This window comes from Formivibrio sp. oc-25, from assembly GCF_055810895.1.
This window is the reverse complement of sequence record NZ_JBVVOL010000016.1, coordinates 1-57,671: the sequence shown is the minus strand read 5'-3', so window position 1 is coordinate 57,671 and position 57,671 is coordinate 1. Positions and strand designations below refer to the sequence as shown.

The following is a 57,671-nucleotide window of genomic DNA, read 5'->3' as shown; positions in this document are numbered from 1 at the left end:
GCCCGCCACCACCGTGATGGCCGGCTTGATCCCTTGGCCTGGCAGGATTGGGATGATGAAGCGATCATCGCCGAGCTATGCACGATTCGCGGTATCGGGCGCTGGACTGCCGAGATGTTCCTGATCTTCCATCTGCTGCGACCTGATGTGTTGCCGCTCGACGATATCGGCCTGATCAAGGCGATTGCCGCGCATTACCATGCCGGCGAGCGCCCGGCGCGCAAGGCCATGCTGCAACTGGCAGAACCCTGGCGGCCATGGCGTAGTGTGGCGACCTGGTATCTGTGGCGCAGTCTGGATCCTGTCCCGGTCGAGTATTGATGGGTGCGATGCAATAACCTAGGGCGTTGTTCTACCCTCTCCCCCAGCCCCTCTCCCGCACGCGGGAGAGGGGAGTGTTTGGATAGACTACTGATTTTGCCCCCTCTCCCGCGAGCGGGTAAATCACCGCCTTGGCAACTCCAGCAGCGATTTTTCCAGCAATTCATCCAGCAAGTAAGTGAAGTCCGCACTGGCATCCGAATCCGGTGCATAGGAAAAAATATCGGTTCCCCAGCCGATGGCTTCAACCAGCGATTCGTGTTCGTGGATACGAGTAGCGAGCACCTCGCCCGGATAGTGTTCAGCCAGGCTCGCGGCTACTTCCTCAACCGTACCGCGACCGGGTACATAGCGGTTGACCAGATAGCGCCTTTCCTTGCGTCCAGCCAGTTTCTCCACGCCCTTGAGCGTTTGCGACAGCATCTTTGCGCCATTGAGCGCCAGATATTCGGCCGTGACCGGAATCAGGATCAGGTCGGCGGCAAACAGTGCGGAAAAAGCCAGGATACCCAGTGCCGGATTGCAATCAATCAGCACGGGAATGCCGCTTTGCCTGAGCATTTCCGCATCGATGGCCCGCGCAAGCTTGCGGATGTGATTTTGCTGCGGCGATGGTACGACATCGATGCGCGATAGGCCGATGTGCGACGGGATGAAATGAATGCCGCCGCGAAGCCGAACAGCCAGATCAATCAGCCCGGATTGATCCTGATAAAACCCGGCAATGCTCTTTTGCAGCGAGGGTTTTTGCTGCCATAACGCGGTTAGATGCGCTTGCGGATCAAGGTCGATCACCACCGGCTCGATGCCATTTTGTGCGATGGCGCTGGCCAGATTGGCGGTGACCGTGGTTTTGCCGACACCACCTTTCTGATTGAAGACCGCGATGACTGTCATGAGCCAGATTTCCGGTTGAAGATAGAGCAGGAAACTGGATGCTACCACTCATGCGCATCGAAGGCCCTCTCCCCCAGGCGGGCGAGAGGAGCATGATCAAGACGCTGGTTCTACTCATTTTTCGCGAAAACGGGGGGGTGTGCCAAAACCACAGGGTTTGCCCCCTCTCCCGCGTGCAGGAGAGGGCTGGGGAGAGGGCCCGGCACCCGATCAGAGAATTTCCGCCGCGTAATCCGCCAGGCGAGAACGCTCGCCGCGCGTCAGCGTGATATGGCCCGAGTGTGCCCAACCCTTGAAGCGATCCACCACATAAGTCAGTCCGGAAGAACCTTCGGTCAGGTAGGGGGTGTCGATCTGCGCGATATTGCCCAGGCACACCACCTTGGTGCCGGGACCGGCGCGGGTGATCAGGGTTTTCATCTGCTTGGGTGTCAGGTTCTGCGCCTCGTCGATGATCAGCAGCTTGTTGAGGAAAGTGCGCCCGCGCATGAAGTTGAGCGATTTCACCTTGATACGGCTGCGGATCAGATCGCGTGTGGCAGCGCGGCCCCAGTCGCCGCCTTCATTGTCGGATTGGTTGAGCACATCGAGGTTATCCTCCAGTGCCCCCATCCACGGCTGCATTTTTTCCTCTTCCGTGCCGGGTAGAAAACCGATGTCTTCACCTACCGGAACGGTAACGCGCGTCATGATGATTTCACTGTAGGTCTTGGATTCCAGCGTCTGCATCAGCCCGGATGCCAGTGTAAGCAGCGTCTTGCCCGTACCGGCCTGGCCCAGCAGTGAAACGAAGTCTATTTCCGGGTTCATCAGCAGGTTGAGGGCAAAATTCTGTTCACGATTGCGCGCCATGATCCCCCACACGGCGTTTTTATGATGGGTGTAATCTTTCAGGCTTTCCAGTTGCGCGGTTTTCCCCTGAACCGAAACAACGCGAGCCATGAACGGTGGCTCGCCATTCTGGAACAGCAACTGGTTGATATAGAGCTCACCGCAATCTGGACCAGTCAGGCGCCAGTAGCTGCGGCCACCTTCCTGCCAGGATTTCATATCCTGGCCGTTGCGCTCCCAAAAATCCTGGTCGATCTCGCGCATGCCCGTATAGAGCAGATCGGTATCTTCCAGTACCTTGTCGTTGAAATAATCTTCGGCTGCCATGCCCAAGGCACGCGCCTTGATGCGCATGTTGATGTCTTTGGAAACCAGAATCACCTGCCGGCGCGGCTGCAACTGGTGCAGGTGATGCAACACCCCCAGAATCTGGTTGTCTGCCTTGCCCATCGGTAGCTGCGAAGGCAGCGTGCTGGTTGTGGCTTCTGTCTGCAGGAAGAGGCGCCCGCTGGCCTGGCCCTGGCTGGCATCGATCAGGGGCACGCCTTCATGCAGCGTATGCTCCTTGTCGCAGATCAGCTCTTCGATAAAACGGCTGGCCTGGCGCGCATTGCGGGCAACTTCAGACATGCCCTTCTTGTTGCTGTCCAGCTCTTCCAGCGTCACCATCGGCAGGAAGATATCGTGTTCCTCGAAGCGATAGAGCGAAGTGGGATCGTGCATCAATACGTTGGTATCGAGCACAAACAGCTTGGTGATGCCAGAACCTTTGTGTTTGCGGGCTGCCATGGTGCGTTCTCCCTTGTCTGGCGGCGTTGCCGCCGTTTATTCAAGTGCCTGCACGAAAGCAAGCACTTCCGCGACATGGCCCGGCACCTTCACACCGCGCCATTCCCGCACGATAGTGCCGGTCCGGTCGATCACGAAAGTGCTGCGCTCCACGCCGAGTACTTCTTTGCCGTAAAGTTTTTTCGTTTTGATGACATCGAATGCCTTGCAGGCGATTTCTTCCGGATCGGATACCAGCTCGAACGGATAAGACTGCTTGGCCTTGAAGTTTTCATGCGATTTGATGCTATCGCGCGAAATGCCGAACACCTGGCAACCGGCCGCCAGAAACTGCGCATGGGCATCGCGGAAATCGCCGCCTTCGGTGGTACAACCGGGGGTGCTGTCCTTGGGGTAGAAGTAAAGTACGAAAGCTTGGCCCTTGAGTGCCTCGGTATCGAAGGTGCAGCCGCTGGTGGCGGGAAGTTTCAGCGTAGGGCAGGGTGGATTGAACATAAGTACCTCCTGATTTGATAATGGTTGATGATTGCGTTCCGGGCAAGATTGGCGCACGGATTCTCAGCGGGCGAAATCACCATCTACCCAGCCCATGCCGCTGCGGATAGAATGCGCTGATTTGATTCAGATGGTGTCAACGAGATGAGCATCAAGAGCGACAAGTGGATTCGCCGCATGGCACAACAGCACAGCATGATCGATCCGTTCGTGCCCGGCCAGGTCAAGATGGTGGATGGCCAGCGCATCGTATCCTATGGCACCTCCAGTTATGGTTATGACATCCGCTGCGCGGATGAATTCAAGGTATTCACCAACCTGAACAGCACCATTGTCGATCCGAAAAACTTCGATGAAAACAGCTTCGTAAATGTTTCCGGCAAGGGCTACTGCATCATCCCGCCGAACTCCTTCGCGCTGGCCCGCACGGTTGAATACTTCCGCATCCCGCGCAACGTGCTGACCGTGTGCCTGGGCAAATCCACCTACGCCCGCTGCGGCATTATCGTGAATGTCACGCCGTTCGAGCCGGAATGGGAAGGCTATGTAACGCTGGAATTCTCGAACACCACGCCGCTGCCGGCCAAGATCTATGCCAACGAAGGCGTGGCACAGGTGCTGTTCTTTGAAGCAGACCCGGACGATGTTTGCGAAACATCCTATCGCGATCGTGGTGGCAAATATCAAGGGCAGATAGGCGTAACGTTGCCCAAGACCTGACCAAGCCTCGCCTTACCTTATGGCAAGATCAGCATGCGGTTCGCTTCCTGTGAGTGAACGGCATTTTGTTTTTTTGCAACATCCTCTTCCCAGCCCTCTTCTCCTACGGGTGGGAGAGGGAGCAAGGTTGGTGGATTGTCCAGTGGCACCCCTCTCCCACAAGTGGGAGAGGGGCTGGGGGAGAGGGCCTTGCCCTGCGCTACACTACGTCTCAATTTCGGCAGCATTGGCTTGAATATTGCTAGTCAATAATGTGCACGGTAACAGTAACGATTACCGGCTTGTAAGCACTTGCGTAATCAGTAAGAAAAAATTTCTATGATATGATTCCGCCGATTTATCAGTACTTGATGATGCTGGCGCAGCCAGATTTCGAACTGCAAGAGAGACATACAATGATCCGGAACGGTGATCGCATGAGTTGGGCAGCATGGCTTGCTGCCTTGATTTTTTCCCAGGGCGTTTTTGCAGCAGCCAATCCTTACATGTCCGGTGCTACGCCGATGGCAAGTGGCGAAACGGTTGATTCCACTGCAATACCCCAGTTGCGCGCCCCGTTGATTGCCGATCCGGCCAGCACCAATTTCCAGCAGTACTCACAGTTTCCACAAACCTTGCCGCTGCAGGGTATGCCAGCCAAATTCAGCAAGCCGCTTTCCTGTAATGATCCAGTCGGATTGAACGATTTCCAGAAGTACCTGTGCCGCACCGCAGGTGTGCCGTTGCCAGTGTATGGGCGGCATATGTTTGCAGAAGCCAACAATGCGTTTTCTCCCATGCAGGCCATGCCGGTCGGGCCGGAATATGTATTGAATGTGGGCGATGAGTTTGTATTGCGTACCTGGGGCCAGCTGGATGCCGAACTTACCCTCAAGGTGGATCGAGCCGGCCAGATTTTCATCCCGCGTGTGGGCAATATCAGCGTGGTGGGGGTGCCGTTTGGCAGCCTGAAGCAACACCTAACCCGAGAGATTGGCCGCGTATTCCGCAATTTTGATCTGGCCGTAACCATGGGCCAGCTGCGCTCTGTGCAGATTTTTGTGATGGGTTATGCGCAAAACCCGGGCAGCTACACCCTGGGCGCACTTTCCACCCTGGTAAATGCCGTGATGGCCGCAGGCGGCCCGAGCGATGCTGGCAGCATGCGCCGCATTCAGCTCAAACGTGGCAACAAAGTAGTGAGCGAATTCGACCTTTACGATTTGCTGCTGAAGGGTGATAAATCAGCCGATCTGTTACTGCAATCCGGCGATGTGATTTATATCCCCACGGTTGGCCCGTTGGCGGCCATTCATGGCGGTGTACGCGTACCGGCCATTTATGAACTGAAAGGCAAGGAATCGCTCAAGGAGTTGATCGATCTGGCCGGTGGCGCACGCCAGCTTGCGCTGGATGGCAATGTATCGGTTGAGCGCATCGTTGATCAGAAGGGCCGCGTGGTGGAATCTATCCCGCTGGCCAAGTCCGCCAGCTTTGGCTTGCGTGGTGGCGATGTTGCCCAGTTGTATGAGCTGAGTTCCCGTGTTGATCAGGTGGTTTCGCTGCGCGGCAATGTGGCGCAACCGCTGCGCCAGGCTTGGCACAAGGGCATGAAGATCAGTGATTTCATCACCGACAAGAGCCTGCTGCAAACCCCGGATTATTGGGAAAACAAATCGCGCGGCAAAGCTGGCGATGTACTGGAACAAGATTCTGCCGTAGCCAAGGCCGCCCGCAATATCAGATCAGACAGCAACGAAATCAACTGGGATTACGCCATGATCGAACGGGTGAACCCGTCGGACATGAGCACCCGTCTGGTTTCCTTTAACCTGGCTGAGGCGCTTAAGAAGAATCCGGAACACGATCTGGAGCTGAAATCCGGCGATATCATCAACATCTTCAGCAAGGCTGATATCCAGATCAACAGCGGCAAGAAAACCCGCTTTGTGCGCCTGGAAGGCGAAGTGGCCGTGCCCGGTTTCTATGAAGTGCAACCGGGTGAAACCTTGCGCGATCTGGTTGCCAGAATCGGTGGCTTGACGCCGCGCGCCTACCTGTTTGGCTCTTCATTCAGCCGCGAATCGGTTCGCCAGAAGCAACAGGTAGAGCTTGAAAGATATGCAGATGAGTTGGAACAAACCGCAAATCGTCAGTCGGTTGATTTGGCAACCAACGCTGTCCGTTCTGTAACAGCCGACAGTGCTGCAGTCGTTGCAGATCAGTCGAAGCAAATCGCTAAAAAACTCAAAGCCATGCGCGCCACTGGCCGCATCGTGCTGGGGCTAAGGCCAGAAGATAGTGCCGCCAAGAGCCTGCCCGCCATCGAACTGGAAGATGGCGATCGCCTCTACGTGCCGCACACGCCGGGTACGGTGGATGTGCTGGGTTCCATCTTCAGCCGCAATAACGCTTATATCTTCCAACGTGGCAAAGAGATTGAAGATTATCTGGAATTGGCTGGCGGACCGACTGATCAGGCTGAAGAAGGCAGCATCCACGTAATCCGTGCTGACGGTTCCGTGATCAGCGCCAAGCAGGATTCGGCCTATTCTTTCTGGCGTTCGTTTGAAAGCACTGCCGCTCTGCCGGGCGACACTATCGTGGTTCCGGAAAAGATCGACCGCACCAGCTTCACCAAAAACCTGATGGATTGGACGCAAATCCTCTCCAACTTCGGTTTGGGTGCCGCAGCGCTTAAATCGATTACCGACTGATAGCCTGACAAGCGAAAGGCAACCTACATAAGGTTGCCTTTCCTACCTGATCCTTGCCCAGCTTTCACATCAAGAAACTGACCATGCAAAACAACACTCAAGATCTGCAAAACAATAATCAGGAAGCCGATGACGAAATCAGCCTGCTTGATCTGCTGATTGTGCTGGCCAAGCACAAGCGCCTGCTGATTGGCCTGCCGCTGCTGTTCGGCGCCCTGGCCTTGGCTTATGGCCTCATTACCAAGCCCATCTTTGAAGCCAAAACCACCATCCTGCCGCCGCAACAGCAGCAATCCAGCGCAGCGGCCATGCTATCCCAACTGGGTGGGCTGGCGGGTGCGGCAGGCGCATCGCTGGGTATCAAAAATCCCAATGATCTGTATGTGGCCATGCTGCAAAGCCGCAGCATTGCAGACCCACTGATCAGCAAGTTCAAACTGCAGGAAGTGTATGAGGCTGAAACGCTGACCGATACACGCCGAAAACTGGCAGACAACAGCAATATTTCCAGCGGCAAAGATGGCCTGATTTCCATAGCTGTGGAAGATTTTTCGCCCGAGCTGGCTGCAAAACTGGCCAATGCCTATGTGGAAGAGCTGCGCAACCTGACCAAAACTCTGGCCGTTACCGAAGCCGGGCAACGCCGCCAGTACTTTGAAACCCAGCTCAACAAGGCTAAAAAAGAGCTGGCCGATGCCGAAATCGCCTTGAAGCAAACCCAGGAAAAAACCGGCGTATTGCAACTGGAAGCACAAGGCAAAGCCACTATGGAAGCTTTGGCCAACCTGCGCGCACAAATTGCATCGCGCCAGGTGCAACTTAGTGCCATGCGCAATTTCGCCACCGAGCAAAACCCGGATTATCAAAGGGTGAGGGCAGAGCTGGGCGGGTTGCAGCAGCAACTGAATGCACTCACCAAAGGTAGCAATGAAGATGATGTACTGGTTTCCCGTGCCAAAGCACCCGAAATCGCCGTGGAATACCTGCGCAAAGTACGCGATCTGAAATACCAGGAAACCCTGTTCGAACTGCTGAGTAAACAATACGAACTGGCCAAGCTGGACGAAGCCCGCGATGGTGCCAATATCCAGATTCTGGATGTTGCCACCCCGCCGGAAAAGAAATCCAAGCCCAAGCGCGCCTTGCTGATTCTGATTGCCGGCATGGGCGGATTTTTCCTGGCATGTATCAGCGCCTTTGTGCTGGAAGCCATCAATAAAAGCAAAGCTGATCCGGAAAGTAGCCAGCGCTGGGCTGCATTGGTTGGAGCATGGAAAGGGCGATAAACCGACCCCTCCCCCGAATGCGGGAGAGGGAGAGCAGCATTTTTTGCTACACGTAGGACGGGTTTCAACCGATCTGATGCGATGATTGCAATATTGCTGTCGACGGACTGAAGTCCGTCCTGCGGCGCTATTGATCAGGCACGTTGAAGTTTTAATACATCGTCATTCCGGCGAAGGCCGGAATCCAGTGACAGCGCTGGTTGTCTGCCTAGTCCTCGACTTTGAAGTCGCAGACCGCATGCGGAAGAAGGAAATGGCGATATTGTTCTGGATTTTACAGCGCAGAGAATTGAGTGGTTTTTGAATAGTAGTGATGGAGTAATAAATGAAGATTGCCATTGCCGGCACAGGTTACGTAGGCTTATCCAACGCCATTTTGCTGGCCCAGTATCATGAAGTAGTTGCATTGGATATTGTGCCGGAAAAAGTATCGATGCTGAATAACCGGCAATCTCCTATCGAGGATGCAGATATCCAGCATTACCTCCAACACAAATCCATCAATCTGCGCGCTACGCTATGCAAGCAGGAAGCATTTGCAGATGCTGAATTCGTGATTATTGCTACACCTACCGATTACGATCCGCAAACCAATTATTTCAATACTGGTTCGGTAGAAGCTGTTATCAAGGATGTGATGGCGGTCAACCCGAATGCGGTGATGGTTATCAAATCCACCGTGCCGGTTGGTTACACAGCCAAGATCAGCGAAGAGTTGGAGTGTGACAACATCGTATTTTCACCCGAATTTTTGCGGGAAGGCAAAGCGCTTTACGATAATTTACACCCCAGCCGTATTGTTGTAGGGGAGCGGTCTGATCGCGCGCAAGTATTTGCCGGCCTTCTGCAACAAGGGGCCATCAAACAGGATATTCCGGTTCTGTATACCGATAGCACTGAGGCCGAAGCGATCAAGTTATTCGCCAACACCTATCTTGCCATGCGTGTGGCTTACTTTAACGAGCTGGATAGCTACGCAGCGGCGCACGACCTCGATAGCCGCCAGATCATTGATGGCGTGTGCCTGGACCCCCGTATTGGCAACCATTACAACAATCCATCGTTTGGTTATGGCGGCTACTGTCTGCCCAAGGATACCAAACAATTGCTTGCTAATTATCGGGATGTGCCGCAGAACCTGATTCGTGCGATTGTGGAATCCAATACAACGCGCAAAGATTTCATCGCTGAAGAAATCATTCGTCGCAATCCTTGTGTGGTAGGTATTTATCGCCTGATCATGAAGGCAGGCAGCGATAATTTCCGTGCCAGCAGCATTCAGGGCATCATGAAGCGCATAAAAGCCAAGGGTATTGAGGTGATAGTGTATGAGCCCGAACTCAAAGAGGCAGAATTTTTCAGATCTCCCGTTGTGAATGATCTGGCTGATTTTAAGCGGCGAGCGGATGTGATAATTGCTAATCGCATGACATCAGCATTGATTGATGTGGCAGAGAAACTATTTACACGTGATTTGTATGGTAGCGATTGATTTTTAAGCTGGGGATGAAAGACACCACATATTGATCAGTCAGTCTTTCTGTTAAGTTTTCCTTGTGCATGCCCTTAAACCAATCGGGAAATCCTCCGGCCTTACCGGGGAGGCAGTAAAAGTTTGACTTTTACGGACGTCCATCCAGGGAACTCCGGTAGTGAGTCGCCAAACACACTCGGAAGGAGTAACCCGATGGACGAATTTGAGAGCCTAAGTCACAGCATTTCGGGATGAATACCATGTGGTATTCATCCCGAAATGCCGGAGGAAATCGCTGTACGAGATGCTACGCCCGCATCTTGGCGAAATGTTTCGCCGATTGGCACATCAGAAAGAGAGCCGAATACTGGAAGGGCGTTTGATGTCTGACCATGTGCACATACTGATTGCGATACCGCCGAAATATGCGGTGTCGCAGGTGGTTGGATATATCAAGGGCAAGAGTGCGATCCATCTTGCGCGGGTATATGGAGAGCGCCGACGAAATTTTGTGGGGCAACATTTTTGGGTACGCGGCTATTTTGTCTCTACAGTTGGCCGTGATGAAGAGGTGATCCGTTGTTATATCCGTGATCAGGAAAAGGAAGATGAGCGGTTGGATCAACTCAATCTGTATTGAGGAATGGCCGCCTGTGGCGGCGGAAGAGTCGGGGCCGCGTTAGCGACCTCGCCAGCCGCTTTGAGCGGCTCACATTATGAAGGCCCCCCGGCTTTGCCGGGGGATTGTTACTAATGCCCGAAAATATAATGGTCGATGCAATGGATAAATTAAAGATTGCAGGTTTCTGATCTGGGTATTTGTGGTATTGGGTTTCTTTAGGCAACAGTTAAGATTTGGTTGTCTGGTCCGAGATGATTCTGGGTGAGAAATCTATTTAAGAAGGGCGGATTCAGGGAGGAGGTGCGACTGTGAGCTGGTCGAAGAAATGGGGTGAGATGAGGTAAATTCCCCGGCCTTTTGACCGGCAAGTCAGGAGCATGGGAATGGGATACCGTCATCTCACCAAAGCGAAAGATACCAGATAGAAGCGTTGTTGCGGGCGATGAAATCGCCGGCAGAAATCGCCCGACAATTGGGTCGTAGCAAAAGCACGATCAGTCGTGAACTGGCTCGCAATAATAGTCAGCGAGTTTATCGGGCGGCGCAGGCACATCGGAGCTACCGACAACGACTGGTCGAGAAAGGGCGCGAGCGTCAGTGCTGGCATTTGGTCTTTGACGAAGTTGCAGTACCGTTGCTGGCAGAGGGCTGGAGTCCTGAGCAGATCAGTGGCTTCTATGGGAATAGCGATTATGCGGTCAGCCACGAATGGCTGTACCAACGCATTCTGCGCGACAAACAGGAAGGCGGTAGGGTTTACCGGCACCTGCGTTGCCAGAGGCAGCACAAGAAGCGTTACGGCAAACCGGAACGGCGCGGACAGATCGTGAACCGGCGCTCAATCAGCGAGCGTCCGAAGGAAGTCGAAGCACGCTGTCGGGTGGGTGATTGGGGGGCTGACACGATTATCGGTACAAATCATCAGGGAGCCGTAGTCAGTCTGGTAGAACGCAAGACCGGTTATGCCAAGCTGATTCGGGTGCCCAGCAAAGAGGCGGCGGGCGTCACGCAGGCGATCAAGAAGGCACTGCGCCCGTTCAAGGAAATGGTGTTGACGATTACCTTCGACAACGGCAAGGAATTCGCCGGACACGAAAAGATTGCTAAAGCGCTGAAAGCGGATTGCTACTTTGCTGATCCGTACAGTTCCTGGCAGCGCGGCAGCAACGAAAACCTGAATGGATTGGTGCGGCAATACTTCCCGAAAAAGAGTACGGCTTTCACCCAGGTCACAGATGCAGAGATTGCCTAGGTCGAAAGAAAGCTCAATAATCGACCGAGAAAGCAGTTGGGCTGGGAAACGCCAGCCCAAGTATTTATCGGTAAGTCACTGAATTGACTTACCTATTGTCAGTTGCACTTGCTTTTTGAATTCGCGAAGTAATAGACGATACACTGTGCAAAATAAATATGAATATGAGCAGATAATAGTGTGGGGAGTCTGTAAGACTTTGGTTGGCTTAAGAGTCGCAAGGCGATTAATGACTTGCGCGAATTAAAAATATTGGAATTGGTGTATTTGTAGTTTTTGTTTTTTAAAATATCGAGTAAATTAGTGGTATTGCTTCATTAAAATATTCTTCCGTAGGGGTGGGTTGGATATTTTTAAATATAAATTTTTTATTTCTATAGGCTAAATAATAATGGATGTCAATCTGATTAATTTACAGCGCCATGGTGATGGTCGTGGTTCTCTCGTAGTAATGGAAGAAAGTAAAAATATTCCATTCTCGATTAAGCGTGTCTACTATATGTTTGATACATGCAATGGAGTGAGGCGCGGCTGCCACACTCATAAAAAGTTGCAACAACTTGCGGTTGTGATAAAAGGTTCATGCTGGTTTCATTTGGATGATGGGAAAGAGCAACGGCAAATTTTCATGAATAATCCGTTAGAAGCCATATTGTTGCCACCTCTGCTTTGGCATGAGATGTATGAATTTTCAGAAGACTGCATTTTAATGGTTTTGGCAGATGATTTTTATGATGAGAGTGACTATATCCGAAACTATCAAGAGTTCATTTCCCACGTGAATGGGGCTTGATGACATATGTTTATCCATCCACTAAGTGATGTTCAATCATCACAGATTGGTCAAGGTTCTAAGGTCTGGCAGTTTTCAGTGATTCTGGCTGGTGCTAGAATTGGCGAGAATGTTAATGTATGCGCTCATTCGTTGATTGAAAATGAGGTTGTTATTGGTAATAATGTAACAATCAAGTCTGGTGTGTATATTTGGGATGGTATAACAATTGAGGATAATGTATTCATCGGTCCTTCTGTTGTATTTTCAAATGATAAAACTCCTAGATCTAAAGTTTATCCAGATAAGTATCTTAAAACAATAATTAAATACGGTGCATCGATCGGTGCAAATGCAACTATTCTTCCTGGCGTGACTTTGGGGGAGAATTGCATGATTGGTGCGGGAAGTGTGGTAACTAAAGATGTGCCGCCCTATGCTGTGGTTGTCGGCAACCCCGCACAAATTATTAAATATATGGAGAAGTAATATGATTCCATTTTTAAATTTGAAATCAATAAATGAACGGCACGCTAATGAATTAAAAGAAGCCTTTTCTCGAGTGTTGCATTCTGGCTGGTATATCATGGGAAGAGAACTGGATGCTTTTGAGGCGGAGTTCGCATCTTATTGCGGAACTAAACATGCCATTGGCGTAGCAAATGGCATGGATGCTTTGACTCTAGTTCTGAAAGCATGGATGGAGCTTGGTAAATTACAGGCTGGTGATGAAGTAATAGTTCAGGCTAATACCTATATTGCCTCAATTCTGGCAATCACGGCGAACGATTTAATTCCGGTGCTGGTTGAGCCGGATGCATCAACTTACAATCTCGACCCTGTAATTGTCAAATCATCTATTACTCCAAGAACTAGGGCCATTTTGCCTGTGCATCTGTATGGGCAAATTTCACCTATGCCGGAGTTAATGGCTATTGCACGCAACCATGATTTGTTAGTTCTTGAGGATTGCGCCCAATCACATGGTGCGAAACTTGAGGGTCGTCGAGCCGGAAGTTGGGGGGATGCTGCAGGATTTAGTTTCTATCCGGGAAAAAACTTAGGTGCATTGGGTGATGCAGGAGCTATTACCACTAACAATGATGAATTAGCTCAAACATTAAAGGCGCTGCGTAACTATGGCTCGCATAAAAAATATGAAAATATATACCAAGGTGTCAATAGTCGTTTAGATGAGCTTCAGGCTGCAATACTACGGGTTAAATTACCTTATCTTGATAGCGATAATTCTAGACGGCGTGATATTGCGATAAGTTATATTTCAGGAATTTCTAATCCTCTAATTCAGACACCTATTTTTAAAGAATCGGAATCCCATGTTTGGCACTTATTTGTGGTTCAAGCATTGCATCGCGAACAGTTGCAATCATATTTAAGTGAAAATGGAATCCAGACCCTCATTCATTATCCGATCCCACCTCATAAGCAGAAGGCATTTTCTCGGTGGCATAAGAAATCACTCCCGGTGTGCGAGTCTATTCATAATAAAGTTTTATCGTTGCCATTGGATCCGACAATGTCCGATGCGGATGTAATGCGCATTGTATGTAAAGTAAACGGATTTAAGCCATGAGGCGATTGGCAAAGGTTGCGACTTTTACTGCTTTTCTGGCTTTATTAAGAATGGCTGCGGGATTTTTAGTATCTAAGGTTGTTGCAGTGTATACGGGGCCGAGTGGAATAGCAATGTTAGGACAAGTTCAAAATATCGTTGGTACTTTGAATGGTCTGGTTAATGCTCCTGTCGGCTCAGGTATCGTACGATATACAGCACAAAATATTCATAATGGATATGATGCATGTTCGCCTTGGTGGAAAGCGAGCTTGCATTGTTTTTTAGTGGTTTCTCTGGTTTTAATACCTTTGGGGGTTTTATTTTCAAGTGTCATATCTCAATGGTTGTTTGGAACGGGTGCGTATTATTGGTTAATTGAATTAACGGTTTTTATGTTGCCGTTAACCGCCGTTGGGACGCTGATAAACTCAGTTGTTAACGGGCAGCAGCAATATCGTAGATATATAGTTTTGGGGATGATTGCAGTGGTAATTTCCAGCTCCTTAATGATAGCTTTAATTGTCAATATGCACGTTGATGGAGCTCTTATTGCTGCCTCAATCCAATATGGATTAATTGGTTTGGTGCTGATTGCGTTGTCGACTACTCAGCCGTGGGTGAAAATAAGTTATTGGTTTGGAGCTGTTGAGAAAAAATACTATCGCGATGTTGGGTGCTATGCATTGATGGCCTTGACTAGTGCGTTCACGGTGCCAGTTGCAATGTTGGTGATTAGAGGTATTTTGGTGGAGAATTTTAATTGGAATGTTGCAGGTTACTGGCAAGCCGTTTTTAAATTATCTGATGCATATTTGTCCATTATAACATTGGCGTTGAGTACTTACTATCTCCCTAGGTTGTCATCATGTATAACTTTACTTGAAATTAAAAGTGAAATAATAAATACCGCTAAGTTTATTTTACCTTTTGTTGCCTCAATGGGAGTTGGTATTTATATTTTAAGGGAGTTCTTGCTGAGGTTGTTGTTTTCAGATGCATTTATTGCTGCTCAAGATCTGTTTTTATATCAGTTGATTGGTGATTTTTTTAAAGTTGCAGGGTGGCTGGTTGCGTACCCAATGATTGCTCGTGGTGCAACTGTCTGGTTTGTGGGTACTCAGATTTTCTTTGCGATTTTGTATGTGCTACTGGTGTCTATTTTTGTCAAAGTGGTAAATGTAACCGGCGTGACAATGGGGTATATGGTTAATCAAATTATATACCTTGGATTTGTTGTTGTTTTTTTTAAAAAATTCGCAATACTACGAAATAAAATGGAGTCATAAATGTTTTCTGTTGTGATTCCTACATACAATGGGCGACGCTATATCTGTGAGACCATTGATTCAGTTCTCAATCAGTCACTGCATGATTTTGAGGTGATTGTGATAGATGATGCCTCTACAGATGATACGTACGAAATTTTGAAATTATATGAAAATAATGATCGCGTTAGAGTGTATAGAAATAATATTAATATTGGACTTTCGAGAACTGTAAATTATGGTGTTTCGCTAGCGATTGGTGAGCTTATTTTGTGCTTAGGGCATGATGATTTGCTATCGCCTAATCATCTGCAAGTGATGAAAAAAGTTTTTAATGATGAGAATGTTGTCTTGGCACATTGTGCAGCAAGATTGATAGATGGTAGTGGAAAAATTGGTGATGTGTTTGTGTCTGGTCATTTACTAAAAAGCAATACGGAGAAAATTCATTTCGAAATGTTGAAACGTAATGTGTTTCAAAGTTGTGGCTTGTGCTTTAGAAAATATGCTTTCAATGCTGTTGGTGGCTGGGATGAGCAATTTAGGATATTTGGTGAGTGGCTCATTTACTCTAAGATTTCTAGGCTTGGTAGAGTGAGTTTTGTTCAAGAGGTTGAGTCGTATTATCGTAGACATTCTTCAAATATTACTAATACATTTATGACGCTTCAGAGTTTTTTTGAACGCAGAGTATATAATGAAAAATGTCGAAATTATTTAATTTGCTCGGCTGATAATTTGTCCTTATTGGATAAAATTATTCTTCGATCCTATCACATTCTTTATGATTTAAGAGGTCTAATTCGTGTTGTTATCAAGTAGACGAATTATATACATATGGGGCATTATTTTTTCTGAGTCATATCAGGCTTTGAGGCGATTTTTATTTTTTATTATTTCTTTGCAAAAAAAGGGGTTTCGATCAAAACAACCTGTCATCGTTGGCGGGAAAGGTCTTGTAAAAATTGATCGTTCTGTTGTCATAGGCGTAAGGCAGTCACCTGCATACTTGTCATCTTATGGGTATATTGAGGCGAGATGCGATATGGCGGAGATTGTCATTTTGAAAGACACGGTTATCAACAACTCTATTTCTATTATTTCCAACAAAGAAAAGATTTTTATTGGAGAGGGCTGCCTTATAGGTTCGAATGTTAGAATATTTAGTAGTGACTTTCATACAACACAAAAAAAAGATCGTTCATCCAAAAATGCCAAAGGCTCTGATGTATTTATCGGAAATAATGTTTTTATTGGCGATGGAGTGACTATATTAAAAGGTGTTGTTATTGGGGACAACTCAATAATTGGGGCTGGGAGCGTCGTAACTGATAGTGTAGAAATGGATTGTGTTGTTGCAGGCAATCCTTCCAGGGTAATAAGATCATTGGGGTGATTGCTTTGAAGGTATTGTTTACTGGCTATTACGGATTCAAGAATTTTGGTGATGATTTATTTCCAATCGCTGCAATTCATGGGCTTGAAGGGCGAGATGTTACTATTGGAATTCTTTCGGCAAGAATTGATGGCGTTGAGGCGAATTTCTTGGTTCCGAATTTTTTGTCTTCTTTGTATTCTGGGGATGGTTTTTTCTCTAAGCTGGTTAGAGCCTTTTTTTTGATAAAGGGTGCAATACTCTATGATTATATAATACTGGCCGGAGGTTCGGTTCTTTCTTCGAATACGTCTGTATTGATGAGAAGGTTGCAGTATATTTTGGCCAGAATTAATCTGGTAAAGATTTGTGCTATAGGTGTATCTGTTGGCCCTTTTAAAAGAAAGTGCGATTTAATATTTTATAAAAAATTTATTGATCAGTTGGAATATTTATCTGTGCGCGATGAGGAGTCGATTTCAGAGTGTAAGAAAATAGGATGTAAAAATATTCCAGTTAACAATTTTGATTTGGTGGGTGTTCTGTACCCACTTATTGCGGAAAATAATAAAAAAAAGCATGGAGGCACGCCGAAAGTAATTGGTTTGTCTCTTTGTTTTTATGAGAGATACCATCAAATGGGTGAGGTGTGCGATTCAAAACGCTGTGATTGTCTGATCGAAGGTGTTTTGAAATATTGCTCCGCGCATAAGGATGTTAAGGTTAAAATAATCTGCTTGAATTCCAATGAATTGATTGGGGATGAATTTATAAGTAATTTTGCATACGAAAGGTTGCTTTCTCTTGATGTTGATTGTGAATTGATAACTCATGTCAATCCGTATGCGACGATGGATGCCATTTCATCGGTCGATTATTACTTGACGACGAGATTGCATGGTGGGATTGTGGCGTATTTGGCAGGGGTGAGGTTTGATTTGGTTGAATATCACCGTAAGTGTAAGGATTTCAATGATTTGATTTTAAACTCAGATGCTTGTCGTCTCAGTGATGATAAAATTTCTGTGGACTTGGTGGTTGATTGTATTTCAATTGGCATGTCGGGATTGTCATATTTTGTTTTGCCAAGTGATCAATATCATATTCGATCCATGAACTGTTTTCGCAATTTGAATTTTAATCGTGATTGCGAGTATTTGGTGAGTTAATGAATATTAGTTTTATTGTTATTGGTCTTAATGAAGAGAGATTTCTGCGGAAATGTTTTTCATCGATAGAATCTGCAGCAAATAATTTTAATTACGTAAAAAATAATTTTGAGTATGAAGTTATATATGTAGATAGTGGTTCGACTGATGACAGTATAAATATAGCTGAAAATTTTAGTGGTTTCGATATATCTGTTTATGTGTTAACGGGTGACCGTAGTGCTGCAGCGGCTAGAAAAGTTGGGGAAATAAATTCAAAATTTGATTACTTATTTTTTCTTGATGGAGACATGGAGCTGGATGAGAAATTTTTGTGTTCTTTTGATGAGAAAAATTTGTTTGTCGATGATATTGTGGGTGTGGTAGGTAAAAGAAAAGAGATTATTTATCCTCATAATGGTACACCATATGTTTTATCTGAAAATTTCTATTCATTCCATGGGGTGAGAAAAATAAATCATATGGGGGGGGCTGTGTTGGTGCGACGAGATGCTCTGATTCAATCGGGTGGTTTCTGTCCCAAACAAATAATGTGGGAAGAGCAGCGTCTTCTTGCTATGCTGATGAAGAATAAATATTATATCGTTTCGGTGGATATTCCATTTATTATTCACAATAATATAAAATCGAAGAAAATAGGTACTGTTTTGAGTTCGTATTTAAAGTATCGCGGAACCGGTTACTTCTATGCGATGTATCTGTTTGGTGCGATGCTTGATGGTGCATGGAAGGCGGCTGTACGGAATCAGATTCATTTTTTTATTACTTTTATCGCACATCTTCTGTTTGGGATTTCTGTTTTTCTGGGTTTTTTTGCTTTTGGTTTGTTAATTGAATTTTTTTACGTTGTTTTTTATTTTATAATTGGTAAAAAATTAATGGCTCATGCCAATCTTAGATTGTTGTCGAGTATTGTTTATTTTTTTACTCGTGAACGTAAATTTGTTTTTTCTTGGGTGAAGAAAAGTGGTTAAGGAAAATATTTTTCAGAAAAGGTGTTTATTTTATTACTATGTGCTGAAAATTATTTTCTCGTTGTTTGCTTTTTTTGTTTTTTCATCTTTTACTAAGATTGGTGATGCTGATCGATATGTTAATGCTGGGTTGTTTTTTTCTATTGATGTTTTTTTTGACTCTACTTCATTTATGGATTTTGTCGGTGGCTTGCTCGGGCTGTTTGGCGGGTTGCCTGCGTACATTTGTTTTTCTACGATAAACTTTATATTTTTTTTTAGGGCTATGTATGGCCTTCCATTGTCAAATAAGAGATTTTTGGCTTTTCTTTCTTTTTTTTCAATGCCGAGTTATTTGATATGGACAAGCGTTCCATCGAAAGAGGTATTTGTTTCTGGTGCAATGGCTGTTATTGCTTCTCAAGTGGTTAGACTGTATTTTTCATCTGTCTTGCTGTCTAATTTTCTTGTGGTTGTTTCTTTATATATTATTCTTGTTTTTAAGTCATATTATCTTCCTGCCGTGTTTGTTGCTTTTTTCTCAGCATGGTTTTTTGGCTGCAGGAGAGGGGGGAGGGGTAGTTTCTGGTTAATAACTGCTACTGGTTTTATGTTTGCATTTGCAGCTTTGTATTTGCTAAATGATTTAATCGGGGAAACTGTTTTTCGTGTAATAAGAGGCTTTGATTTAGATGCAGGTGCTGCTCGCGAAGAGTTTTGGGTTCATCCTGCTGATTGGTATCTGAAAGCACCTTTAGGTATGTTCCTGTCTTTTTGGGGGCCTACATTTTCAGAGGCATCTCGATCTACAGTTGTTTTTGTGGTTTTTGTCGAGTCTTTGATAATTTTTATTGGCTTGTTTTCTCTTATGTTTAGGTTTTTAGTATCAGTGATTAGATCTGGTCGTATGCGTCTTTCCTATATATCTATTGTTTTTTTCTCTAATTTTATTTTATTGTTTTCAACATACCCGTTTGGTGTTATGAATTATGGTAGTGCTATAAGATATAGAGAAGGTTATTATCCTTTTGTTGTTGTTATATTTTTTATATTTTCAATGCTTGGCTTTCAGAAAAAGCATAATAGTGTGGTGTCAAGATGAGTTGCATTGTATTTTCATCAAATACTTGTTGGAGTATTTATAATTTTCGTCTACCGTTGATTAAATTGTTAATGGTTGATCATTCGGTTGTTATAGTTGCTCCCCGTGATGCTTATGCGGAAAGGTTGCGAGATTTAGGTTTTGATGTTCGTTGCATTCCAATGGCGTCCAGTTCAATTAATTTGGTCGAAGATGTAAGGGCATTGGCTGCTTACTATTCCCTGATGCGAAGTTTGAGGCCTGATTATTATCTAGGTTATACCGCCAAGCCTAACATTTATGGAGGTTTTATTGCTTCATTGTTTGGTGCCAAGGTTATTAATAATATTGCTGGATTGGGAAGGGCATTCACGAGTGGATTTGTGCTGAAGTATCTGATTGTGTTGATGTATAGGGCTGCCTTGTGCAAAAGCTATCATGTTTTCTTTCAAAATAGAGATGATCGCGATTTATTTATCAATTCAAGAATTGTCAATCCAAGTTTGACATCTATTTTGCCTGGTTCTGGTGTTGATTTAAGCCGTTTTTTGCCTCTTAATGCAAGTGCTAGCAGTGAGCCTATGTTTGAAAAATTTACTTTTCTTTTTTCTTCTAGATTGTTACTGGAAAAAGGAATTGCTGAGTTTGTGGCGGCTGCTAAGATTGTTGGCGCTCAGTTCTCTAATGTCAGCTTTAAGGTTTTAGGTAAGTATGAAGCTACTTCAGCTGAAATATCTGAAGTGAACTTTCAATCTGCTATAAATGATGGCGTTATAGAGTATTTGGGCGTGACAGATAATGTGATTGAGGTATTGAATTCGGTACAGTGTTTTGTTTTGCCTAGTTATTATCGTGAAGGAGTTCCACGATCTTTACTTGAGGCGGGTAGCTGTGGTTTGCCTCTTATTACAACGAATTCGGTTGGCTGTAAGGAGGTGGTGCTTGATGGCGTTAATGGTTTTTTGGTAGAGCCGCGTAGTGTTAGTGCCTTAGTCATGGCTATGATTAAAATGATTAATCTATCACGGGAAGAACGCATTGCTATGGGTATTTCCAGTAGGAAATATGTTGAAAAATACTTTGATGAACGAATTGTTCTTGAGCAATATTCAAAATTGATTAGGTGATTTGATGCGATATTTTGTCACTGGCGCTGCAGGTTTCATTGGTTTTCACCTATGTAACCGACTTTTGGCGCTTGGCCATGATGTTGTTGGTATCGATAATCTTAATGACTACTATGCGACGTCCTTGAAGCTTGATCGACTATCGCAACTGCTTGCTCATAACAGATTTCGCTTTGAAAAAATTGATTTAACTGATCGTGCTGGGATAGCGGATCTGTTCTCCAGTATGGAATTTAAACGTGTTGTTCATTTGGCTGCTCAAGCAGGAGTGCGTTATTCGCTCGATAATCCAATGGCCTATGCTGATAGTAATCTGATTGGTCACCTTAATATATTAGAGGTGTGTCGTAATCATAGTATCGAACATATTGTCTATGCCTCATCAAGTTCAGTTTATGGATTAAATGCTAGCCTGCCATTTTCTACTTCAGATAGTGTAGATCACCCAGTTTCACTTTACGCATCCACAAAAAAAGCCAATGAGTTGATGAGTCATACCTATTCTCATCTATATGGTATACCATCGACTGGATTGCGTTTTTTTACTGTATACGGACCTTGGGGGCGCCCAGATATGGCGCTCTTCAAATTTACTAAGGCTATTCTCGATGGTAAACCGATCGATGTGTATAACAATGGACAATTAAGTCGAGACTTTACTTACATTGATGATGTCGTTGAAGGTATTCTGCGGATCAGTGATGTCATTCCGAAGGTTAACCCTAACTGGCGTGTCGAGCAGGGAACACCGGCTACCAGTTCTGCGCCGTATCGCGTTTACAATATCGGTAATGGCCAACCGGTTATGTTGCTTGATTTTATTGATGCACTGGAAAATGCGCTTGGTCGTCCGGCGATCAAGAATATGCTGCCGATGCAGCCTGGGGATGTTCATGCCACTTGGGCGGAAACGGAAGATTTTTTTGCGGCTACCGGTTATCGTCCTCAGGTTGCAGTACAAGAGGGCGTAAACCGCTTTGTGGATTGGTATAGAAATTACTACGGCTAGAAATTTATTTCTGGTATCGACAGAGTGTGTGACAAGGTTGGTTTAAGCCTTATCACACCATTTTTTTTATTAACATACTGGCGAAAAGGTATGGAGATAGTCAACATGAGATGGGTGATGCGTGGTTTTTCACTGGTCTGCTAAAGCGAGTCAAAGAGACTTGCTAACTAATAATTGGATCACTCCATGAGCTACCTATTTGTAGGATTCCTTGTTTCTTGGTTGGTTACACTGCTTGTTGTTCGTTTTAATCATATACATGCGCGCTTTACCGCCGATCATGATATGAGTGGTGTGCAAAAATTCCACAGCCGTCCTACTCCACGTGTGGGTGGCGTTTCATTAATGCTGGGGCTTTTCATAACAGTAGTTTTTACATCATTTTACTTACCAAAGCATATTTACACTGCTGCCAGTATTATTATTTTGTGCGCGATACCAGCTTTCGCTGGTGGTCTGGTTGAGGATTTGACAAAGAGAGTCGGTGTTATGCATCGATTGGCATTCACCGCGCTCTCTGCTGCTTTGGGGTTCTGGTTTTTGAAGGCAGGTTTGCGAGATGTTGATACGCCTCTGCTTGATATAGTCATGGCTTTTGCTCCAATCAGCTTTGTTTTTACATGTTTTGCTGTGGCAGGTGTTGCGAACTCTATCAATTTGATTGATGGTTACAATGGCTTGGCAAGCATGGTCTCTGCAATGATATTTGCCGCCTTGGCTTATGTTGGATATCAGGTGGGTGATGACCTGATCTGGTCGGTATCGCTTGCCATGCTTGGCAGTATTCTTGGTTTCTTTGTCTGGAACTATCCGCGTGGATCTATATTTTTGGGTGATGGTGGTGCCTATCTGATTGGATTTATGATTGGGGAGCTTTCAGTCCTGTTGCTTGTGCGTAATCCACAGGTTAGTACCTGGCTCCCGTTGCTGTTGGTTTTTTATCCTGTATTTGAAACTCTTTTTACTATTTATCGGCGTATGGTTGTTCGCAAATCATCGCCAGGCTTGCCGGATGCTGTTCACATGCACCAGATGGTATATATGCGCTTGGTGCGGTGGGCTGTGGGCAGTAGATGTGCCGATGAAAAAACAATGCGCAATTCCATGACTGCACCCTATATGTGGTTGCTGTGCTCGCTGTCTATAATTCCTGCTCTGCTGTTTTGGGAAAACCAGATTCTTTTGCAAGTATGCACTGTGGGTTTTGCAGTGATTTATATATTGCTTTACAGGGCTCTTGTTCGATTTCATGCGCCGCGTCTTTTGGTGCGTAAGCGCCCCCCTGTTTTTGCATGGTGGATATCTTCCAAAAGAAAGTAAATTTGTTAGATGGTGATCGATAGGGTGGCACAGGCCACCTTTCTGATTTTCAGAAATCAAGGATTTTCATGCGCTCAGTTCTCGTGTTGGGTTTTTTGACTGTTTCAGGGGTAATCCATGCATCGGATGATCCATTGATGCTAAACACCCGCCCAGCCTCTTTCCGCCTGGGTTTCGAAGAGATCAAGCTCCCCGGCAATGAGAAGATGGGTATGGTTGGGGGCACGTACCTGCTGGAAGCTTTGCCCAATTTCTATGTAGGCCCTGCCGCCTACGGGGCGATGACCGGACAGCGCGGCGGTTTTTTTACCGGTGGATTTGAAGCGGCTTACCGGATTCCGCTGACTGATCAGCTGGGTGTCGAAACAGGTTTTTATGTTGGAGGTGGGGGCGGTGGCGCGGCTGCTTCCGTGGGCGGTGGTTTGATGCTGCGTCCGCATATCGATTTGCTGTGGGATTTTGGTTCGGTGAGGGCCGGTATTTCCGCCTCGTCAGTGCGCTTTCCCAATGGCTCGATCAAAAGCAACCAGATCGGGGCGGTGATTTCGATGGATACCGATTTCATCCATGCCTCGGCTGATCAAAACGGCCAGACCATTCCTTTCCGCCAGCGTGGCGGCATGGGCTTCGACAAGATCGGGGTGCAGGTGGGTGCGTATAAGCCATCAACCGGCACGCTGGATAATACCGGTACGCCTACCACTGCAACCGTCGGTTTTGCCGGTTTCCATGCCGAACAGTTCCTGAAAGATGGCTGGGTCTGGGGGGTGCAGGCGGCCGGGGCTGGCAAGGGCGGTGCAGATGGTTATGCCGAAGTGCTGGGCACTTTGGGCAAGGAGGTTCCGCTGTTCGGCGGCCGTGTGCATGCCGGGATGCGCGGCAGTTTTGGTATGGGCGGTGGCGGCAATATCAATGCTGGCGGGGGCGCTCTGGCCAAGGCGGCGCTGTATGGCACTTTATCGCTTACCCGCAATGTGTATCTGATGGCCGAAGCCGGCCATGCCCGCATGCTGGATGGCGAATTCAAGGCCAATTATGGTTTGGTAGGCGTGGGCCTGGTTCTAGATAGGCCGGCTTTCCAGAATAATCTGGATGCCACCAGCACCATTCAGGGCTGGGAGTGGTCCGGCGCTGTGCAGCGTTATGCTGCGGCGATTCGGCGCGATGGTTCCAAGCGGGATCTGGATACCATCGGCTTCAAGATGGATCGGGATCTGGGTTACGGTATTTACCTTTCCGGCCAGGCACATAGCGCCATGGCAGGCAAAGCGGGCGGTTATTCGGTGGGCTTGTTCGGCGCTGGCTGGAAAACGCCGAAAACGTCGTTCGGGCTTTCTGGCGGTGCGGAAATGATGATCGGCGCATCGGGCGGCGGCGGGGTGTATACCAACGGCGGCGCCATCGTGCAGCCCATGGTTTACCTCAAGCAGGAAATTGGCAAGGGCTGGAATCTGCGTGCAGGCGTAGGCAAGGTCAAGGCCTTGAAGAGCGGCCTGAACAGTACGGTTTATGATATTTCGCTGGGGTATGCGTTTGGCTTGCCGGTGAGGTGATTTGCCGTATTGATCATGGATTCGCATGGGGCGGTTGGTTTGGGGAATGCCCGCTTGTTCGCTAACAAGATTGATCAATGCTGGCTGAGCAATCTGCAAGATGATGCGGCTTCTGAAACACTTGAGGCATTTGTATCCCGCTTTGTACGCCTGCAAGACAATATTGGCGATAAATTGATCCCGGCCATGCTTCGCGCCTTGGCGGAAAAAACGGGTAGCGCACTTGATAACCTTAACCGAGCAGAAAAGTTGGGGGTGCTTTGGTCTGCCCGTGAGTGCTTGGCCGCCCGCAATTTACGTAATAGCATGGTGTATGAATGCCAGACCTCTGCTTCAGATTTTCTGCAGGCGCTGCATATGGCACATGAAGTGGTACCGATGCTGGGGCGAACAGCAGCTGCAATCAAAGAATATCTGACGGCGCAAATCAATGATTGATCCGGCCTTGTAGTGTTTGAATTCCCTGAGGTTCGACGTAGCTTTGTTGCTGAATACCGGCCTTCGCCGGTATGACGACAGAGGGGGCCATTTCTGGATAGAAAGATTTGAATTTCCGTGGCCGGATTTGCCTTCGCGCCGTAGGACAGGTTTTAACCCGTCATCACTGGAAATCGCAAAATGCTGGTGCTGACGGACTGAAGTCCGTCCTACGGCGGAGATATTGATCTATTCGCGTTGTTCGTTGCGCTCTGCGACACGCACCTTGAATTTCAAATTTTGGCTGCTTACTATCAGACCAAGTCTGGTTTCAAAGGGGGCACTTCATGCGACCATCTGTTGCGCTCGAAATGAACCGAAAGGTAGTGCTTGAGGCTACCAGTCGTTTTCATGCCGCAAATCCACGCATTTTTGGATCAACACTGTATGGCACCGATCAGGATGGCAGTGATCTGGATTTGCTTGTCGATGCTTTGCCAGGCGCTACATTGTTCGATCTGGGGGGGCTGCAAGATGAACTGGAGTCCTTACTTGGGGTTCACGTCGATTTATTGACTCCAGCTGATTTGCCAGCAAAGTTTCGTGCCAAGGTTCTGGCGGAGGCCAAGCCTGTATGAGTGAGAATCGGCTACCCGATTACCTGGATCATATGTATCAGGCTGCGGTCAATGCATGCGATTTTGTTGACGGGTTGAGCAAAGACGACTTCCTCGCAGATAAGCGCACGCAGCAAGCCGTTATCATGAGCCTCATCATAATCGGAGAGGCTGCAACGAAAGTGATGGATGGGTATGCTGATTTTGCACAGGATCATGCAGAGATCCCTTGGCGCAGCATGCGCGGTATGCGTAATCGCATTGCTCACGGCTACTTCGATATCAACCTGGATGTGGTCTGGGATACCGTGCAAATCGCGCTGCCAGAGCTGTGCCGTTGTTTGGATGGCATGCGAAGTTGATCTACTGATCCAGCCTTGAAATGTTTGAGCTTGTCACCACGTCGCCACTGCGCTGTTGGGCGGGTTTTAACCCGTCATCACTGGAAATTGCAAAATGCTGGTGTTCACGGACTGAAGTCCGTCCTGCGGAGATTGTGTGGGGTAGGGTAGGCGATTGCCTTGGCAGCATTTTTGCGTGTGTGCCCTGCTTGGTGCCTTTGGTACAATCTCTCTCTTTACCTTTTGCCTACCAGACCATGCTTACCGTCTACAACACGCTCGCCCGTGAAAAACAGGAATTCCGTCCCATCGAAGCCGGCAAGGTGCGCATGTATGTGTGCGGCATGACAGTCTACGACCTGTGCCACGTTGGCCATGCCCGCATGCTGAGCTCGTTCGATGTGGTTTACCGCTGGTTCAAGGCGTCCGGTTACGATGTGACCTTCGTGCGCAATATCACTGACATCGATGACAAGATCATCAAGCGCGCTGCTGAAAATGGCGAGCCGATCGATGCGCTTACTGTGCGCACCATCCGCTTCATGCATGAAGATTGTGCAGCGCTGAATCTGTTGCCGCCCACTTTCGAGCCGCGCGCGACTGAGCATATCCACGGCATGCACGAACTGATCGGCAAGCTGATCGCCAATGGCCGCGCTTATCCTGCCGCCAATGGCGATGTCTATTACGCCGTGCGCGAATTCCCAGGCTACGGCAAACTCTCCGGTAAATCGCTGGAAGACCTGCGTGCCGGCGAGCGGGTGGCGGTGGATGAATTCAAGCGTGATCCGCTCGATTTCGTGTTGTGGAAGGCTGCCAAGCCGGGTGAGCCATACTGGGATTCGCCGTGGGGCCGTGGTCGTCCGGGTTGGCATATCGAATGTTCCGCGATGAGTTGCCACCACCTTGGCGAGCATTTTGATATTCACGGCGGCGGAGCTGATCTGCAATTTCCTCACCACGAAAACGAAATCGCCCAATCCGAAGGCGCGCATAACCATGCCTATGTGAACTACTGGATGCATAACGGTTTCGTGCAGGTGGATGGCGAGAAAATGTCCAAGTCACTGGGCAATTTTTTCACGATCCGCGATGTGTTCAAGCACTTCGATGGCGAAGTGGTACGTTTCTTTATCGTGCGCGCGCATTACCGCAGCCCGATCAATTTCGCCGATACACTGGTGGAAGAGGCTCGCCAGGGGCTGACTCGTCTCTATACCGCACTCAAGGGTATCGAACTGCCCGGGGCTGGTACGATCGACTGGTCCAATCCGTTTGCTGCACGTTTCAAAGCCGCGATGGATGATGATTTCAATACTCCGGAAGCTGTGGCCGTGCTGTTCGATCTGGTTGGCGAAGTGAACAAGAGCCGTGATCCGCAGGCTGCATTGCTTTTGAAGCAACTCGGCAATGTGCTGGGTTTGCTGGAGCGCGATCCTGTCGACTTCCTGCAATCGGGTACGCCGGTTGCGGATGGAGATCTTTCTGCCGAACAGATCGAGGCGATGATCGTCGCCCGTCGCGAAGCGCGCACCGCAAAGAATTTTGCCGAATCAGACCGCATCCGCAAGGAACTGGATGAAGCCGGAATCGTGCTGGAAGATGGCCCGCAAGGTACTACCTGGCGCAGGAAATAGGCGGTTTTTCAGGTAATTCTGTTCCTCTTCAGTATCAACTCACCCTCTCCCCCAGCCCCTCTCCCGCAAGCGGGAGAGGGGAGTACTTGGATCCTCTCCCGCATTTGCTCCCTCTCCCATATGCGTGAGAGGAGAATCCTTAATAGACGCAGACTCTTCCCTGCTGTGTAAAAGTGGGCGAACGGCTGGCATCCAAGAAGCAACCCATACCACTGTTCATTGCTGCGTGAATGGGAATAATTTTCGTTGCTTTTGGATGCGTAAAACACTAGTATTTGTGCATTCATAAACTCAAAGGCACAACATATAGTGCCTAGAGCATCCAGCAAACCACAAGAGGATCACACGCAATGTATATCGCGCCGGAGAACGCAAGCATCGCTGATGTCGCATCACACCCCAATCTTGAAGCCCTGGCGCAAGCCTTGTCCCAGTACAAGGTGATCCGGCGTGATGGTCAGGTCGTAGAATTCATTCCTGCCAAAATCAGTGTTGCCTTGTCCAAGGCCTTTATCGCCGTGCAGGGTGCCCGCATGGGGGCATCGGCCAGTGTGCGCGCCCAGATCGCTAGCCTGACTGAAGCGGTGATCACCGCCCTGATGCGCAGAAAGCCTGAAGGCGGTGCGATTCATATCGAGGATATCCAGGATCAGGTGGAACTCGCCCTGATGCGCTCGGGCGAGCATGATGTGGCGCGTGCTTATGTGCTGTACCGCGAGGAACATAAGCGCCAGCGCGCTGCCCGGCATGAACCGGAAATCCATCACGATATCAATGTGGTCTACGACGATGGCTCGCGTCGCCCGCTCGACCTCTCCCGCCTGAAAGCGCTGATTGCTTCGTGCTGCCAAGGGTTCGATGGCATCACGGATCAGGAAGCTCTGCTCAATGAAACGCTGAAAAACCTGTACGACGGCGTGCCGGCCGAAGAGGTGCGCAAGTCGGTGATCTTGTCCGCACGGGTGCTGATCGAAAAAGACCCGGCCTATAGCCAGGTCACGGCACGTCTGCTGCTGGATAGCTTGCGCAACGAAGTGCTGGGCGTTGAAACCAGCCACGAAGAAATGGCCGAGCGCTATGCCGAGGCTTTCCCGCGCCTGATCCGCGAGGGCATCGAAGCTGAATTGCTCGATGAAGAACTTGGCCAGTTCGATCTGGCCAAGCTGGGTGCCGCGCTGAAGTTCGAACGCGATTACCAGTTTGGTTATCTGGGTCTGCAAACCCTGTACGACCGCTATTTCCTGCATATCGATGGAACCCGCATCGAGCTGCCGCAAACCTTCTTCATGCGCGTGGCCATGGGCCTTGCCCTGAACGAGACCGACCGTGAAGAGCGTGCGATCGAGTTCTACAACGTGCTCTCGACTTTCGATTTCATGTCGTCCACGCCCACGCTGTTCAATTCCGGTACACGTCACAGCCAGATGTCGAGCTGCTATCTGACCACGGTTGCTGACGATCTGGATGGTATTTTCGAGGCGATCAAGGAAAACGCGCTGCTCTCCAAATATGCCGGTGGTTTGGGCAATGACTGGACGCCGGTACGTGCGCTGGGCAGCCATATCAAGGGGACCAACGGCAAATCGCAAGGCGTGGTGCCGTTCCTCAAGGTGGTGAACGATACCGCCGTGGCAGTGAACCAGGGTGGCAAGCGCAAGGGTGCGGTATGCGCTTATCTGGAAACCTGGCATGCCGACATCGAGGAATTCCTCGAACTGCGCAAGAACACAGGCGATGATCGCCGCCGTACGCATGACATGAATACCGCCAACTGGATTCCGGATCTGTTCATGCGCCGCGTGATGGAAGGTGGTGACTGGACCCTGTTCAGCCCGTCCGAAGTGCCGGACCTGCACGACCTCACCGGCAAGAAATTCGAAGCCGCCTACACACGTTACGAACAGAAAGCCGCGCGCGGCGAGATGCGCATAGCCAAGAAAGTGCCGGCATTGAGCTTGTGGCGCAAGATCCTGACCATGCTGTTCGAAACCGGTCACCCGTGGATCACGTTCAAGGATCCATGCAATATCCGCAGCCCGCAGCAGCATGTTGGCGTGGTGCATAGCTCCAACCTGTGTACCGAGATCACGCTCAACACCAACGATAACGAAATCGCCGTGTGCAATTTGGGCTCGGTGAACTTGGTCAACCACATCAAGAACGGCCAGATCGACAGCGAAAAACTGGCGCGCACGGTTAAAACCGCGATGCGCATGCTGGATAACGTCATCGACATCAACTTCTATCCGGTTCGCAAGGCGCGCAATGCCAACCTCAAGCACCGCCCGGTTGGCATGGGCATCATGGGCTTCCAGGAAGCGCTGTACAAATTGCGCGTGCCGTATGCCTCGCAAGCTGCTGTCGAGTTTGCCGATATCTCGATGGAGCAGGTTTGCTACCACGCCTACTGGGCCTCGACCGAACTGGCGCAGGAGCGTGGCACATACTCCTCATTCCGTGGCAGCCTGTGGGACAAGGGTATTTTGCCGAAGGATTCGCTCAAGGTTCTGGCCGATGAGCGTGGCGGTTATCTGGAATACGATGACAGCGCCCGTCTGGATTGGGATGCCCTGCGCGATCGCATCAAGCTGTACGGCATGCGCAATTCCAACTGCGTGGCCATTGCCCCGACCGCAACGATCTCGAATATCGTCGGCGTTGCAGCATCGATCGAGCCGACTTACCAGAACCTGTTCGTGAAATCGAACCTCTCAGGCGAATTCACGGTAATCAACGAATACCTGGTCAATGACCTGAAAGACCGTGGTTTGTGGGATGAAGTGATGATCTCGGATCTGAAGTATTTCGATGGTTCGGTATCGAAGATCGACCGTATCCCGCAGGATTTGCGTGAAATTTATGCCACCGCGTTTGAAATGGACCCGAGCTGGCTGGTAGAGGCTGCTTCGCGCCGACAGAAATGGATCGACCAGGCACAAAGCCTGAACATCTATATGGCCGGTGCATCGGGCAAGAAACTGGATGAGCTCTATAAACTTGCCTGGATTCGCGGCCTGAAAACCACGTATTACCTGCGCACGCTGGCGGCGACCTCTGCCGAAAAATCGACCGGCAGGGGCGGGGAGCTGAATGCAGTGCCGGTAAGCGGCGGTGTGACTGCTGCAAGTGCCCAGTCGGTTGAGCCGGCCACCGATGCCAAGTTCTGCTCGATTGATAACCCGGATTGCGAGGCCTGCCAGTAATCCTTGCAAGATATCCGGGCTGCCCCCTACCGCACACGGAAGAGGGGGCAAGTATGGCCTTCGAGCGCTTGTGAGAAAGGTTATTTCTGGAAATTCCACTGCTCCACCCCTCGCCCGTTTCGGGAGAGGGGCAGGGGAGAGGGAAAGCGGTATGTTGATGGGTTGATTCTGAGGTCAGACTTGCCGCTAGTCTGGTTTTCGCCAGTACCCACGTCGAGGGCCAGGGTCTACACTGGTTTTATCAATACAAAAGGAAGCCAGCCATGAACTCGTCCGCCGTCGATGAACTGATACGCCTGTTGCCCAAGGCTGAACTGCATCTTCATATAGAAGGCACGCTTGAGCCCGAATTGATGTTCAAGCTGGCCGAGCGTAATGGCGTGGCGTTGCCCTATGTCTCGGTCGATGCCCTGAAAAATGCCTACCAATTCGAGGATCTGCAGTCTTTTCTCGACTTGTATTACGCCGGTGCCGGTGTACTGGTAACCCAGCAGGATTTTTATGACCTGACCTTGGCGTATTGCGAACGTGCGCATGCCGACAATATCGTGCATACCGAGATCTTTTTTGATCCGCAAACGCACACTGCCCGCGGTATTGCCTTCGGAACGGTGCTCAACGGTATTTGCCAGGCGCTGAGTGATGCCTACAAGCAGTTTGGCATGACATCACGCGTGATCATGTGTTTCCTGCGTCATCTGTCGGAAGACGATGGTTTTGCCACGCTGGATCAGGCCATGCCTTATCTGGAGCGCATTCACGGCGTGGGGCTGGATTCTGGCGAGAAAGGCAATCCGCCATCGAAATTCGCACGCCTGTTTGCCCGTTGCCAATCGCTCGGCCTGCCTGCAGTGGCACATGCGGGCGAGGAAGGCCCAGCCAGTTATATCGAGGACGCGCTGGATATCCTGCATGTGAAACGTATTGATCATGGCGTGCGTTGCAGTGAAGAGCCGGCATTGGTGCAACGGTTGGCGCACGACAAAGTGCCGCTGACAGTATGTCCGCTCTCCAACCTGAAACTGAAGGTGGTTACCCGTCTGGACGCGCATAACCTGCAGGATCTGTTGCGCGAAGGTCTGTGCATTACGCTTAATTCAGATGATCCGGCTTATTTTGGCGGTTACCTGAATGATAATTTCCTGGCTTGCCGCAGTGCACTGAACCTGAACGATGATGACGTAGTGAAGCTGGTTCTGAACAGCTTCGAAGCCAGCTGGTTACGCGATGAGGATAAAACGCGCTGGCAGAATGAAGTCGGACGGGTTGCCCTGGCCTGGGGCAAGAGCATGGGGGTGGCATGATGCGTAAATGGCTAGTCTGTTTGTCAGCGCTGCTGCTGACAGCCTGTGCCGCGCCGCTGCAAATCGAAAGCGGCAAACTCGTGCCGCCGGCAGGGCAGGGGTATGTGATCGCAGCCGTAACCCTGGATTCGCTCGATCACGATCATGCCGACGCCGGCATCCAGATCGATGGCCCGGCTGGCCGCTTACTACTGGAATCCGAGAGCCTGATGCACCGGGTGTGGGCACCGGGCAACGAGCCAGATGGTATCGGCAAACTGCACGTGGTGGCATTGCCTGCTGGGCATTATCGGGTCAGCGAGATTTATGGCAGTTGGGTCGATGATGGTTTCTCCTGGATGAGTTTCCGCCGCCATCACCGTTTCGCGCTGAAAGAGGAGTTCGATCTGGCGGCAGGGCAGGTGATTTATCTGGGCGATTACCACATCTCGCTCAATTTCCAGCCAAGTTACCAACGCTCGGATACCCGCCGGCGTGATTTCAACGAATTATCCGTGCGCCGAGGCGTAAAGGATTTTTCCAATATTTCTGTGCTGTATCCGCAGCTCAATACCAACAAGCAATAATCAAGGAGAATCATGACCATGCTCAGCTTTGACGACGACACCATCGCAGCGCCGACCACCGAGCACGCTGATGGATCCATGGTCGCCGCCTCAACCGGTCGCGTTAATGTTGTGGACAAGCGCATCATCAATGGCGCTACCGATGTCAACCAGCTGGTTCCTTTCAAGTACAAATGGGCTTGGGAGAAATACCTAGCTACCTGCGCCAACCACTGGATGCCGCAGGAAGTGAACATGCAGCGCGATATCGAGCTCTGGAAAAATCCGAACGGTCTGACCGAGGACGAGCGTCGGCTGGTGAAACGCAACCTCGGCTTCTTTGTGACTGCGGATAGTCTGGCTGCCAACAACATCGTATTGGGCACCTACCGCCAGATCACCGCGCCGGAATGCCGTCAGTTCCTGTTGCGTCAGGCGTTTGAAGAAGCGATCCATACCCATGCCTACCAATACATTGTCGAATCCTTGGGGCTGGATGAGGGCGAGATTTTCAACGCCTATCACGAAATCAAGTCGATCCGCGACAAGGATGAATTCCTGATTCCGTTTATCGATGTGCTCACTAATCCGGAATTCAAGACGGGCACCCTGCAAACCGATCAGCAACTGCTGCGCTCGATCATCGTGTTCGCCTGCATTATGGAAGGCCTGTTCTTCTATGTCGGTTTCGTCCAGATCCTGGCTCTGGGACGGCAGAACAAGATGACGGGGGCGGCCGAGCAATACCAGTACATCCTGCGCGATGAGTCGATGCATTGCAATTTCGGTATCGACCTGATCAATACCATCAAGCTGGAAAACCCGCAGTTGTGGACCGAGGAATTCAAGGCTGAACTTTATGGCCTGTTCCAGCAGGCCGTCGAGCTGGAATACGCCTACGCCGAGGACACCATGCCGCGCGGCGTGCTGGGCCTGAACGCGGCACAGTTCAAGGAATACCTGCGCTTCATTGCTAACCGTCGCTTGCAACAGATCGGCCTGGAACCCCTATTCCCCGGCGTGACCAATCCATTCCCGTGGATGAGTGAAATGATCGATTTGAAGAAGGAAAAGAACTTCTTCGAGACGCGCGTTACCGAATATCAATCCGGTGGTGCATTGAACTGGGATTGATGCTGGCGTATTGGGGAAAACAAAGCCGCGCATTCGCGCGGCTTTGTTTTATTCGGCGCTTGATGCCGAAACCGGTCCGGGTGATTCACTGATCCCTGCATCTGGTGCAGAAGCGGTTTGCTCGACAGCATTTTGCATCTCGACCGATGAGGCATCCTCCTGCACCGGAGCTTTATCCAGCGCAGGCAGTGGCTTGCTTGTTCCGTCCGGAGCCAGGAAGCGAGCCTGAGCATCGATAAGCTGGCGGTTCAGCGCCTGCCGGAAAAAATCGCCCACAATTGGCAAAGCACTGCGTGCGCCCAGGCCCCAGTAATCACTGCGCAGGGTGATGCGGCTATCATTGAAGCCAACCCATGCGCCGGCAACCAGTTGTGGATGCATCAGGATAAACCAGCCGTCCGCATTATCCTGGGTGGTGCCGGTCTTGCCTGCCACATCGGCGCGAATACCATAGCGTGTCCGGATATCAACGCCCGTTCCGGTATCAACCACGCCACGCATCACATCGAGCAATGTGTAATTGATGTCGGTGGGGAGGGCGCGTTCCGGTTTTGCGGTAGAAAACTCCTGTAATACCTTGCCGGTTTTATCCTCAATACGCAAAACTGCGATAGGCTCCAGATAGTTGCCGCTGTTGGCGATGGTGCCGTAAGCCGCCACCATTTCTTTCAGGGTGACCGGGCTGGTACCCAGTGCCAGCGAAGGTACTGCTTCCAGTGCGCTTTGGCGTATACCCATGGCCTTGGCCAGCTCCGCCACCTTTTCCGGGCCGACCTGCTGCATCAGCTGCGCCGTGATGGTGTTCCTTGAATGGATCAGGCCGCTGCGCAAACGCCAAGGTCGACCTGTGGCGGGCTTGTCGTCAGTCGGCCGCCATACTTCGGTCTTGCCGACTGGAATATCGACTACCTGGTCTATCAATGTGTCTTCCGGGCTCATCCCCTGACGGAAGGCCTCGGCATAGACAAATGGCTTGAAGGTGGAGCCGGGTTGGCGGCGGGCTTGTTCTACGTGATCAAAGCCATCCTTTTTGAAATCTCGACTGCCGATCCAGGCCTTGATCTGCCCACTGGCCGGATCAAGCGCCAGGAAACCGGCCTGGATCTGCACTTTCTGCTCCCTTAAACGCAGCAGGAAATCTTTATCCTGCTGCAGCTGCTGCATGGCCTGTTCGGCTGACAGCCCCGCAGCCATGGCAGTGCGATATTCTGCAGATTCGCGGATAAATGCCTGGATCAGGCTGTTGTCCGGCTGCCAGACAGTACGAGTGCTCCAAAGATCTTCAGCCACGCCCTGCAGCAAACTGCCCTGGCGCATCACGGCCTGTTCCGCTTGGGATTGCAGGCGGGAATCGAGCGTGGTGTAAACCACAAGACCATCGCTATAAACGCTGTAGTCGTTGCGATCCGCCCATTCGATCAGCCACTGGCGCAGTTGGCGCGCAAAGTGCGGAGCCGGGCCGGGTGGTTCGGTTTGTCGCTCAAAATCGATACCCAGCGGTTTCTTTTTGAGTTGTTCAAATTTTGCAGTGTCGAGCTTCTGGTGTTTTACCATCTGCGCCAGAACGGTATTGCGCCGCGCAATCGAACGCTCGGGGTTCAGTACCGGATTGTAAGAACTGTTGCCCTTGAGCATGCCGACCAATGTCGCGCTTTGCAGTTCGTCCAGATCCTTGGCGGTAGTACCAAAATACGTGCGCGCGGCCATTTCGATGCCGAAGGCGTTGTAGAGAAAGGGTACCGTGTTGAGGTAGGTTTCGAGGATTTCCGGTTTGGTGTGCACAAACTCGATTTTTAATGCCGTAATCGCTTCCTTGAGTTTGCGGGTTATCGTGGCCGAACGGCCAATCTCATCCGGGTAGAGATTGCGTGCCAGTTGCTGGGTAATCGTGGAGCCACCCTGGCGATCACCGCTGAGCGTAAAGAAAATCGAGGATGCGAGACGGCGCCAATCCAGGCCATGGTGATCGTAGAAGCGATGATCCTCAGTGGAAATCAGCGCATCGACCACTACTGGAGAAATTTCTGACAGGGCTACCCATTCGCGATTGGCAGGCTTGAACTCGGCCAGCTTGGTGCCGTCAGCAAACAGGATTTGCGCAGGCTGATCCAGAGTTGCCTTGCGTATGTCGTCAATGCCGGGGGTAAACGGGATCAGGATCAGAATATAGAGCAGGCCAGCAGCCGGTATTGCCAGGCACAGCAAAAGCACGTCACGCCACGTTGGATGGCGGAGCCGCTTCCACGCAACGCCCCATGCCGCCAGTATCACCGGGTAATAACGGGTTTTGGCAAAGCTGATGAATCGAATCATACGTTGCTTGAAAACGGTAAGGCGCATGCGCATTATCCTTTGGGATAGTACTTTGGGCGCCAGCATAACACTTCACCCTCTGTACAGGGGAGGGCGGTGCCAGGCATGAAAAAGGCTGCGATCAACGCAGCCTTATCCGGGCAGCCGCCCATGGTTTGCTACTTCCCGGCGGGTTCAGTGATTGCAAATCTTGTCCGGTTCGGTGTTAAAACCATTGCCGCGTGCTACGAACTTGCCTTTTGCCGCCAGGAAATCGACCAGTGTCGCGGCATCCATGTCGGCCGCGCTGCAGGTATGAAAACGGGACTGCACACCAAATTTATTCTGGATGGCAGCAATCAAGCCATCGCGGGTAAAGCCATCCTGATTTTCCAGCATGAAGTGCAGTACTTCATGCCCATGAATTGATGCTTGTTCATCCATTATTGTTTCTCCTTTGTAATGTAAATTGGTTTCAATTACAGCATGCAGCCGGATAAATCATTTTGCCTTCAATCAAGTGGCCACCAACTTGATTGAAGGCCATGCCGCGTGTGCTTACGTTCGCACCAGACAGCAGGTATCATCTTCGAGTTTCCAACCATGCATGGGGTTTGTGATGATTCTCGGATTGCTTTCGGAAGTTGCCCAACAAAAAACGATGCTGCCGCAGGCAGTGGTACGCGCCCTTGAGGAACTGCAAAAGCAGGATCTGGCAAACATGGAGCCAGGCCGCTATGAAATCGATGGCGACAAGCTTTTCTATCTGGTTCAGGATGCGATGCCGCGCCTGCTGGATGGCTGCAAAAGCGAAGCGCATGCCACCTATGCCGATATCCAGTTGCCGATTGGCGCATGCGAACGGTTCGGCATGGCACTGCCGCAGGCTGATCTGGCTCCGGTAGATGATCGCTTTGAATCCAACGATATCGCTTTCTATCCGACACCTGCCAACGAATTCTTCATGGATGTCAAACCCGGTGGCTATGCAGTTTTCCTGCCAGGCGAGCTGCATCGCCCCTGCGTTGCCATCGATAACCAGACGCCGTTCCGCAAGGTGGTCGTCAAGGTGCACCGCAGTTTGCTTGGCCTGTAATTGGCTGAAACATATATGAAAAAAGCTCCGGTTTCGGAGCTTTTTTCATTCAACAGCCTCTCAGTCCTGGTTACGTATTTTCAGGCTCAAACCCTTCAGGAAATTACGCAAGAATTGATCGCCGCAAGCTCGGAAATTCTTGTGATCCGGTTTACGGAATAGCGCATTGATTTCTGGTTTTGATGCACAGAAACCCGCCAGCTCCATAATCGCCATGATGTCGTCATCCTTCAGCTCTAAAGCAATGCGCAATTTTCTGAGTACAACATTGTTATCCAGGAATTGACGCATAGTCGCATCACCCGCACTGGCCGGCGCTGGCCCACGCCGATCGATGATCAAACCATCAAGATAAGCCAACAATGTTTCATCGCTGCATTCAACAAAGCCTGGCTCATCATCCTTTTTCATCATGGCAATGATGTTCTGCTTGTCCTGCTGCAGGCCTGTCAAAGCCATCATTTTGCATACCGAGGTATCGCTCATGTTGAGCGCATAGCGCAAACCGCGCAGGATATCGTTGTTTTTCATATTGGGTACGAGGGTAATCGCCGGGTGCGGCCAGTATGATACAGAAGTCGTGGGTGCGGTTGTGTGTATGTGCTCAGCACACGGTAGTCGCTGCGCGTTTGAAGGGTGCGTAAGAGCAGGGCTAAAGCGACGCAACGAGCGATTCTATGACTTGGCCAACGGTTTTGCCGTGTTCTTTCGCATAAGCAACCAGCTTTGATCTGGTTGCAATATCAACCGGGCAGGACAACTGAACCATCACTGACTCATTCAGCGATTGCAGCCCACGATCAAAAGCTATTTTTCTGGATCTTGCCTTGCGTTCCGCGGCAGTCATGGTTTTTTCCCCGATGGCCGGGCGGCCACGACGTTTGCTCTGCGGCAGGCTTGTAATCTCAGCGGTTTGCGTATGAATCGACTGCTTGCTCATGTTCGTGCTAATTTTGTGACAAGTCACGATTATATATTATTCGTGACTTGTCACGTTATTCTATGGCGCTGGTATAAGGACTAAGGACGACGAGAAGAAAACGTGGTGGGAGAATTTCAGGAAGCAACACGTCAAAGGCGTGGTAGGCGTGTTGCTGGGTTTGGCCATCTTGTTCAACGGTTTTGGCGCAACCACGGGCGCTAGCCAGGCAGCCGCGATAGCGGTTGTTTTAATGATCCTCGTAACTTCGCATAAGGTTTATTATGTCAAGTAATGCTGTTTAAATACACAGAAAATGCCCATCGTTCCCGCATCAAGTAACGATGGGCGCCTGTGTTATTTGCTGCCTGTTTTGCTTGAGGTGCTAATTGTCGAAAATTTTCGTTTTGTTTCCGGCTTCATCGCTGTGCTGGGTGCAACCAATGTGAAATCGATGCGACTCGTGTCCATATCAACACGTGCTATCTTCACGCGAACCCGGTCAGTCATTCGATAGACTTTCCCGGTTCGTTCGCCACGCAGTTCATGGCGGACTTCATCAAAGTGGTAATAGTCTGCGCCAAGTTCGGAGATATGAATCAGGCCTTCAACGAAAACATTTTCCAATAACACAAACAGGCCAAAGCTGGTGACGCTTGCCACTACGCCATCGAATTCTTCGCCGAGCTTGTCCTGCATGTAATAGCACTTGAGCCAATTTTCCACGTCACGACTAGCCTCATCGGCGCGACGTTCAGTCATGGAGCATTGATCACCCAGTGCTTGCCATTTGTGTGAGGGTTGGAACTTCTTGCCGGCGATAATTGCCTTGATGGCGCGATGCACGAGCAAATCCGGGTAGCGTCGGATAGGTGACGTGAAATGGGTATAGGCTTCATAGCCCAGGCCAAAATGACCGAGATTGTCAGGGCTGTAGACGGCCTGTTGCAGGGATCGCAGCAGCATGGTTTGCAGTAATGATGCGTCTGGTCGATCCTTGATCTGCTCAAGTAATTTGGCGTAGTCCGCAGCCTCTGGAGATTCCCCGCCAGGGAGTGCCAGCGCCAGTCCGCGCAGGTATTCGCGCAGTTTTTCCAGTTTTTCCGGTGTTGGACCTTCGTGTACACGGTACAACCCGGCATGTTTGTTGTGGGTGAGAATATGCGCGGCGCAGACGTTGGCTGCAAGCATGCATTCTTCGATCAGGCGATGAGCGTCATTGCGCACGACTGGCACAATTTCGCGAATCTTGCCGTTGTCGTCGAACAGCATCATTGTCTCGGTAGTTTCAAAGTCGATGGCCCCTCGCTCCTGTCGGGCACTGCTGAATGCCTTGAATAGTGCATACAAGGTCTTGATGTGCGGGAGGACGTCGCTGTATTGAGTGGCTGTTTCACCTTTGGGGTGCGACAGCATGTCCCAAACTTTGGTATAAGTCAGGCGCGCCTTGGAGAGCATAACGGCTGGATAGAACCGATAATCCTTGATATTGCCTTTCTGGCCAATCTGCATATCGCAAACCATACATAGGCGCTCTACCTCGGGGTTGAGCGAACATATGCCGTTAGACAAGGCCTCGGGCAGCATGGGTATGACGCGACGCGGGAAATAGACTGAATTCCCGCGCTCGAATGCGGTTTCGTCCAGCGCATCGCCGGCTTGTACGTAGTGGCTAACATCGGCAATGGCTACGACCAGACGCCAGCCCTTCCCTTTCTTTTCGGCAAATACGGCATCATCAAAATCCTTGGCCGTTTCGCCATCAATGGTCACCAGCGGCAAATCGCGCAGATCGACGCGCTCGAACCCAAGGACAGGTTTCCAGTCTTTCTTGCCGACAGTCTGGGGCGTGTTGGCTGCCTGAATCTGCGCTGCATCAGAGAACACGTGTGGCAGATTGTGCTTGCGCAGAGCGATCTCGATTTCCATGCCGGGATCGTTATAGTTGCCTAGTACTTCAATCACGCGCCCTACCGGTTGGACATAGCGTGCCGGTTGCGTCAGCAATTCAACGGTTACCACCTGACCTGGGCGCGCTTTCATGGTGCCCTTGGGTTCGATGAGAATATCCTGGCTGATGCGTTTGTTTTCAGCTACCACATAATGCACGCCGCGCTCGGCGAAGAAGCGCCCAACCAGCCGTGTGTTGACATGTTCCAGTACCTCGACAATCTTGCCCTCAGGCCTGCCGCGACGATCGACGCCGATAGGACGCACCAGTGCCCGGTCTCCGTGCAAGACCTTGTCCATTTCCTTGGGACCCAGGTAGATATCGTCACCACCGCCATCCGGGATCAGAAAGCCGAAGCCATCCGGATGTCCTTGTACGCGTCCAGGAATCAGGTCGATCTTGGCCGGCAGGCACAAGGCGCCCTTGCGGTTGAGCATCAACTCGCCTTCTCGCTCCATTGCGGCCAGGCGGCGCTCGAAGGCTTCGGATTCACTGCGATGAATGGCTAGCTGTTTCTTGAGATCGTCCGGAAAAACCGGCGCACCAGCCTCTGTCAGAAGCTGCAGAATGAATTCTCTTGATGGCAACGGATTGTCATAGCGTCCCTGTTCGCGTTCCAGCCAGGGGTCTTGTGCGCGCAAGCCTTTGAGTTTTCGAGGTTTACTCTTCTCGGGGGCTGGTGCATGATCGATTGCTTCATTTTTTTTGGTAAGTTTTCTTGACATGGTTTCTTCTTTTACTCATAATCGCGCCTCTCTGTACAGCGCTGCAACATTTTAGCGCAGTTCAAGAGCCCAGGTGGCGGAATTGGTAGACGCACTAGGTTCAGGTCCTAGCGCCTTCACGGGCGTGGAAGTTCGAGTCTTCTCCTGGGCACCAACTCTCTTGAATAGTTTAGTACAGAAAAACTGCCCAGGTGGCGGAATTGGTAGACGCACTAGGTTCAGGTCCTAGCGCCTTCACGGGCGTGGAAGTTCGAGTCTTCTCCTGGGCACCATATTCCGGCAAAGCGCCCCGATGAAAATCGGGGCGTTTTTGTTTTGTCCGTATCACTTCAAGATATTGCTGTTTGTGTCTGATTCAGCAGACTTTTTGTAAAGTTATATTAGCCACCGCTGATGGATAGGCTTATATTTCTATTCTGACTTACAGCATATAGACCCACATGGCCACCGATCTGACTCAAGCCAGTATCCTGATTGCCGATGATGCGCCAACCGTGCGCCAATCCATCCGCATGACGCTGGCGCAGGTCGGCATGACTCGGGTGGATACCGCCAACAGTATCGGGGAAGCCAGGCGGCGCATTCGCAATGGAAGTTACGACATCATCCTCTGTGACTATCACTTTGGCGAAGGCATGAATGGCCAGGAGCTGCTGGAGGAGTTACGTCGATCCGGCGAGCTCTCGCTTTCGACCATCTGGTTCATGATTACCGCCGAGGCTTCATATGAAAAGGTCGTGGCGGTTGCTGAGGTCGGGCCGGATGATTATCTGATCAAGCCGTTTACCGGTGCTCTGCTTTCCAATCGGATACAGGCAGCCTGGGCGCGCAAGGCCTTTCTACGTCCCATTCTTGACAAGATTCACAGTGGCGATGCCGAAGGCGCCATAGCTGCTGCACTTGCAGTGCTGCCCAACGCTGGACAATACCGTCCCGATCTGATCCGTTTGCTATCCAATTTGCTGGTTGAGGCGGGCCGGTTGGATGAAGCCAAAAATCTCTTTGAAGAAACACTGTCGAGCAAAGTGGTGCCGTGGGCCAAACTGGGGCTTGCCAAAGTGCTTGCGCGACAAGGCAGTCAGCGCCAGGCAGAAAGCATGCTGCAGGCAGCCATTCTCACGCATACCCATTATGTGGATGCCTATGAGGAGCTTGCTGCGCTGTATATGACAGAAGGCCGCATGGAAGAGGCTATGGCGGTTTACGACAAATGCATGGCGATATCACCCAATAATGTCACGCGTTTACAGAAAGCTGGCAATCTGGCCAATATGATGGGCAACCCGGGCAAGGCGCGGCAACTACTGGAGCGGGCCGTTTTTTGTGGGGGGAATTCTTCAGCACTGTCGCCGGAAACCGTTCTGCAATTGGCACTGGCGGCAAAGCGCGATGGCGCGCTGGGCGATGCGGACAAATATTTGCGTATGGCGCAGGAGCTGGCGCGGCGAGATGATACGGTAATCAACCGTTTCGTTGGTAAATTGGCAAGCGCCATTTTCCAGAACAAGCCGGATATCTTGGCAGAACTGGAACCCTATCTGACCCATTCCGATGTCACCCAGGAGGCAGCCGTGGGCTTTCTGATGACAGCCAGCACGATCTGCCCGCCTTCGCAGTCGAGTGAGGTACCATCTGCGACAACGGCGCCCTACAAGTGGATCAATATGCTGGCGCGCCGCTTCATCACCACCCGCCATATTTCCAGCCTGCTCGAAGCTGCAGCTTCGCCACGGCTGGTCTGGCAGGGCTACATTGCCCAATGCGGCACGGAAATCACGGAGCTGAACAATCAGGGGGTGCAGTTGATGCTGAAAAAACGCACTCAGGAAGCCATGCAGCTGCTGTTGCCGCAAGCGGAAGCCACCCGCAACAACCGATTAATGCTCTCCGCCTCACATGCTGCGCTCAAGTTCCTGAAAGAAAATGATGTTCCGACCCAAGAGCGAGAGCACATCTGCAATGCTGTCAGCGATTTCCTCGAACGCCTGAAGGGTACGCTGGAAGAAAGTACACGTATCGGCTTGCGCGAAGAGCTGGATTCGCTGTTGAAATAACCGCGCGGTATTTTTGCAGCATCAGGAAGCGTGGTCTATTGCAATCTCAACCAGTATTGGCTTGAGAATAGCCACCGCATCGGCAGGCTTCATCTCCACCAAAAAACCGCGCTTCCCGCCATTGATATAAATAGCGTCCAACTCCAGAATGCTGCTTTCCATGTAAACCGGCATGACTTTCTTTGTGCCAAATGGAGAGGTTCCGCCAACCAGATAGCCTGAATGTTTGTTGGCGGTTTCCGGGGCGCATGGTGCAATCGTCTTGACGTTCAATAGACGAGCCAGATTCTTGGTAGATACCTCGCAATCGCCGTGCATCAAAACAACCAAAGGCCGTTTGTTTTCATCCTCCATGACCAGGGTTTTGATCACGCAATGTTCATCCACGCCCAGTTCGCGTGCGGAGACTGTTGTACCCCCCTTTTCTTCATAGTCGTACAGATGGGCTGAAAAATCGATCTTGTGCTGTCGCAGCACCCGAATGGCCGGTGTGACCGGCATTTTTTCACTCATGATCCAACCTCGTGGAACAAAATGGCATAATATCCGACAAAATAACTCAACAATATGACTGGAGCGACGCATGCGTCGAGCTGATATGCCCCATACCCTGGCAGATTTTCCTCAATCGTTGCGTTTTGGCCGCTTGCCAGCAGAATTCTACACCCGGCTATCACCTACCCCATTGCCCGATCCGGTACTCGTTGCCTGGAATGCTGAACTGGCGCAGGTGCTGGGTTTGCATGCAGATCCGCAGCAGCATCCTCATCTGGCAGAAATTCTGGCCGGAAATCATTTGCCTCGCGGGGCGGACCCACTGGCCAGCGTCTATGCCGGTCATCAATTCGGTAGCTATGTCCCGCAACTGGGTGATGGTCGTGCGATTCTGATCGGCGAATGTCATGCACCGGACGGCACGATTTATGAATTGCAGCTCAAGGGTGCCGGGCGCACGCCCTACTCCCGCATGGGCGATGGCCGTGCCGTGATGCGCTCTTCCATCCGCGAATACCTGTGTTCTGAAGCCATGCATGGCCTGGGTATACCGACAACAAGGGCGCTGGGTCTGGCCGGGTCTCCCTTGCCTGTCATGCGCGAAACCATTGAAACCGCTGCCGTGGTATTGCGTGTAGCGCCCACTTTTGTCCGGTTTGGGCACTTTGAGTATTTTGCCCGAACTGGCGATACGGCTTCCTTGCGCATTCTGGCGGATTGGGTGATCGACAATTTTTACCCTGATTGCCGCGATGATGCCCAACCTTATGCTGCGCTGCTCGCCCAGGTTACCCTACGCACCGCCGATTTGATTGCCCGCTGGCAAGGTGTTGGTTTTTGCCATGGGGTACTCAACTCGGACAATATGTCCATCCTTGGTTTGACGTTGGACTACGGCCCATTCGGTTTTCAAGATGGATTCAATGCGGCTCACATCTGCAATCATTCCGATCACACCGGCCGCTATGCCTGGCACATGCAGCCAGAAATCGGTTTATGGAATCTGCATTGTTTGGCGCAGGCACTGCTGCCGCTTGCAGACAAGGAAGTGCTGACCGATGTTCTGAAGCAGTACCAGCCACAATTCGAGTCAGCATTTTCCGAGCAATTGCGCCTGAAACTGGGCTTGCATGCCTGGCAGGATGAAGACTGGGATCTGGTCAACAAATTGCTGGAACTGATGCAGCAATCATCGACTGACTGGACGATTTTCTGGCGTTCATTGGCTGGATTCGATGCCGCCAGTGATGAAACCAATCATCGTTTGCCGGATCTGTTTGCCGACCGACTCGGTTTTGATCATTGGGCCGGGCAGTATCGTGCACGCTTGGCACAGGAAAATAACCAGCAACCAGCGCGTGCCGAGCGCATGAATCACGTGAACCCGTGTTATGTACTGCGCAATCATCTGGCTGAAACCGCCATACGCAGGGCTGTTCGCGAACAGGACTATTCAGAGATAGAACGCTTGCAGCGCTGTCTGGCTCAGCCATTCAGGGAAAGCCATGAATTTGCCGGCTATGCCGATCCGCCACCCGATTGGGCCAGTGCGCTGAGCGTCAGCTGTTCTTCGTGAATTTGCTGTGAAAAATCATCAACAGGAATAGCAGATGACATCCCAAACCACAGATTTGCGGGCGTTGTTGCAAACGGCTCTTGAACGCCTTGATCAGATCATTCTTGGCAAGCAAGTCACACTGAAGCTGGCCATGTCTTGTCTGCTGGCCAAGGGTCATTTGCTGATTGAGGATATTCCCGGTGTTGGCAAAACCACGTTGGCACATGCGCTGGCCAATGTATTGGGATTACGTTTCCAGCGGGTACAGTTCACCAGTGATTTGCTGCCAGCCGATATTATCGGGGTTTCAATTTATGACCGGGATGACAATCGTTTCCGCTTTCATCCCGGTCCGATCTTCGCACAGATCCTGCTGGCCGACGAAATTAATCGTGCCTCACCCAAAACTCAATCCGCGCTGCTGGAAGCGATGGCGGAACAGCAGGTTACAGTGGATGGTGCCTGCCATGCTCTCCCGCAGCCCTTCTTCGTCATTGCTACGCAGAATCCCCTGCAGCAAATCGGCGCGTTCCCGTTGCCCGAGTCACAACTGGATCGCTTCTTGATGCGGCTTGACCTGGGCTATCCCGACGCCCAGGCCGAGCGAGCGCTATTGCTGGGGCAGGATCGCCGTGAACTGATGGCGGCCCAGACACCACTTGTCACCGTTGCAGAATTGATCGAGGCACAGCAACTCGTGCAAAAGGTTCATGTCAGCCCTGCTTTGGTGGATTATGTGCAGGCGCTCGTGCAGGCTACGCGTGATGATCCGGCCTTGGTGTGGGGGCTGTCGCCACGTGCTGCGCTAGGTTTGATTGCTGCTGGTCGCGCGCATGCCTGGCTAAGCGGGCGCGAAATGGTGATCCCGGAAGATGTGCAGGCCGTTTTCATTGCCATTGCCAGCCACCGCCTGCTGTTGCGTAGCAGTGGGCGAGCCGACCGCGAACAGGCGCGTCGTATCCTTATTCAGGTAGCCATTCCCTGATCATGCGCACGGGATATCGCCGGACATATATATTACCTACCCGGCGTGGTCTGGGTTTTTTGCTGGTCATCGCCCTTGGCTTGATTGGCGCCATCAACTATCAGCTCAGTCTCGGTTTTTTCCTGACTTTTTTGCTGTTTGGCCTGTTCATCGTTGCACTCTTGCATACTTGGGCAAGTTTGCCTGGTCTGCAATTCGAAGTGGGCGCGGCCAATCCTGTCTTCTGCGGCGAGCATGCATGTTTTTACTTGCAGCTTCGCAATCCGACCAGCAGACCACGCCATGATATCCGGATAACGATCAAGCATTCCTCATGCTGGCAGGGTGAAGTTGCCGGGCAAGCCTCGGTGCGAATCCCGCTGGCAGTCCAAACCACTCATCGCGGCAACTTCCACCTGCCTAACCTGCGTGTTGATTCCTCTGCGCCATTGGGTTGGTTTCGTGCATGGCAGACGCTGGCAATTCCAGCGCAATGCTTGGTCTATCCCGCACCAGAAAGCACCCCTCCGCCGCTGCCCGATCTCCGGGATGTCGGCATTGGCGTGATGGATACCCTGCAAGGAGATGATGATTTTGCGGGCCTGCGCGAATATCACACCAGTGATTCGCCGCGGCACATTGCCTGGAAGCAGCTGGCACGCCAGCAACAGCTATTGTCCAAGCAATGGCACACCCCGCTTTCAGGACAAATCATGCTGGATTGGCATGATCTTCCGGAGCTGGATGCCGAAGCGCGTCTGTCACGGCTTGCTGCATGGGTGCTGATGGCACAGGCGCGCGAACTGCGTTATGGCTTGATACTGCCTGCCCAGCGTTGGGAGGCCGACAACGGCCCCGCACATCAGGCACGCTGCCTGGCGGCCCTGGCTTTATACGGTTCGGATCAGGCAGGTTGGTTGCGATGAAGAACGTCCAGCCAAGCCTGTTGCTGCTGGCAGCGGTTGGGGCTGCCCTGCTTCCGCACCTGTATGCACAGCCGGCATGGCTCGCTATCGTGTTGTTTTTCTTGCTGCTATTGCGTGGCGTGATGCGTTATCGCCAGGTGCAGTCCGTACCACGCTGGCTCGCCACGGTGTTGGCAGTCACGCTGGCCATGGCTGTTTTTCAAGCTCATCAGTCGCTGATCGGACGTGAAGGCGGTATCGCCTTGCTTGCCTGCCTGATCATCGCCAAGCTGTTTGAAAGTCGTGATCTGCGTGACCAAACCGTGCTTGTGATGCTGGGCTACTTCAGCACGGTTGCATTTTTCCTGCATGCGCAGTCTCCCGTAATGGCACTCATGGCACTTGCGAGTTGCCTGCTGTTGACCAGTGCCAATCTGCAACGGGTTCAGCCTCAATCCAGATCATCTCACCCTATACGACAGGCGGGCGGGCTGCTGCTTCAGGCATTGCCGTTGGCGCTCCTGCTTTTTCTGCTTTTCCCGCGCTTGCCCAGCCCCTTGTGGCAGATGCCCAGCAGCAACGTGGCACGCAGTGGCTTGTCCGGCGATATGCTGGAACCGGGCCAGGTGAGCAAACTGGCTCTGGTTGACAGCGTGGCCTTCCGGGTTGAATTCGCCGGCAGCCCGCCACCTCCCAGTTTTTTATACTGGCGCGGCCCGGTATTCGAGAACTTCGATGGTAGCCGCTGGCTGCCTGCCAGTCGCACTCGACAAGCTGCGCCCTCCATCACGGCCCATGGCAACGTCGTTGACTATACGCTGACGCTGGAGCCGCATCAGCAGCGCTGGCTGTTGGCTCTGGATATGCCTACTCGCTGGCCTTCGGGAAGCGTGTTTGGCAGCCGCTTGGAGTTGCTGTCCTTGCAACCGATCCACCAGCCACGGCGCTATAGCCTGCAATCCGCACTCGCCTGGAAAATCGAAAACGATCCGCTGGTGCGCACCTCCTCGCAACTGCCACCATCAGGCAATCCACGGACTCATGTCCTGGCTGATGACTGGAAGAGCCTGCCTCCTACACAACGTATCAGCGCGGCCTTGTCCTGGCTGCGATCGAATGATTTTGTCTATACGCTGGAACCGCCGTTACTGACTTCATCTGATCCAATCGATGAATTTCTGTTCACAAGCCGCCAAGGTTTTTGCGAGCACTTTGCCAGCAGCTTTGCCTATCTGATGCGTGCAGCGGGTGTGCCTGCACGTATCGTGACGGGTTATCAGGGCGGCAGCTGGAACAAGGCCGGCAATTATCTGATCGTGCGCCAGGCAGATGCCCATGCCTGGGTGGAAGTCTGGCTGGATAGTCAAGGCTGGCAGCGTATCGACCCCACGGCCGCCGTGGCGCCACAACGAATCAGTCAGGGATTGTCGGCCAGTGTTCCGCGGGGGGATACCTTGCCTTTGATGCTGCGTAGTGAGTCTTCCTGGCTTAAAACCTTGCGTCTGAATGCCGATGTGCTGGTGAATGGCTGGAACCATTGGGTGATCGGCTACAACCGTCAACGCCAGCTGGATTTGCTTGGCATGCTTGGCATTGGGGAGTTAGGTTCAGGTCGCTATGTTGTGTGGCTGCTGGGATCATTTTTACTGGTGTCCGGGTTGCTAGTCACCTGGATCATGCGACCACAGCGCAAGTTGCCGGAGGATCAGGCTCGACGTCTATACCAAGCGTATTGCCGCAAGCTGGCACGATGCCGGATCTCGGTGCTGCCACAGGAAGGGCCCAGCGATTTTGCACGTCGTGCAGCCATGGCCAGGCCAGACCTTGCACAAGACATACAATCCATTACCACATGCTATCTTGCTGTGCGCTATGGTGAGAAACAAGAGATGATGCATGTTTTGCAGCGGTTGGTTCGCCAGTTCAGCCCCTAATCTATGTAATGTTTTGACTCGTTGCCTCGACCCAGGCGATCCACTTGCGCTGGCACTGGATTCCGCCCTTTGCTGAGATGACGATCCATAAAACTTCAATGAGCCTGATCAGTAAGCACCATGCAAAGTCCGGCCCGCCACAACAAATAAGCAAACCGCAGGAATCCACAGCCATGGCCTATTTGCCCGAGCCCGAGTTCAGACATGACATGCCCCGCCGGATCGGGATATTGCTGATCAATCTTGGAACGCCAGAGGCACCAACGGCTGCAGCCGTCAAAACGTATCTGGCAGAGTTCTTATCCGATCCCAGAGTGGTTGAAATCCCCCGCCTGTTCTGGTGGCCGCTCTTGCACGGCATTATTCTGCAGACACGACCCAAGAAATCGGCAGCCAAATATGCTTCGATCTGGCATACCGAGGGATCTCCGTTGCAAGTATGGACGCAGCGCCAGGCCAAATTGCTGAAAGGCTGGCTGGGTGAAAACCTGAAAGAGCCGGTTCTGGTGGAAATGGCCATGCGCTATGGCAAACCAAGTATCGAAGGTGCATTGCAAAGGCTGAAAACTGCTGGCTGTGATCGTCTACTACTGCTGCCGCTCTACCCCCAGTATGCTGCAAGTACGACGGCGACTGCGGTTGATGCAGCCTGCCGGACACTGGCACGGATGCGTAACCAACCAGCACTGCGTACCGTCAAATCCTTCCATGATGATGCGGGCTATATCGAAGCACTGGCCAGCAGCGTGCAGGATCATTGGTATGCGCATGGCAGGCCGGATCATTTTTTGATGAGTTTCCATGGAGCACCCCAGCACACACTTGCGCGTGGAGACCCCTATTTCTGTCACTGCCAGAAAACCGCTCGCCTGCTGGCCGAAAAGTTGCAGCTTGATAAAACACAGTACAGCATTTCCTTCCAATCCCGCTTTGGTCGTGCCAGGTGGTTCGAGCCGAGCACCGAAGATGTGTTACGCGAACTCGGGCGCAAGAAAACAATGAAGCTCGATGTGATCTGCCCCGGTTTCGTAGCGGATTGCCTGGAAACACTTGAAGAAATCGCGCTGGAAGGCAAGCAAACCTTTTTGTCGGCCGGCGGTCGGGAATACCGTTATATCCCAGCGCTGAATGACCGTAGTGACTGGATTGACGCGCTGGGCACGCGCGTGATCAGTGAACTGGCGGGGTGGCTGCAGTCTGACTGGAATCGTGAATCCGAGCTTGCTGCAGCAAATCGGACGCTTGCATGCGCCAATAATCTGGGCGCAGAAAAATAATCTTGGGATTTTGCCCAAGAAACGCTAAACTCATCGGTAAGCTTATTCTTACAATTAAGGAGAAAAAAATGGCCACCCGTCTTTTTTTGGCTGAAGACGATCTGATTCTCGCAGATGCACTGAAAACCAGTCTGTGTCAGGCAGACTTTCAGGTTGACTGCGTGAACGATGGTGCGCTGGCTCTTCAAATCCTGCTGCACAACGATTACGACGTAGTTGTACTTGATATTGGCCTGCCGAATATGGATGGCCTGACCGTGTTGCGCAACGTTCGCCAACACAAGCCTTCGCTGCCTATCCTGATCCTGACGGCACTGGATGGCTTGGAAGATCGCGTACTTGGCCTGGATGCCGGGGCTGACGATTACATCGCCAAGCCGTTCGAATTCGCCGAATTGGAAGCACGTCTGCGCGCCCTGCTGCGTCGCAGCCAGATTCTGCCGCAATCGGTACAGCAACTTGGCAATTTACGTCTGGATCGTGCCGGCCAGCGTGCCTGGTGCAATGACACGCCACTTGATCTTTCCGCGCGTGAGCTGACGGTGCTTGAAATTCTGATGAGTAATATCGACCGTGTTGTGACCAAGGAACAAATTGTTGCTGAACTTGGTAGCGACAATGCCGAAGTTGGCCTGAATGCCATCGAAGTCTATGTTCACCGTCTGCGCAAAAAACTGGAACCCTGTGGTGTTGTGATCCGTACCATTCGTGGTTTGGGCTACCTGCTGGAAAAACAGCAAGGTGCGCATGGTGGTGCCGCGTAAACCCTCACTTCGCAGACAGTTTCTTGTCTGGCTGCTTGTTCCTCAGTTGATATTCTGGCTGATCGGCGCGGCACTGACTTTCAGTGTCGCGCTGTACTACGTCAACAATCTGATTGATCAGAACCTGCAGCAATCCGCCCGGGCGCTGGTTTCGTTCGTGCACTGGCATGGCGATGCGCCCGGCGTGGATTATGGTGAACGGGTGGAATCGCTGCTCAAAGCTGCTGACAGCGAAGCCAATTTTCACTATGCCGCTTATCTGACACCAGGTGGCGTGCTTTTCAGCAGTAAAAAATTCCCTCTGCCCAATTACGGGGCTGGTCCACAACGCATCTTCTACGATACAGAAATCGATGGCAAACATGCCCGCGCCATCGCACTGGTGGAGCCACTGGATACGGACTCAGGCAGGCGCTGGCTGATTGTTCAGCTTGCCCGCACCGATAACGCCCAATGGAAACTCTACCGTGACATGTTCCTGGCCATGATCATGCCGCTATTCATCCTGGCGGTAGGCGCATCCATTCTTACTCGCTGGGGAGTTGGCCACGGTCTGGCGCCTTTCAAATATTTGCAGCAATTGGTCGAGGCCAGAAAACCGCAGGATCTCTCGCCGATCGATATTGGGAAATCTCCGCAGGAACTGGTATCGCTGTTTGATGCACTCAATCATCTGCTCAACAGCGCAAGAGAAACCATTGACCGGCAGCGGCGTTTTATCGGCGATGCTGCACACCAGTTGCGCACTCCCCTGGCCGGACTCAAATCCCAGACCGAACTGGCAATGCGCGAATCCACGTCACAGGCACAGCGTGAACGCCTGGCGATGGTTCACACCAGTGCAACACGCAGTATCCATCTTGTGAACCAGTTGCTGACACTGGCGCGCTCCGAACCTGGCAATCAGGCCAGCATTTTGCGCGTGCACATGGATCTGGTGAAACTGATACGCGAACTGACAGCGGAGTTGGTTCCCAGGGCGCTTTCAGCCCGGGTCGATCTGGGTTGCGAATGCAATTTGAATGAGGCCTGGATTGAAGGCAATTCGGTTTTGCTCAGGGAGCTGTTTGTCAATCTGGTTGAAAATGCGATCAAGTATATCCCGCAGGATGGCTGTGTCACTGTTCGCCTGAATGAAGACGGTGGGAAATACGTGGTGGAAGTCGAGGATGATGGTCCTGGGATTCCGGATAGCGACAAGCTACGCGTATTCGAGCGTTTCTATCGTCGCCAGCAGGATAGCAATGGTTGTGGCCTGGGCATGGCGATCGTCAAGGAAATTGCCGAGCGGCATGGCGGGGCCGTAGTGCTGCGGGATGCGGTCCCGCACGGTTTGATTGTGCGGGTGGAATTGCCGCATTAGGCGCTCTGTTACTTGCCGGATACGTTATCACCGATGTTTGCACGGCACACGGCTTCGTATTCCGACGCGTCAACAGGCTCGCCTTACACCTACAGAGTCCACTTATACGGCCAGCCCCACCATCAAAATAGCGTCGTATCACTTCCTGCAACCGGAGTGGTGGTTTCCAGCGATACCCACCCCCAGTCCAGTGCCAGGTTCATGGCAAAGTGCAACAAGGCCAAGGCAACCGGCAAATAACCGATGATTGCCGCTACCACCAGCGCGCGCCGCTCATTCAGGGCTTGTGCTACAGCAACCACCAGCAAGACCACGCCATAGACGGCCAGCGGAAACGCAAATGCCATGCTCAGGTTTTCCGGCAACAGCAAGGTCAATGGCTCCAGCAACTGGGTTGAGCTGACCAGCACCACCAGCGGGAAAAGGCTGCCATTGATGGGACGCTTGAGTATCCAGCGCCACCACCCCATCAGCCAGAACGATAACAGCAAAGTTTCCAGCAGGTTTAAAACCACAAAAAAGCCGACTCTGGCAATGAAGCCAGCCTGAAATTCGTATGCGCTGGCCGCCCCCACCACACCAATGAGGGCAATCCAGGCCAGCGGTTGCCATGCCGGATAAACATAGTGACTCAGGGGTTGAATCCTGAATCGCAGCAAATCAAGCACATCACGAATCAGTTTGTTCATCACGAGAAAATGACCGTCTTGTTGGCATAAACCAGCACGCGGTTATCCAGATGCCAGCGCACGGCGCGGGAGAGTACGATTTTTTCCAGATCACGGCCGTGCTGGATCAGGTCATCCACTTCATCCCGGTGCGAAATACGGATGACATCCTGCTCGATGATCGGGCCGTCATCCAGCACTTCGGTCACATAGTGACTGGTTGCACCAATCAGTTTGACACCTCTGGCAAAGGCGCGATGGTATGGCTTGGCGCCTTCAAATGCCGGCAGGAAGCTATGGTGAATATTGATGATGCGGTTCGGGTAGGATGCTGTGAAATCATGCGAGAGGATCTGCATGTAGCGTGCCAGCACGATCAGATCGATACCGGCAGCTTCCAGCAATTCGCGCTGCTTGCGCTCGGCTTCGTGCTTGTTGCCTTTGCTGACTTCGATCAGGTGGAAAGGAATGCCATAAAAGTCGGCTAGCGGGCGGCAGGTTTCATGGTTCGAGATGACCAGTGGGATCTCGCAATGCAATTCACCGCTGTGGTAGCGATGCAGCAAGTCGGCAAAGCAGTGATCATACTGGGAAACGAAAATGGCCATTTTCTGGCGGGCACTAGACAATGCCACACGCCAACGCATGTTGAACTTGTCCGCAATAGGCTGGAAGGCCGGCGCGAATGCGTTCATGTCGAGGGTGAAATCGGAGAGATCCCACTCCACGCGCATCAGAAACAGATTTTCCGAATCGTCCTGATGCTGGTTGGAGTCAACAATATTGGCGTTATAGGTCAGCAAAAAATTGGCAATGGCCGCAGAGATGCCTTTCTGATCGGGGCAACTCACCAGCAGTGTGGCAGTGGTTTTCATTGTTGAATGGCTATGAGAGATTGAAAAATAGCCGATGATTTTATCATCTAACGATTTGCCATGCGCTGTACCTGCTGCGAAACAGCGGTAAGATTGCGTACTTCATTCAACACACGCGTTCCGCCAGATGTTCCACATCGTTTTGTTTCAGCCAGAAATTCCCCCCAACACCGGCAATATCATCCGTCTGTCAGCCAATACCGGTGCCACATTGCACCTGGTCAAACCCTTGGGTTTTCCGCTAGACGACACCAAAATGCGCCGAGCCGGGCTGGATTACCATGAATATGCCACGATGCAAGTGCATGAATGCTGGGACGATTGCCTGAAAGTGTTGGCTGGGCATCGCTTCTTTGCTGCGACCACACGCGGCGCACAGCGCTATGACCAGATTGCCTACCAGGCTGGTGATGTCTTTGTTTTCGGGCCGGAAACGCGAGGTCTGCCTGCAGCGTTGCTGGAAACCTTCCCGTCCGAGCGTCGCATACGCTTGCCAATGCGGCCAGATAACCGCAGTTTGAATCTCTCCAATGCCGTGGCGGTGACTCTTTTCGAAGCCTGGCGGCAGCAAGATTTCGCCGGCGGCGCCTAATGAATTCAATTCGTGAAAGCCTGTCGCGAGAGGCGCGTAGCTGCACGGGAACCGGGGTTTATGTCGATTCCGTGCAGCTAGACCTTGAACAGGTTTTCGAACAGGTTTTGCAGCAGGGGGAAAAGACCCACTCCCACGAGCACCGCACCCAGACCGCGCCTGATCCAGGCCTTGCGCAGAAAATCGCGCAGCAATTCTCCGCCAAGCGCGATCAGCAGCAGATTGGGCAAGGTGCCAAGCCCGAACAACAGCATGATGCTGCTTCCCTTGACTGGATCGGCACTGGCCATGGCGGCAAGGCTGGCGGTATAGACCAGGCCGCATGGCAACCATCCCCACAGCATCCCGGCTGCAAGGCATTGCCAGAGATTGCGAACCGGCAGCAGGCGCGACATGACTGGCTGCAAGCGTCGCCAGATCGGGGCGCCCAGCCGTTCAATATGACGTACCCAAACCGACCAGCCTGCAATTTGCAGACCCATCCCGATTAGCAACACATGCGCCAATATTTGCAGGGTTTGTTGAACGATATCCAGCATGCCGCGTGTTGCCAGTCCCGCCACTGCGCCAAGCAGCCCTCCCATCAGGACATAACCGCCTATACGGCCCAGATTGAAAACAAGGTGCCACGGCCAGCGCGACTGAGTAGCGGGCAACTGCAAGCTGAATGCTGCAACAATTCCGCCGCACATGCCTGCACAATGTCCGCCGCCAAACAGGCCAGCAATAAAAAAGGCCGCCAGATCCAGTTCAAGCATGAATTGTCCCATTCCAGTGTTGCAGTTACCGGGGATTATGTCAGGTGAGTGCCAGAACAGGAATGTGGCAAAAAGCTACGGATGCCTCATCCCGCAAGGGGCAAGGCATCCGGCAGAGTGGCTGGTTTGCGCAAAAACAGTATCAACAGGAATTAAATCAGTCGGGAATAACGGTTTCCGCCAGTATTTGCACGAAGATAACGATCAAACACCATGGCAATCGAGCGTACCAGCAGTCGTCCGGCCGGCAGGACAATGATCCGGTCAGGCTCGATACGCAGCAGGCCATCGTGTGCCATCGCTGCTAGGTCGGCGAGCTCAGCCGAAAAATATTGTCGGAAATCGATCAGGTAACTGATTTCGACCGGCTGAAAGCTGACTTCAAATTGGCACATCAGCGACTGAATGACTGTCCGGCGCAGCAGATCATCCCGCTCCAGACTTAGCCCCCGATCTATTGCTAGTTGACCTGAATCAATAACCGCATAATAATCTTCGAGCGTTTTAATGTTCTGGCAATAACTCGTACCAACTTTGCTGATGGCAGAAACGCCAAAAGCCATGAGATCGCACTCTGCATGCGTTGAGTAACCCTGGAAGTTTCGGTGCAACCGGCCTCTTCGCTGCGCAACGGCCAGTTCATCGTCAGGCAGGGCAAAATGATCCATGCCGATGAATACATAACCGGCATCCATCAATAACCTTATGCTGTTGGCCAGAATTTCCAGCTTGGTATCCGGTGAGGGCAGATCTTCGGAATTGATCCGACGTTGTGGCATGAACCGCTCGGGCAAGTGAGCATAGTTGTAGAACGATAACCGATCCGGACGCAGTGCCAGCACCTGTTCGATGGTGGCCTGTACGGATTTGGCGGTTTGCAGTGGCAGGCCATAGATCAGATCGATGCTGATCGAACTGAAACCGTTGTTGCGGGCATCCTGGATGACCCTTGCGGTTTCCTCGAAACTTTGGAGGCGATTGACGGCCTGTTGCACGGCGGGGTTGAAATCCTGAACACCCACGCTCATGCGGTTGAAGCCAAGTCGGCCCAACAGTTGAATAGTCGTGGTATTGACCTTGCGCGGATCGATTTCAATGGAAAACTCTCCGTGGGCTTGCAGGTCAAAACGGGTACGGATGGCTTGCATCAGACGCTCGAACTGATCGTCTGAAAGGAAAGTGGGTGTGCCGCCGCCAAAATGCAGTTGTGACACTTTCGGGCGATACGGCAACAGGTCTGCCTGCAGGTTGATTTCACGGATCAGGTGATCAATGTAGGTATCCGCCTGCGAGCGATCCTTGGTGATGACCTTGTTGCAGGCGCAGTAGTAGCAGATGGTGTTGCAGAACGGAATGTGCACATACAGGGACAACGGATGAATGATGGTTCCTGGCTTGGATTGGCACAGGAAATGCTTGTAATCAGCAGGGCCAAATGATGTGCTGAAGCGGTCGGCTGTCGGGTACGAGGTGTAACGCGGCCCTTTGCCGTCGTAACGCACGATCAGATCATGATCAAAAACAATTTGTTGCAGTTCCGGAACCAGAGTTGAAGATGGTGCCACTTAGGTAGTTCCCAAAAGGTTGATTACATACATCGAGAATTATTGCACTTTAGCGGTGAATATGAGGCATTCTCGTTGACCGGCATCAAGCCGTCGACGTGAAAGCCATACAAAGACATGATTGACTGAAGCCAGATCAAACTAACATGACGATGCTCTCTCCGATACAGGTTCGTGACATATCCATCCGGCAACTGCGCCAGAACTGCTCCACTTGCAGTCTGCGCGAGCTCTGCTTGCCCATCGGGCTCAATGCCGAAGAAATGCGTGAACTCGACGCACTGATCACGCAAGGACGCCCGGTAAAACGCGGTGATGGCCTCTATCGGGCCGGTGAGCCTTTCCGCTCGCTGTATGCGGTGCGGGTTGGCTTTTTCAAATCCAGCGTGATTTCCGAAGATGGCCGTGAGCAAGTCACGGGTTTTCATATGTCGGGCGAATTGATGGGCATGGATGCCATCAGTTCGGATGTGCATACTTGCGATGCCATCGCGCTGGAAGACAGCGAAGTCTGCGAACTGCCATTCGCAGAGATCGAAAGCCTGGCGCGCAATGTTCCGGCCTTGCAGCATCATCTCTACAAGGTCATGAGCCGTGAGATTGTGCGCGATCACGGTGTGATGCTGCTTCTGGGCAACATGAAGGCGGAAGAGCGACTGGCAGCATTCCTGCTCAATCTGTCGCAGCGCTTTGCCTTGCGTGGTTATTCCGCGACGAGCTTTCATCTGCGCATGACGCGCGAAGAAATCGGCAGTTATCTCGGCTTGAAGCTGGAAACAGTGAGCCGGATTCTGTCGCGCTTCCAGGATCAGGGCCTCATCAAGGTACAGAATCGCCTGATTGAAATTATCGACTATGATGGTCTAAAGAAAATACTGAGCACCTGTCAGGGTTAGGCTCTGTTGACCTTTGATTAATTTTTACGCGGCTGGGTATTTTGCTCCAGTACAAGGCATTTCCCAGGCCGCGGTACGGGTACCGCAAGTGGGAAATAACGCCGTAATGGAGCAAAAGACCCAGCCGCCCGAAGGGCAAGTCCGCCAATTTTGCCGGATGCTTTGTCGCCAATGCTCGCAATACACCAGTATTGCTTGCGCTTGGCTTCTCGCCCCGGCAAGTTGGCGGGCTTGCGTAA

The 57,671-nt window shown here is 51.3% G+C and carries 51 protein-coding genes, 2 tRNA genes and 2 pseudogenes (1 of these 55 running past the window's edge); 41 read left to right on the top strand and 14 right to left on the bottom strand.

All coding sequences use genetic code 11. From position 1 onward, the window contains the following. Positions 1-321: the 3' portion of a DNA-3-methyladenine glycosylase family protein gene (locus tag AC0KVQ_RS11550; protein WP_473421308.1), read on the top strand. 297 nt of this gene lie to the left of the window's left edge; only the last 321 of its 618 coding nucleotides appear in the window; its start codon lies beyond the left edge, outside the window; it ends in the stop codon at positions 319-321. Positions 322-444: 123 nt separating this feature from the next. Here the strand turns inward: AC0KVQ_RS11550 and AC0KVQ_RS11545 are convergent, their stop codons facing one another. The 3 genes from AC0KVQ_RS11545 to AC0KVQ_RS11535 form a co-directional block, all read right to left on the bottom strand. Continuing rightward, complete coding sequence (locus AC0KVQ_RS11545) at positions 445-1,218, bottom strand: ParA family protein (RefSeq protein ID WP_473421307.1); 774 nt, start codon at positions 1,216-1,218, stop codon at positions 445-447. Positions 1,219-1,428: 210 nt separating this feature from the next. Continuing rightward, entirely contained in the window at positions 1,429-2,838 is a 1,410-nt protein-coding gene (locus tag AC0KVQ_RS11540; RefSeq protein WP_473421306.1) for a PhoH family protein, read from the bottom strand. A 36-nt stretch (positions 2,839-2,874) separates the two neighbouring features. Continuing rightward, complete coding sequence (locus AC0KVQ_RS11535; RefSeq protein ID WP_473421305.1) at positions 2,875-3,333, bottom strand: peroxiredoxin; 459 nt, start codon at positions 3,331-3,333, stop codon at positions 2,875-2,877. Between the two features lie 144 nt (positions 3,334-3,477). On the opposite strand from AC0KVQ_RS11535, the gene dcd reads away from it, so the two are divergent. The 27 genes and pseudogenes from dcd (at position 3,478) to AC0KVQ_RS11400 (ending at position 33,781) form a co-directional block, all read left to right on the top strand. Next, positions 3,478-4,053: a dCTP deaminase gene (gene dcd, locus AC0KVQ_RS11530; RefSeq protein ID WP_473421304.1), complete on the top strand. Its 576-nt coding sequence runs from the start codon at positions 3,478-3,480 to the stop codon at positions 4,051-4,053. 416 nt (positions 4,054-4,469) lie between these two features. After that, entirely contained in the window at positions 4,470-6,749 is a 2,280-nt protein-coding gene (locus AC0KVQ_RS11525; RefSeq protein ID WP_473421303.1) for a polysaccharide biosynthesis/export family protein, read from the top strand. 83 nt (positions 6,750-6,832) lie between these two features. Beyond that, positions 6,833-8,035, top strand: a complete 1,203-nt coding sequence (locus AC0KVQ_RS11520; RefSeq protein WP_473421302.1) for a GumC family protein — start codon at positions 6,833-6,835, stop codon at positions 8,033-8,035. A 325-nt stretch (positions 8,036-8,360) separates the two neighbouring features. After that, entirely contained in the window at positions 8,361-9,527 is a 1,167-nt protein-coding gene (locus AC0KVQ_RS11515) for a nucleotide sugar dehydrogenase (protein ID WP_473421301.1), read from the top strand. A 195-nt stretch (positions 9,528-9,722) separates the two neighbouring features. Beyond that, positions 9,723-10,149, top strand: a pseudogene (gene tnpA, locus AC0KVQ_RS11510) (IS200/IS605 family transposase). A 370-nt stretch (positions 10,150-10,519) separates the two neighbouring features. Beyond that, positions 10,520-11,470: pseudogene (locus AC0KVQ_RS11505) on the top strand (IS30 family transposase). Positions 11,471-11,774: 304 nt separating this feature from the next. Continuing rightward, the gene (locus tag AC0KVQ_RS11500) at positions 11,775-12,176 is read left to right on the top strand and encodes a sugar 3,4-ketoisomerase (protein ID WP_473421300.1); all 402 of its coding nucleotides are present in this window, start codon (positions 11,775-11,777) and stop codon (positions 12,174-12,176) included. A 6-nt stretch (positions 12,177-12,182) separates the two neighbouring features. Continuing rightward, a complete protein-coding gene (locus AC0KVQ_RS11495; RefSeq protein WP_473421299.1) occupies positions 12,183-12,644 on the top strand; it encodes an acyltransferase in 462 nt (153 codons plus the stop codon). A gap of 1 nt (position 12,645) precedes the next feature. Continuing rightward, a complete protein-coding gene (locus tag AC0KVQ_RS11490) occupies positions 12,646-13,749 on the top strand; it encodes a DegT/DnrJ/EryC1/StrS family aminotransferase (RefSeq protein WP_473421298.1) in 1,104 nt (367 codons plus the stop codon). After that, positions 13,746-15,017 (top strand): O-antigen translocase, encoded by a 1,272-nt coding sequence (locus tag AC0KVQ_RS11485; RefSeq protein WP_473421297.1) that lies wholly within the window; start codon positions 13,746-13,748, stop codon positions 15,015-15,017. Before AC0KVQ_RS11490 ends, AC0KVQ_RS11485 begins: the two co-directional genes overlap by 4 nt. Continuing rightward, positions 15,018-15,818 (top strand): glycosyltransferase family 2 protein, encoded by an 801-nt coding sequence (locus tag AC0KVQ_RS11480; protein ID WP_473421296.1) that lies wholly within the window; start codon positions 15,018-15,020, stop codon positions 15,816-15,818. Between the two features lie 223 nt (positions 15,819-16,041). After that, positions 16,042-16,392 (top strand): DapH/DapD/GlmU-related protein, encoded by a 351-nt coding sequence (locus AC0KVQ_RS11475; RefSeq protein WP_473421295.1) that lies wholly within the window; start codon positions 16,042-16,044, stop codon positions 16,390-16,392. Continuing rightward, positions 16,389-17,540, top strand: coding sequence for a polysaccharide pyruvyl transferase family protein (locus tag AC0KVQ_RS11470; protein ID WP_473421294.1), 1,152 nt, complete (start codon positions 16,389-16,391; stop codon positions 17,538-17,540). Before AC0KVQ_RS11475 ends, AC0KVQ_RS11470 begins: the two co-directional genes overlap by 4 nt. Continuing rightward, entirely contained in the window at positions 17,540-18,514 is a 975-nt protein-coding gene (locus AC0KVQ_RS11465) for a glycosyltransferase family 2 protein (RefSeq protein WP_473421293.1), read from the top strand. Before AC0KVQ_RS11470 ends, AC0KVQ_RS11465 begins: the two co-directional genes overlap by 1 nt. Then, positions 18,507-19,595: a hypothetical protein gene (locus tag AC0KVQ_RS11460; protein WP_473421292.1), complete on the top strand. Its 1,089-nt coding sequence runs from the start codon at positions 18,507-18,509 to the stop codon at positions 19,593-19,595. Before AC0KVQ_RS11465 ends, AC0KVQ_RS11460 begins: the two co-directional genes overlap by 8 nt. After that, positions 19,592-20,701 carry a glycosyltransferase family 4 protein gene (locus tag AC0KVQ_RS11455; protein WP_473421291.1) on the top strand — a complete coding sequence of 370 codons (1,110 nt, stop codon included), beginning with the start codon at positions 19,592-19,594 and terminating at the stop codon, positions 20,699-20,701. The genes AC0KVQ_RS11460 and AC0KVQ_RS11455 overlap by 4 nt, the downstream gene beginning before the upstream one ends. 4 nt (positions 20,702-20,705) lie before the next feature. Further along, on the top strand, positions 20,706-21,710 hold the full coding sequence (locus tag AC0KVQ_RS11450; protein WP_473421290.1) for an NAD-dependent epimerase: 1,005 nt from the start codon (positions 20,706-20,708) through the stop codon (positions 21,708-21,710). Between the two features lie 186 nt (positions 21,711-21,896). Further along, positions 21,897-23,030 (top strand): MraY family glycosyltransferase, encoded by a 1,134-nt coding sequence (locus AC0KVQ_RS11445; protein WP_473421289.1) that lies wholly within the window; start codon positions 21,897-21,899, stop codon positions 23,028-23,030. Between the two features lie 137 nt (positions 23,031-23,167). Continuing rightward, complete coding sequence (locus tag AC0KVQ_RS11440) at positions 23,168-24,583, top strand: hypothetical protein (protein ID WP_473421288.1); 1,416 nt, start codon at positions 23,168-23,170, stop codon at positions 24,581-24,583. Positions 24,584-24,637: 54 nt separating this feature from the next. Continuing rightward, positions 24,638-25,021 (top strand): hypothetical protein, encoded by a 384-nt coding sequence (locus AC0KVQ_RS11435; protein WP_473421287.1) that lies wholly within the window; start codon positions 24,638-24,640, stop codon positions 25,019-25,021. Positions 25,022-25,386: 365 nt separating this feature from the next. After that, on the top strand, positions 25,387-25,638 hold the full coding sequence (locus AC0KVQ_RS11430) for a nucleotidyltransferase family protein (protein WP_473421286.1): 252 nt from the start codon (positions 25,387-25,389) through the stop codon (positions 25,636-25,638). After that, positions 25,635-25,979 carry a HepT-like ribonuclease domain-containing protein gene (locus AC0KVQ_RS11425; protein WP_473421285.1) on the top strand — a complete coding sequence of 115 codons (345 nt, stop codon included), beginning with the start codon at positions 25,635-25,637 and terminating at the stop codon, positions 25,977-25,979. Before AC0KVQ_RS11430 ends, AC0KVQ_RS11425 begins: the two co-directional genes overlap by 4 nt. A gap of 236 nt (positions 25,980-26,215) precedes the next feature. Further along, positions 26,216-27,595, top strand: a complete 1,380-nt coding sequence (cysS, locus tag AC0KVQ_RS11420; protein WP_473421284.1) for a cysteine--tRNA ligase — start codon at positions 26,216-26,218, stop codon at positions 27,593-27,595. A gap of 350 nt (positions 27,596-27,945) precedes the next feature. Beyond that, complete coding sequence (locus tag AC0KVQ_RS11415; RefSeq protein WP_473421283.1) at positions 27,946-30,798, top strand: ribonucleoside-diphosphate reductase subunit alpha; 2,853 nt, start codon at positions 27,946-27,948, stop codon at positions 30,796-30,798. Positions 30,799-31,061: 263 nt separating this feature from the next. Next, positions 31,062-32,102, top strand: coding sequence for an adenosine deaminase (locus AC0KVQ_RS11410; protein WP_473421282.1), 1,041 nt, complete (start codon positions 31,062-31,064; stop codon positions 32,100-32,102). Next, the gene (locus AC0KVQ_RS11405) at positions 32,099-32,668 is read left to right on the top strand and encodes a hypothetical protein (RefSeq protein WP_473421281.1); all 570 of its coding nucleotides are present in this window, start codon (positions 32,099-32,101) and stop codon (positions 32,666-32,668) included. The genes AC0KVQ_RS11410 and AC0KVQ_RS11405 overlap by 4 nt, the downstream gene beginning before the upstream one ends. 18 nt (positions 32,669-32,686) lie before the next feature. Then, positions 32,687-33,781: a ribonucleotide-diphosphate reductase subunit beta gene (locus AC0KVQ_RS11400; RefSeq protein ID WP_473421319.1), complete on the top strand. Its 1,095-nt coding sequence runs from the start codon at positions 32,687-32,689 to the stop codon at positions 33,779-33,781. Positions 33,782-33,829: 48 nt separating this feature from the next. Here AC0KVQ_RS11400 and AC0KVQ_RS11395 read toward each other — a convergent pair whose 3' ends face one another. Further along, positions 33,830-36,121 (bottom strand): penicillin-binding protein 1A, encoded by a 2,292-nt coding sequence (locus AC0KVQ_RS11395; protein ID WP_473421280.1) that lies wholly within the window; start codon positions 36,119-36,121, stop codon positions 33,830-33,832. 147 nt (positions 36,122-36,268) lie between these two features. Then, a complete protein-coding gene (locus AC0KVQ_RS11390; RefSeq protein ID WP_473421279.1) occupies positions 36,269-36,517 on the bottom strand; it encodes a YecH family metal-binding protein in 249 nt (82 codons plus the stop codon). A 175-nt stretch (positions 36,518-36,692) separates the two neighbouring features. Between AC0KVQ_RS11390 and AC0KVQ_RS11385 the strand changes: the two genes are divergently transcribed. After that, the gene (locus tag AC0KVQ_RS11385; RefSeq protein WP_473421278.1) at positions 36,693-37,169 is read left to right on the top strand and encodes a NanQ anomerase/TabA/YiaL family protein; all 477 of its coding nucleotides are present in this window, start codon (positions 36,693-36,695) and stop codon (positions 37,167-37,169) included. A 60-nt stretch (positions 37,170-37,229) separates the two neighbouring features. On the opposite strand, the gene AC0KVQ_RS11380 is transcribed toward AC0KVQ_RS11385, so the two are convergent. From AC0KVQ_RS11380 to rnr, 3 genes are all read right to left on the bottom strand, one after another. Next, positions 37,230-37,700 (bottom strand): YehS family protein, encoded by a 471-nt coding sequence (locus AC0KVQ_RS11380; protein ID WP_473421318.1) that lies wholly within the window; start codon positions 37,698-37,700, stop codon positions 37,230-37,232. A 121-nt stretch (positions 37,701-37,821) separates the two neighbouring features. Beyond that, positions 37,822-38,109, bottom strand: a complete 288-nt coding sequence (locus tag AC0KVQ_RS11375) for a hypothetical protein (RefSeq protein WP_473421277.1) — start codon at positions 38,107-38,109, stop codon at positions 37,822-37,824. A gap of 336 nt (positions 38,110-38,445) precedes the next feature. Further along, a complete protein-coding gene (gene rnr, locus AC0KVQ_RS11370) occupies positions 38,446-40,764 on the bottom strand; it encodes a ribonuclease R (protein ID WP_473421276.1) in 2,319 nt (772 codons plus the stop codon). A gap of 67 nt (positions 40,765-40,831) precedes the next feature. On the opposite strand from rnr, the gene AC0KVQ_RS11365 reads away from it, so the two are divergent. From AC0KVQ_RS11365 to AC0KVQ_RS11355, 3 genes are all read left to right on the top strand, one after another. Beyond that, a tRNA-Leu gene (locus tag AC0KVQ_RS11365) sits at positions 40,832-40,918 on the top strand. Between the two features lie 31 nt (positions 40,919-40,949). Then, a tRNA-Leu gene (locus AC0KVQ_RS11360) sits at positions 40,950-41,036 on the top strand. A gap of 168 nt (positions 41,037-41,204) precedes the next feature. Beyond that, the gene (locus AC0KVQ_RS11355; protein ID WP_473421275.1) at positions 41,205-42,818 is read left to right on the top strand and encodes a response regulator; all 1,614 of its coding nucleotides are present in this window, start codon (positions 41,205-41,207) and stop codon (positions 42,816-42,818) included. Positions 42,819-42,839: 21 nt separating this feature from the next. Here the strand turns inward: AC0KVQ_RS11355 and ybaK are convergent, their stop codons facing one another. Then, entirely contained in the window at positions 42,840-43,331 is a 492-nt protein-coding gene (ybaK, locus tag AC0KVQ_RS11350) for a Cys-tRNA(Pro) deacylase (RefSeq protein WP_473421274.1), read from the bottom strand. Between the two features lie 70 nt (positions 43,332-43,401). Here ybaK and AC0KVQ_RS11345 point away from each other — a divergent pair, with 70 nt between their 5' ends. The 7 genes from AC0KVQ_RS11345 to AC0KVQ_RS11315 all read left to right on the top strand — a co-directional run bounded on the left by AC0KVQ_RS11345 (position 43,402) and on the right by AC0KVQ_RS11315 (position 52,078). Further along, positions 43,402-44,889 (top strand): protein adenylyltransferase SelO, encoded by a 1,488-nt coding sequence (locus AC0KVQ_RS11345; protein ID WP_473421273.1) that lies wholly within the window; start codon positions 43,402-43,404, stop codon positions 44,887-44,889. A gap of 34 nt (positions 44,890-44,923) precedes the next feature. Continuing rightward, positions 44,924-45,856, top strand: coding sequence for an AAA family ATPase (locus AC0KVQ_RS11340; RefSeq protein WP_473421272.1), 933 nt, complete (start codon positions 44,924-44,926; stop codon positions 45,854-45,856). Between the two features lie 59 nt (positions 45,857-45,915). Next, the gene (locus tag AC0KVQ_RS11335; RefSeq protein ID WP_473421271.1) at positions 45,916-46,761 is read left to right on the top strand and encodes a DUF58 domain-containing protein; all 846 of its coding nucleotides are present in this window, start codon (positions 45,916-45,918) and stop codon (positions 46,759-46,761) included. Next, positions 46,758-48,674 carry a transglutaminase TgpA family protein gene (locus AC0KVQ_RS11330; protein ID WP_473421270.1) on the top strand — a complete coding sequence of 639 codons (1,917 nt, stop codon included), beginning with the start codon at positions 46,758-46,760 and terminating at the stop codon, positions 48,672-48,674. The genes AC0KVQ_RS11335 and AC0KVQ_RS11330 overlap by 4 nt, the downstream gene beginning before the upstream one ends. A 173-nt stretch (positions 48,675-48,847) precedes the next feature. After that, positions 48,848-49,951, top strand: coding sequence for a ferrochelatase (hemH, locus tag AC0KVQ_RS11325; RefSeq protein ID WP_473421269.1), 1,104 nt, complete (start codon positions 48,848-48,850; stop codon positions 49,949-49,951). 68 nt (positions 49,952-50,019) lie between these two features. After that, a complete protein-coding gene (locus AC0KVQ_RS11320; protein ID WP_473421268.1) occupies positions 50,020-50,715 on the top strand; it encodes a response regulator transcription factor in 696 nt (231 codons plus the stop codon). Then, complete coding sequence (locus AC0KVQ_RS11315) at positions 50,705-52,078, top strand: sensor histidine kinase (protein WP_473421267.1); 1,374 nt, start codon at positions 50,705-50,707, stop codon at positions 52,076-52,078. The genes AC0KVQ_RS11320 and AC0KVQ_RS11315 overlap by 11 nt, the downstream gene beginning before the upstream one ends. Positions 52,079-52,200: 122 nt before the next feature. Here AC0KVQ_RS11315 and AC0KVQ_RS11310 read toward each other — a convergent pair whose 3' ends face one another. Together AC0KVQ_RS11310 and purU are read right to left on the bottom strand one after the other, a co-directional pair. Next, on the bottom strand, positions 52,201-52,767 hold the full coding sequence (locus AC0KVQ_RS11310) for a hypothetical protein (RefSeq protein WP_473421266.1): 567 nt from the start codon (positions 52,765-52,767) through the stop codon (positions 52,201-52,203). Then, complete coding sequence (purU, locus tag AC0KVQ_RS11305) at positions 52,767-53,621, bottom strand: formyltetrahydrofolate deformylase (protein WP_473421265.1); 855 nt, start codon at positions 53,619-53,621, stop codon at positions 52,767-52,769. The genes AC0KVQ_RS11310 and purU overlap by 1 nt, the downstream gene beginning before the upstream one ends. A 127-nt stretch (positions 53,622-53,748) precedes the next feature. Between purU and trmL the strand changes: the two genes are divergently transcribed. Continuing rightward, the gene (trmL, locus tag AC0KVQ_RS11300) at positions 53,749-54,213 is read left to right on the top strand and encodes a tRNA (uridine(34)/cytosine(34)/5-carboxymethylaminomethyluridine(34)-2'-O)-methyltransferase TrmL (protein WP_473421264.1); all 465 of its coding nucleotides are present in this window, start codon (positions 53,749-53,751) and stop codon (positions 54,211-54,213) included. A gap of 77 nt (positions 54,214-54,290) precedes the next feature. Here the strand turns inward: trmL and AC0KVQ_RS11295 are convergent, their stop codons facing one another. Further along, positions 54,291-54,971, bottom strand: a complete 681-nt coding sequence (locus AC0KVQ_RS11295; RefSeq protein ID WP_473421263.1) for a sulfite exporter TauE/SafE family protein — start codon at positions 54,969-54,971, stop codon at positions 54,291-54,293. A 152-nt stretch (positions 54,972-55,123) separates the two neighbouring features. Continuing rightward, on the bottom strand, positions 55,124-56,536 hold the full coding sequence (gene hemN / locus AC0KVQ_RS11290) for an oxygen-independent coproporphyrinogen III oxidase (RefSeq protein WP_473421262.1): 1,413 nt from the start codon (positions 56,534-56,536) through the stop codon (positions 55,124-55,126). Between the two features lie 146 nt (positions 56,537-56,682). Between hemN and fnr the strand changes: the two genes are divergently transcribed. Further along, on the top strand, positions 56,683-57,432 hold the full coding sequence (gene fnr, locus AC0KVQ_RS11285) for a fumarate/nitrate reduction transcriptional regulator Fnr (protein WP_473421261.1): 750 nt from the start codon (positions 56,683-56,685) through the stop codon (positions 57,430-57,432). Between the two features lie 17 nt (positions 57,433-57,449). Here fnr and AC0KVQ_RS11280 read toward each other — a convergent pair. Then, positions 57,450-57,671 (bottom strand): hypothetical protein (locus AC0KVQ_RS11280; RefSeq protein WP_473421260.1); only part of this gene is annotated, 222 nt, incomplete at its 5' end.

What these genes read in the sequence shown, in the direction of transcription:
- AC0KVQ_RS11545 (WP_473421307.1), bottom strand. Translation starts at nt 1,218, where the DNA reads ATGACAGTCATCGCGGTCTTCAATCAGAAAGGTGGTGTCGGCAAAACC.
- AC0KVQ_RS11540 (WP_473421306.1), bottom strand. Translation starts at nt 2,838, where the DNA reads ATGGCAGCCCGCAAACACAAAGGTTCTGGCATCACCAAGCTGTTTGTG.
- AC0KVQ_RS11535 (WP_473421305.1), bottom strand. Translation starts at nt 3,333, where the DNA reads ATGTTCAATCCACCCTGCCCTACGCTGAAACTTCCCGCCACCAGCGGC.
- dcd (WP_473421304.1), top strand. Translation starts at nt 3,478, where the DNA reads ATGAGCATCAAGAGCGACAAGTGGATTCGCCGCATGGCACAACAGCAC.
- AC0KVQ_RS11525 (WP_473421303.1), top strand. Translation starts at nt 4,470, where the DNA reads ATGAGTTGGGCAGCATGGCTTGCTGCCTTGATTTTTTCCCAGGGCGTT.
- AC0KVQ_RS11520 (WP_473421302.1), top strand. Translation starts at nt 6,833, where the DNA reads ATGCAAAACAACACTCAAGATCTGCAAAACAATAATCAGGAAGCCGAT.
- AC0KVQ_RS11515 (WP_473421301.1), top strand. Translation starts at nt 8,361, where the DNA reads ATGAAGATTGCCATTGCCGGCACAGGTTACGTAGGCTTATCCAACGCC.
- AC0KVQ_RS11500 (WP_473421300.1), top strand. Translation starts at nt 11,775, where the DNA reads ATGGATGTCAATCTGATTAATTTACAGCGCCATGGTGATGGTCGTGGT.
- AC0KVQ_RS11495 (WP_473421299.1), top strand. Translation starts at nt 12,183, where the DNA reads ATGTTTATCCATCCACTAAGTGATGTTCAATCATCACAGATTGGTCAA.
- AC0KVQ_RS11490 (WP_473421298.1), top strand. Translation starts at nt 12,646, where the DNA reads ATGATTCCATTTTTAAATTTGAAATCAATAAATGAACGGCACGCTAAT.
- AC0KVQ_RS11485 (WP_473421297.1), top strand. Translation starts at nt 13,746, where the DNA reads ATGAGGCGATTGGCAAAGGTTGCGACTTTTACTGCTTTTCTGGCTTTA.
- AC0KVQ_RS11480 (WP_473421296.1), top strand. Translation starts at nt 15,018, where the DNA reads ATGTTTTCTGTTGTGATTCCTACATACAATGGGCGACGCTATATCTGT.
- AC0KVQ_RS11475 (WP_473421295.1), top strand. Translation starts at nt 16,042, where the DNA reads ATGGCGGAGATTGTCATTTTGAAAGACACGGTTATCAACAACTCTATT.
- AC0KVQ_RS11465 (WP_473421293.1), top strand. Translation starts at nt 17,540, where the DNA reads ATGAATATTAGTTTTATTGTTATTGGTCTTAATGAAGAGAGATTTCTG.
- AC0KVQ_RS11455 (WP_473421291.1), top strand. Translation starts at nt 19,592, where the DNA reads ATGAGTTGCATTGTATTTTCATCAAATACTTGTTGGAGTATTTATAAT.
- AC0KVQ_RS11450 (WP_473421290.1), top strand. Translation starts at nt 20,706, where the DNA reads ATGCGATATTTTGTCACTGGCGCTGCAGGTTTCATTGGTTTTCACCTA.
- AC0KVQ_RS11445 (WP_473421289.1), top strand. Translation starts at nt 21,897, where the DNA reads ATGAGCTACCTATTTGTAGGATTCCTTGTTTCTTGGTTGGTTACACTG.
- AC0KVQ_RS11440 (WP_473421288.1), top strand. Translation starts at nt 23,168, where the DNA reads ATGCTAAACACCCGCCCAGCCTCTTTCCGCCTGGGTTTCGAAGAGATC.
- AC0KVQ_RS11425 (WP_473421285.1), top strand. Translation starts at nt 25,635, where the DNA reads ATGAGTGAGAATCGGCTACCCGATTACCTGGATCATATGTATCAGGCT.
- cysS (WP_473421284.1), top strand. Translation starts at nt 26,216, where the DNA reads ATGCTTACCGTCTACAACACGCTCGCCCGTGAAAAACAGGAATTCCGT.
- AC0KVQ_RS11415 (WP_473421283.1), top strand. Translation starts at nt 27,946, where the DNA reads ATGTATATCGCGCCGGAGAACGCAAGCATCGCTGATGTCGCATCACAC.
- AC0KVQ_RS11410 (WP_473421282.1), top strand. Translation starts at nt 31,062, where the DNA reads ATGAACTCGTCCGCCGTCGATGAACTGATACGCCTGTTGCCCAAGGCT.
- AC0KVQ_RS11405 (WP_473421281.1), top strand. Translation starts at nt 32,099, where the DNA reads ATGATGCGTAAATGGCTAGTCTGTTTGTCAGCGCTGCTGCTGACAGCC.
- AC0KVQ_RS11400 (WP_473421319.1), top strand. Translation starts at nt 32,687, where the DNA reads ATGCTCAGCTTTGACGACGACACCATCGCAGCGCCGACCACCGAGCAC.
- AC0KVQ_RS11395 (WP_473421280.1), bottom strand. Translation starts at nt 36,121, where the DNA reads ATGCGCCTTACCGTTTTCAAGCAACGTATGATTCGATTCATCAGCTTT.
- AC0KVQ_RS11390 (WP_473421279.1), bottom strand. Translation starts at nt 36,517, where the DNA reads ATGGATGAACAAGCATCAATTCATGGGCATGAAGTACTGCACTTCATG.
- AC0KVQ_RS11385 (WP_473421278.1), top strand. Translation starts at nt 36,693, where the DNA reads ATGATTCTCGGATTGCTTTCGGAAGTTGCCCAACAAAAAACGATGCTG.
- AC0KVQ_RS11380 (WP_473421318.1), bottom strand. Translation starts at nt 37,700, where the DNA reads ATGAAAAACAACGATATCCTGCGCGGTTTGCGCTATGCGCTCAACATG.
- AC0KVQ_RS11375 (WP_473421277.1), bottom strand. Translation starts at nt 38,109, where the DNA reads ATGAGCAAGCAGTCGATTCATACGCAAACCGCTGAGATTACAAGCCTG.
- rnr (WP_473421276.1), bottom strand. Translation starts at nt 40,764, where the DNA reads ATGTCAAGAAAACTTACCAAAAAAAATGAAGCAATCGATCATGCACCA.
- AC0KVQ_RS11355 (WP_473421275.1), top strand. Translation starts at nt 41,205, where the DNA reads ATGGCCACCGATCTGACTCAAGCCAGTATCCTGATTGCCGATGATGCG.
- ybaK (WP_473421274.1), bottom strand. Translation starts at nt 43,331, where the DNA reads ATGAGTGAAAAAATGCCGGTCACACCGGCCATTCGGGTGCTGCGACAG.
- AC0KVQ_RS11345 (WP_473421273.1), top strand. Translation starts at nt 43,402, where the DNA reads ATGCGTCGAGCTGATATGCCCCATACCCTGGCAGATTTTCCTCAATCG.
- AC0KVQ_RS11340 (WP_473421272.1), top strand. Translation starts at nt 44,924, where the DNA reads ATGACATCCCAAACCACAGATTTGCGGGCGTTGTTGCAAACGGCTCTT.
- AC0KVQ_RS11330 (WP_473421270.1), top strand. Translation starts at nt 46,758, where the DNA reads ATGAAGAACGTCCAGCCAAGCCTGTTGCTGCTGGCAGCGGTTGGGGCT.
- hemH (WP_473421269.1), top strand. Translation starts at nt 48,848, where the DNA reads ATGGCCTATTTGCCCGAGCCCGAGTTCAGACATGACATGCCCCGCCGG.
- AC0KVQ_RS11320 (WP_473421268.1), top strand. Translation starts at nt 50,020, where the DNA reads ATGGCCACCCGTCTTTTTTTGGCTGAAGACGATCTGATTCTCGCAGAT.
- AC0KVQ_RS11310 (WP_473421266.1), bottom strand. Translation starts at nt 52,767, where the DNA reads ATGAACAAACTGATTCGTGATGTGCTTGATTTGCTGCGATTCAGGATT.
- purU (WP_473421265.1), bottom strand. Translation starts at nt 53,621, where the DNA reads ATGAAAACCACTGCCACACTGCTGGTGAGTTGCCCCGATCAGAAAGGC.
- trmL (WP_473421264.1), top strand. Translation starts at nt 53,749, where the DNA reads ATGTTCCACATCGTTTTGTTTCAGCCAGAAATTCCCCCCAACACCGGC.
- AC0KVQ_RS11295 (WP_473421263.1), bottom strand. Translation starts at nt 54,971, where the DNA reads ATGCTTGAACTGGATCTGGCGGCCTTTTTTATTGCTGGCCTGTTTGGC.
- fnr (WP_473421261.1), top strand. Translation starts at nt 56,683, where the DNA reads ATGACGATGCTCTCTCCGATACAGGTTCGTGACATATCCATCCGGCAA.